This window comes from Candidatus Dependentiae bacterium (assembly GCA_026389015.1).
In the GTDB taxonomy this organism is placed as follows: Bacteria; Babelota; Babeliae; order Babelales; family Vermiphilaceae; genus JAPLIR01.
On sequence record JAPLIR010000029.1, the window covers coordinates 57,672 to 115,342 of the forward strand.

At 39.4% G+C, this 57,671-nt stretch carries 54 protein-coding genes and 1 pseudogene (2 of these 55 cut by a window edge); 22 read left to right on the plus strand and 33 right to left on the minus strand.

The features are described 5' to 3' along the window. The 3 genes in view from NTX86_06115 to NTX86_06125 are tightly spaced (at most 29 nt apart) and all read right to left on the minus strand, a layout consistent with a single transcriptional unit that may run on beyond the window. A protein-coding gene (locus NTX86_06115) for a PDDEXK nuclease domain-containing protein (protein MCX5922870.1) crosses the window boundary here: on the minus strand, nucleotides 1-1,084 show its 5' portion. 32 nt of this gene lie to the left of the window's left edge; only the first 1,084 of its 1,116 coding nucleotides appear in the window; its start codon is at nucleotides 1,082-1,084; the stop codon falls past the left edge of the window. A gap of 17 nt (nucleotides 1,085-1,101) precedes the next feature. Continuing rightward, the gene (locus NTX86_06120; GenBank protein ID MCX5922871.1) at nucleotides 1,102-1,512 is read right to left on the minus strand and encodes a nucleoside triphosphate pyrophosphohydrolase; all 411 of its coding nucleotides are present in this window, start codon (nucleotides 1,510-1,512) and stop codon (nucleotides 1,102-1,104) included. 29 nt (nucleotides 1,513-1,541) lie between these two features. Beyond that, nucleotides 1,542-2,012, minus strand: coding sequence for a hypothetical protein (locus tag NTX86_06125; protein MCX5922872.1), 471 nt, complete (start codon nucleotides 2,010-2,012; stop codon nucleotides 1,542-1,544). An 80-nt stretch (nucleotides 2,013-2,092) separates the two neighbouring features. On the opposite strand from NTX86_06125, the gene NTX86_06130 reads away from it, so the two are divergent. Both NTX86_06130 and NTX86_06135 read left to right on the plus strand, forming a co-directional pair. Continuing rightward, nucleotides 2,093-2,554, plus strand: coding sequence for a tryptophan-rich sensory protein (locus NTX86_06130; protein ID MCX5922873.1), 462 nt, complete (start codon nucleotides 2,093-2,095; stop codon nucleotides 2,552-2,554). A 236-nt stretch (nucleotides 2,555-2,790) separates the two neighbouring features. Further along, nucleotides 2,791-3,240 (plus strand): hypothetical protein, encoded by a 450-nt coding sequence (locus NTX86_06135; GenBank protein ID MCX5922874.1) that lies wholly within the window; start codon nucleotides 2,791-2,793, stop codon nucleotides 3,238-3,240. A 22-nt stretch (nucleotides 3,241-3,262) separates the two neighbouring features. Here NTX86_06135 and NTX86_06140 read toward each other — a convergent pair whose 3' ends face one another. The 3 genes from NTX86_06140 to NTX86_06150 all read right to left on the minus strand — a co-directional run bounded on the left by NTX86_06140 (nucleotide 3,263) and on the right by NTX86_06150 (nucleotide 7,165). Beyond that, nucleotides 3,263-3,943, minus strand: coding sequence for a hypothetical protein (locus NTX86_06140; GenBank protein ID MCX5922875.1), 681 nt, complete (start codon nucleotides 3,941-3,943; stop codon nucleotides 3,263-3,265). A gap of 175 nt (nucleotides 3,944-4,118) precedes the next feature. Beyond that, complete coding sequence (locus tag NTX86_06145; protein ID MCX5922876.1) at nucleotides 4,119-4,685, minus strand: hypothetical protein; 567 nt, start codon at nucleotides 4,683-4,685, stop codon at nucleotides 4,119-4,121. After that, nucleotides 4,682-7,165, minus strand: coding sequence for a hypothetical protein (locus tag NTX86_06150; protein ID MCX5922877.1), 2,484 nt, complete (start codon nucleotides 7,163-7,165; stop codon nucleotides 4,682-4,684). Before NTX86_06150 ends, NTX86_06145 begins: the two co-directional genes overlap by 4 nt. Before the next feature lie 273 nt (nucleotides 7,166-7,438). On the opposite strand from NTX86_06150, the gene NTX86_06155 reads away from it, so the two are divergent. Next, nucleotides 7,439-8,857 carry an ATP-binding protein gene (locus NTX86_06155; GenBank protein ID MCX5922878.1) on the plus strand — a complete coding sequence of 473 codons (1,419 nt, stop codon included), beginning with the start codon at nucleotides 7,439-7,441 and terminating at the stop codon, nucleotides 8,855-8,857. Then, nucleotides 8,823-9,827 carry an ATP-binding protein gene (locus NTX86_06160; GenBank protein MCX5922879.1) on the plus strand — a complete coding sequence of 335 codons (1,005 nt, stop codon included), beginning with the start codon at nucleotides 8,823-8,825 and terminating at the stop codon, nucleotides 9,825-9,827. Before NTX86_06155 ends, NTX86_06160 begins: the two co-directional genes overlap by 35 nt. Nucleotides 9,828-9,831: 4 nt before the next feature. Here NTX86_06160 and NTX86_06165 read toward each other — a convergent pair whose 3' ends face one another. Both NTX86_06165 and NTX86_06170 read right to left on the minus strand, forming a co-directional pair. Further along, on the minus strand, nucleotides 9,832-11,115 hold the full coding sequence (locus tag NTX86_06165; GenBank protein MCX5922880.1) for a DUF1343 domain-containing protein: 1,284 nt from the start codon (nucleotides 11,113-11,115) through the stop codon (nucleotides 9,832-9,834). Between the two features lie 23 nt (nucleotides 11,116-11,138). Next, entirely contained in the window at nucleotides 11,139-12,428 is a 1,290-nt protein-coding gene (locus tag NTX86_06170; GenBank protein MCX5922881.1) for a DUF1343 domain-containing protein, read from the minus strand. 314 nt (nucleotides 12,429-12,742) lie between these two features. Between NTX86_06170 and NTX86_06175 the strand changes: the two genes are divergently transcribed. Then, a complete protein-coding gene (locus tag NTX86_06175; protein ID MCX5922882.1) occupies nucleotides 12,743-13,813 on the plus strand; it encodes a hypothetical protein in 1,071 nt (356 codons plus the stop codon). Nucleotides 13,814-14,284: 471 nt separating this feature from the next. Here the strand turns inward: NTX86_06175 and NTX86_06180 are convergent, their stop codons facing one another. Next, on the minus strand, nucleotides 14,285-16,258 hold the full coding sequence (locus NTX86_06180; GenBank protein MCX5922883.1) for a sodium-translocating pyrophosphatase: 1,974 nt from the start codon (nucleotides 16,256-16,258) through the stop codon (nucleotides 14,285-14,287). 285 nt (nucleotides 16,259-16,543) lie between these two features. Here NTX86_06180 and NTX86_06185 point away from each other — a divergent pair, with 285 nt between their 5' ends. Then, nucleotides 16,544-17,674 (plus strand): Fic family protein, encoded by a 1,131-nt coding sequence (locus NTX86_06185; protein MCX5922884.1) that lies wholly within the window; start codon nucleotides 16,544-16,546, stop codon nucleotides 17,672-17,674. Here NTX86_06185 and NTX86_06190 read toward each other — a convergent pair. The 3 genes from NTX86_06190 to NTX86_06200 all read right to left on the minus strand — a co-directional run bounded on the left by NTX86_06190 (nucleotide 17,669) and on the right by NTX86_06200 (nucleotide 21,972). Beyond that, on the minus strand, nucleotides 17,669-18,910 hold the full coding sequence (locus NTX86_06190) for an ankyrin repeat domain-containing protein (protein MCX5922885.1): 1,242 nt from the start codon (nucleotides 18,908-18,910) through the stop codon (nucleotides 17,669-17,671). The two genes, NTX86_06185 and NTX86_06190, sit on opposite strands and share 6 nt — an antisense overlap. 173 nt (nucleotides 18,911-19,083) lie before the next feature. Then, nucleotides 19,084-20,514, minus strand: a complete 1,431-nt coding sequence (locus NTX86_06195; GenBank protein MCX5922886.1) for a UDP-N-acetylmuramoyl-L-alanyl-D-glutamate--2,6-diaminopimelate ligase — start codon at nucleotides 20,512-20,514, stop codon at nucleotides 19,084-19,086. A gap of 93 nt (nucleotides 20,515-20,607) precedes the next feature. Then, a complete protein-coding gene (locus NTX86_06200) occupies nucleotides 20,608-21,972 on the minus strand; it encodes an amino acid carrier protein (GenBank protein MCX5922887.1) in 1,365 nt (454 codons plus the stop codon). 108 nt (nucleotides 21,973-22,080) lie between these two features. On the opposite strand from NTX86_06200, the gene ruvX reads away from it, so the two are divergent. From ruvX to NTX86_06215, 3 genes are all read left to right on the plus strand, one after another. After that, complete coding sequence (gene ruvX / locus NTX86_06205; GenBank protein MCX5922888.1) at nucleotides 22,081-22,515, plus strand: Holliday junction resolvase RuvX; 435 nt, start codon at nucleotides 22,081-22,083, stop codon at nucleotides 22,513-22,515. A 358-nt stretch (nucleotides 22,516-22,873) separates the two neighbouring features. Next, the gene (gene tsaB, locus NTX86_06210; GenBank protein ID MCX5922889.1) at nucleotides 22,874-23,557 is read left to right on the plus strand and encodes a tRNA (adenosine(37)-N6)-threonylcarbamoyltransferase complex dimerization subunit type 1 TsaB; all 684 of its coding nucleotides are present in this window, start codon (nucleotides 22,874-22,876) and stop codon (nucleotides 23,555-23,557) included. A 144-nt stretch (nucleotides 23,558-23,701) separates the two neighbouring features. Then, nucleotides 23,702-24,313 carry a hypothetical protein gene (locus NTX86_06215; protein MCX5922890.1) on the plus strand — a complete coding sequence of 204 codons (612 nt, stop codon included), beginning with the start codon at nucleotides 23,702-23,704 and terminating at the stop codon, nucleotides 24,311-24,313. A gap of 3 nt (nucleotides 24,314-24,316) precedes the next feature. On the opposite strand, the gene NTX86_06220 is transcribed toward NTX86_06215, so the two are convergent. The 3 genes from NTX86_06220 to NTX86_06230 form a co-directional block, all read right to left on the minus strand. Then, the gene (locus NTX86_06220) at nucleotides 24,317-25,072 is read right to left on the minus strand and encodes an RsmE family RNA methyltransferase (GenBank protein ID MCX5922891.1); all 756 of its coding nucleotides are present in this window, start codon (nucleotides 25,070-25,072) and stop codon (nucleotides 24,317-24,319) included. Nucleotide 25,073: 1 nt separating this feature from the next. Continuing rightward, the gene (locus NTX86_06225) at nucleotides 25,074-25,427 is read right to left on the minus strand and encodes a hypothetical protein (protein MCX5922892.1); all 354 of its coding nucleotides are present in this window, start codon (nucleotides 25,425-25,427) and stop codon (nucleotides 25,074-25,076) included. 171 nt (nucleotides 25,428-25,598) lie between these two features. Then, nucleotides 25,599-26,441, minus strand: a complete 843-nt coding sequence (locus NTX86_06230) for a hypothetical protein (protein MCX5922893.1) — start codon at nucleotides 26,439-26,441, stop codon at nucleotides 25,599-25,601. Between the two features lie 152 nt (nucleotides 26,442-26,593). Between NTX86_06230 and gpmI the strand changes: the two genes are divergently transcribed. After that, entirely contained in the window at nucleotides 26,594-28,108 is a 1,515-nt protein-coding gene (gene gpmI, locus NTX86_06235) for a 2,3-bisphosphoglycerate-independent phosphoglycerate mutase (GenBank protein ID MCX5922894.1), read from the plus strand. 94 nt (nucleotides 28,109-28,202) lie between these two features. On the opposite strand, the gene NTX86_06240 is transcribed toward gpmI, so the two are convergent. The 8 genes from NTX86_06240 to NTX86_06275 form a co-directional block, all read right to left on the minus strand. Next, the gene (locus NTX86_06240; protein MCX5922895.1) at nucleotides 28,203-29,336 is read right to left on the minus strand and encodes an ankyrin repeat domain-containing protein; all 1,134 of its coding nucleotides are present in this window, start codon (nucleotides 29,334-29,336) and stop codon (nucleotides 28,203-28,205) included. 336 nt (nucleotides 29,337-29,672) lie between these two features. Then, the gene (locus NTX86_06245; GenBank protein ID MCX5922896.1) at nucleotides 29,673-30,938 is read right to left on the minus strand and encodes a hypothetical protein; all 1,266 of its coding nucleotides are present in this window, start codon (nucleotides 30,936-30,938) and stop codon (nucleotides 29,673-29,675) included. 109 nt (nucleotides 30,939-31,047) lie between these two features. Next, entirely contained in the window at nucleotides 31,048-31,641 is a 594-nt protein-coding gene (locus NTX86_06250) for a GNAT family N-acetyltransferase (GenBank protein ID MCX5922897.1), read from the minus strand. Next, the gene (truA, locus tag NTX86_06255) at nucleotides 31,619-32,368 is read right to left on the minus strand and encodes a tRNA pseudouridine(38-40) synthase TruA (protein ID MCX5922898.1); all 750 of its coding nucleotides are present in this window, start codon (nucleotides 32,366-32,368) and stop codon (nucleotides 31,619-31,621) included. Before truA ends, NTX86_06250 begins: the two co-directional genes overlap by 23 nt. A 72-nt stretch (nucleotides 32,369-32,440) precedes the next feature. Further along, a complete protein-coding gene (gene typA, locus NTX86_06260; GenBank protein MCX5922899.1) occupies nucleotides 32,441-34,243 on the minus strand; it encodes a translational GTPase TypA in 1,803 nt (600 codons plus the stop codon). Between the two features lie 102 nt (nucleotides 34,244-34,345). Next, nucleotides 34,346-34,633, minus strand: a complete 288-nt coding sequence (gene rpsR, locus NTX86_06265; protein ID MCX5922900.1) for a 30S ribosomal protein S18 — start codon at nucleotides 34,631-34,633, stop codon at nucleotides 34,346-34,348. A 36-nt stretch (nucleotides 34,634-34,669) separates the two neighbouring features. Beyond that, nucleotides 34,670-35,119, minus strand: a complete 450-nt coding sequence (gene rpsF / locus NTX86_06270) for a 30S ribosomal protein S6 (protein ID MCX5922901.1) — start codon at nucleotides 35,117-35,119, stop codon at nucleotides 34,670-34,672. A gap of 191 nt (nucleotides 35,120-35,310) precedes the next feature. After that, the gene (locus NTX86_06275) at nucleotides 35,311-35,988 is read right to left on the minus strand and encodes an XRE family transcriptional regulator (protein ID MCX5922902.1); all 678 of its coding nucleotides are present in this window, start codon (nucleotides 35,986-35,988) and stop codon (nucleotides 35,311-35,313) included. Between the two features lie 81 nt (nucleotides 35,989-36,069). On the opposite strand from NTX86_06275, the gene NTX86_06280 reads away from it, so the two are divergent. The 4 genes from NTX86_06280 (at nucleotide 36,070) to NTX86_06295 (ending at nucleotide 38,299) form a co-directional block, all read left to right on the plus strand. Further along, a complete protein-coding gene (locus NTX86_06280) occupies nucleotides 36,070-36,795 on the plus strand; it encodes a ribonuclease HII (GenBank protein MCX5922903.1) in 726 nt (241 codons plus the stop codon). Continuing rightward, complete coding sequence (locus tag NTX86_06285) at nucleotides 36,770-37,375, plus strand: hypothetical protein (GenBank protein MCX5922904.1); 606 nt, start codon at nucleotides 36,770-36,772, stop codon at nucleotides 37,373-37,375. The genes NTX86_06280 and NTX86_06285 overlap by 26 nt, the downstream gene beginning before the upstream one ends. A 132-nt stretch (nucleotides 37,376-37,507) precedes the next feature. Continuing rightward, on the plus strand, nucleotides 37,508-37,903 hold the full coding sequence (locus tag NTX86_06290; protein ID MCX5922905.1) for a hypothetical protein: 396 nt from the start codon (nucleotides 37,508-37,510) through the stop codon (nucleotides 37,901-37,903). A gap of 27 nt (nucleotides 37,904-37,930) precedes the next feature. After that, nucleotides 37,931-38,299: a hypothetical protein gene (locus tag NTX86_06295; protein MCX5922906.1), complete on the plus strand. Its 369-nt coding sequence runs from the start codon at nucleotides 37,931-37,933 to the stop codon at nucleotides 38,297-38,299. Between the two features lie 9 nt (nucleotides 38,300-38,308). Here the strand turns inward: NTX86_06295 and NTX86_06300 are convergent, their stop codons facing one another. Genes NTX86_06300 through atpD form a run of 3 tightly spaced genes read right to left on the minus strand, consistent with a single transcriptional unit; the run spans nucleotide 38,309 to nucleotide 41,630 of the window. Then, on the minus strand, nucleotides 38,309-39,922 hold the full coding sequence (locus NTX86_06300) for a DUF87 domain-containing protein (GenBank protein MCX5922907.1): 1,614 nt from the start codon (nucleotides 39,920-39,922) through the stop codon (nucleotides 38,309-38,311). 32 nt (nucleotides 39,923-39,954) lie between these two features. After that, nucleotides 39,955-40,200 (minus strand): hypothetical protein, encoded by a 246-nt coding sequence (locus tag NTX86_06305; GenBank protein MCX5922908.1) that lies wholly within the window; start codon nucleotides 40,198-40,200, stop codon nucleotides 39,955-39,957. Next, nucleotides 40,200-41,630, minus strand: a complete 1,431-nt coding sequence (gene atpD, locus NTX86_06310; protein MCX5922909.1) for a F0F1 ATP synthase subunit beta — start codon at nucleotides 41,628-41,630, stop codon at nucleotides 40,200-40,202. Before atpD ends, NTX86_06305 begins: the two co-directional genes overlap by 1 nt. 416 nt (nucleotides 41,631-42,046) lie before the next feature. Between atpD and NTX86_06315 the strand changes: the two genes are divergently transcribed. Next, nucleotides 42,047-42,673 (plus strand): ankyrin repeat domain-containing protein, encoded by a 627-nt coding sequence (locus tag NTX86_06315; GenBank protein MCX5922910.1) that lies wholly within the window; start codon nucleotides 42,047-42,049, stop codon nucleotides 42,671-42,673. Between the two features lie 22 nt (nucleotides 42,674-42,695). On the opposite strand, the gene NTX86_06320 is transcribed toward NTX86_06315, so the two are convergent. Both NTX86_06320 and lon read right to left on the minus strand, forming a co-directional pair. Continuing rightward, on the minus strand, nucleotides 42,696-43,814 hold the full coding sequence (locus tag NTX86_06320; GenBank protein ID MCX5922911.1) for a carbohydrate kinase family protein: 1,119 nt from the start codon (nucleotides 43,812-43,814) through the stop codon (nucleotides 42,696-42,698). A gap of 14 nt (nucleotides 43,815-43,828) precedes the next feature. Next, nucleotides 43,829-46,195: an endopeptidase La gene (lon, locus tag NTX86_06325; GenBank protein MCX5922912.1), complete on the minus strand. Its 2,367-nt coding sequence runs from the start codon at nucleotides 46,193-46,195 to the stop codon at nucleotides 43,829-43,831. Between the two features lie 266 nt (nucleotides 46,196-46,461). Between lon and NTX86_06330 the strand changes: the two genes are divergently transcribed. The 4 genes from NTX86_06330 (at nucleotide 46,462) to NTX86_06345 (ending at nucleotide 50,430) form a co-directional block, all read left to right on the plus strand. Beyond that, nucleotides 46,462-47,130 carry an ABC transporter ATP-binding protein gene (locus tag NTX86_06330; GenBank protein MCX5922913.1) on the plus strand — a complete coding sequence of 223 codons (669 nt, stop codon included), beginning with the start codon at nucleotides 46,462-46,464 and terminating at the stop codon, nucleotides 47,128-47,130. 69 nt (nucleotides 47,131-47,199) lie between these two features. Further along, nucleotides 47,200-48,330, plus strand: coding sequence for a hypothetical protein (locus tag NTX86_06335; GenBank protein MCX5922914.1), 1,131 nt, complete (start codon nucleotides 47,200-47,202; stop codon nucleotides 48,328-48,330). 99 nt (nucleotides 48,331-48,429) lie between these two features. Then, the gene (gene murJ, locus NTX86_06340; protein ID MCX5922915.1) at nucleotides 48,430-49,995 is read left to right on the plus strand and encodes a murein biosynthesis integral membrane protein MurJ; all 1,566 of its coding nucleotides are present in this window, start codon (nucleotides 48,430-48,432) and stop codon (nucleotides 49,993-49,995) included. A gap of 18 nt (nucleotides 49,996-50,013) precedes the next feature. After that, nucleotides 50,014-50,430: a bis(5'-nucleosyl)-tetraphosphatase gene (locus tag NTX86_06345; GenBank protein MCX5922916.1), complete on the plus strand. Its 417-nt coding sequence runs from the start codon at nucleotides 50,014-50,016 to the stop codon at nucleotides 50,428-50,430. A gap of 155 nt (nucleotides 50,431-50,585) precedes the next feature. Here the strand turns inward: NTX86_06345 and NTX86_06350 are convergent, their stop codons facing one another. Next, nucleotides 50,586-51,155, minus strand: coding sequence for a hypothetical protein (locus NTX86_06350; GenBank protein MCX5922917.1), 570 nt, complete (start codon nucleotides 51,153-51,155; stop codon nucleotides 50,586-50,588). A gap of 75 nt (nucleotides 51,156-51,230) precedes the next feature. Beyond that, nucleotides 51,231-52,430 (minus strand): M23 family metallopeptidase, encoded by a 1,200-nt coding sequence (locus NTX86_06355; protein MCX5922918.1) that lies wholly within the window; start codon nucleotides 52,428-52,430, stop codon nucleotides 51,231-51,233. Between the two features lie 196 nt (nucleotides 52,431-52,626). On the opposite strand from NTX86_06355, the gene NTX86_06360 reads away from it, so the two are divergent. After that, nucleotides 52,627-52,989, plus strand: coding sequence for a hypothetical protein (locus NTX86_06360; GenBank protein MCX5922919.1), 363 nt, complete (start codon nucleotides 52,627-52,629; stop codon nucleotides 52,987-52,989). Between the two features lie 93 nt (nucleotides 52,990-53,082). Here the strand turns inward: NTX86_06360 and NTX86_06365 are convergent, their stop codons facing one another. The 3 genes from NTX86_06365 to NTX86_06375 form a co-directional block, all read right to left on the minus strand. After that, nucleotides 53,083-53,457, minus strand: a complete 375-nt coding sequence (locus NTX86_06365) for an ankyrin repeat domain-containing protein (GenBank protein ID MCX5922920.1) — start codon at nucleotides 53,455-53,457, stop codon at nucleotides 53,083-53,085. A gap of 164 nt (nucleotides 53,458-53,621) precedes the next feature. After that, on the minus strand, nucleotides 53,622-54,455 hold the full coding sequence (locus NTX86_06370) for an ankyrin repeat domain-containing protein (protein MCX5922921.1): 834 nt from the start codon (nucleotides 54,453-54,455) through the stop codon (nucleotides 53,622-53,624). Between the two features lie 64 nt (nucleotides 54,456-54,519). Continuing rightward, nucleotides 54,520-55,578, minus strand: coding sequence for an ankyrin repeat domain-containing protein (locus NTX86_06375; GenBank protein ID MCX5922922.1), 1,059 nt, complete (start codon nucleotides 55,576-55,578; stop codon nucleotides 54,520-54,522). Between the two features lie 142 nt (nucleotides 55,579-55,720). On the opposite strand from NTX86_06375, the gene NTX86_06380 reads away from it, so the two are divergent. Next, on the plus strand, nucleotides 55,721-56,983 hold the full coding sequence (locus NTX86_06380; protein ID MCX5922923.1) for a GIY-YIG nuclease family protein: 1,263 nt from the start codon (nucleotides 55,721-55,723) through the stop codon (nucleotides 56,981-56,983). Nucleotides 56,984-57,015: 32 nt separating this feature from the next. Further along, nucleotides 57,016-57,671, plus strand: a pseudogene (locus tag NTX86_06385) (AAA family ATPase); it runs 1,429 nt beyond the window's last position.

Below are 57,671 nucleotides of genomic sequence, written 5' to 3' on the forward strand. Positions count from 1 at the left end.
CAGCCGCCTCATACTTTTCAAATTCTGCTTCTATTTCTTCAATAGTCGGCAAGCTACTCTTTAACTCCTTAGGCAACTTCTTTATAATGGCTGTTTCATACTCTGCTATGCCAATCGGCTTTTTAATATCACGCAAAGCATATTCCGCAGTAAAATTCTTTTTCGTTTTGCACAGAATGAGCCCTATGGTTGGCTTATCATGCTCATCGCGTATCAAATCATCTATCGCCGACAGATAAAAGTTAAGCTGGCCAACATCGCGCGGATCAAAAGCTCTTGCCTTTAATTCAACAACCACATAACATTTCAATTTGACGTGATAGAAGAGTAAATCAATATAATAATCATCGCCATCTACTTCTAAATGATATTGCCTACCAATTAATGCAAAACCTTTGCCCATCTCAAGCAAAAGCTTTTGAACATGTTCTATGAGGCCCTGCTCAAGATCGCGCTCCATATGTTCGGCATGCAACGTTAAAAAATCAAAAATATAAGGATCTTTAAACGATTGTTGTGCCATATCAGAATGAGACGCGGGCAAAGTTTTAGAAAAATTAGTTATAGCCTTGCCCTCACGCTTATAAAGATCAGATTTTATCCACGTCTCAAGCATGCTACGACTCCAGCCATATTCTATAGTTTTTTGAGCATACCATAAGCGCTGTTTATCATCTTTTAACTTAAATAGAAGAACAACATTATGTCCCCATGGAATGTTAAAAATTGCAAAATCGTCTAATTGTGTCACAGCTTGTGACACAATTTCATAAGCAGCATAGAATGCCTTCATCCGAAAGATATTAACTTTGGAAAAACCACTCATTCCTGGGAATGAATTTTGAAGATCTTCTGCTAACTTTTCAATAACATGAGACCCCCAACCATTTTTTTGTTGTTGAGCGACAATCACTTTGCCAATAGACCAATAAAGCTTAAGCAGCTCTCTATTAACAGAAAAAGTTGCCCTAACTTGAGCTTCTTTAATCTGTTGCTTAATCATAGCCAACGTCGAGATATATTCTTTTACAGAAGCAACCTCTTTTTTAAGCAATGTTTTTTTGGTACTTATTTTTTTATTCATTCTCTTATGTTCCTTTTTTACTTATCCGGCCTATCAATCTTAGGATACTGAACAGGACGACTAGCATAATACGCGGCCTGAGGATTGGCTTCGTCAACATCAACATATGAACAATAAACTTTGTCCTCAAAGCCGCCGTTGCGTTCTTTTTTTGCCAAACGTACTGCTTCAATAGTTGCCAAATCAATATTCTGCGCTTTTGCCAACGCATGAATAACTTCTATGACATCCCCAAGCTCTTCTGCTAATTCTTTATGATCAACCGCATCAATGGACTCTTGTGCCTCTTCAAGCAACTTCTTTTTAAGAAGCTCTGTATATTCTTCTGATTCGGCAACGCGCTCATGCACGATGACGCCTTTGCTTCTAAGGCTGTTAGGTATTTTATCACGAATTAATTTATCAACGTTAAATCGAATAAGTGCCATGTAATTATTCCTTACACAAAAAAACTTTTTTATAAATCAGTACCATGAACATCAATGCACTTCGGCTGGAGCTTAGCAATTGATGACTTCAAACTTGTATCATCATGTATCAGAGCATAAAAAACAGCTTTATCAGCTTTTCTTACAGCACGCTTTGCTTTTTCAATTTCCCATTCTGCAGATATTATTGCACTCTTTGCTTCTTCTATCTTAAGTTTTTCTTGCCCAACTCTACGCTCTAAAAGCTGATCATCACCAGGTATAAGGTCGGTAGAATAAGGAATTAAACTTTCATAGCGTTTTATAAAACGCTTATTTTCAGCAAGCGCCTGCTTATTATATCTTAGGAATACCTCTTTATGGGCTAACATCTGTTCTGCCTGCAATAACATTTTAATCTTACATTGATTCACACACGTACACATGCCACGCAATGACATCGCATCATTCATCGTGTAAAAAGTGAAAAGCCCTGCTATGAGTAATAAAAAACGTTTCATAATTTTTCCTATCTATTGCAAAACGAGATAACTGTTATGGTACTGTATCAGTATAGCTACTATTACATGAGGATAAAAATATGAAGTTGAATTATCTTGTTTTTTCTACGATCACTTTAACGGTAGCCTACATCGGCAAATTATTAACCGCAAACAATATGGCCTGGTACAAAACACTTACCTTACCAGCAATAACCCCACCAAGTTGGTTATTCGGCGTTGTATGGCCAATACTGTATATACTTACTACCATTGCCGCACTGCTCGTTTGGAATCGACATAAACACGATAAGCGCTTTGTTATGATCATGACATTATTCGCTCTCAATGCTGGATTAAACCTCGCGTGGACATATCTTTTTTTCAAAAACCACCTTATAACAGAAGCACTGCTTGATGCGATTGCTCTTGAAGTGACCATTGTATCACTCATTGCATTACTTTGGACAAACATGCGTACCGCCGCACTGCTCCTTGTGCCTTATGCCGTATGGACGCTCTTTGCAATAGTACTCAATTACCAAATTTGGCAACTCAATTAATCCCACAATAAATAGTGTGTTGATAGAGATAAGAACCAATAACTTTTTGCTGCCAAGCCGTCAATTGTGTTTGGGTAAATAATCCAATTAAAATAACTACAACATGTGTTCCTAGGCTATCCACCTCAAAAGTAGAGCAGCAAGACTCTTTTTGCTCAAACATTATTATTACGATAAAGTATCATAAGCGTCACACACAAGAACTCTTTTAAAACTCATCACTCGAAATGAAACATATGTCTTTAAAATTCATTAAAATAAGTCTCATGCTCATTACCCTGCAATCATCAGCTGTATTTGCCGAAACACAAGCTGATCAACCAATCATTAATAACAAAAATCTTATTCATTATTTAGCACACATATGCACAGGTGGATTATCTTATATTGCCTGTGTAGGAATCCAAATAGTAAACGATTTGGTAACAGGAGATGCAGCTGTTAATAGTGAAAAATATGTCATAAAAAGAACCTTTAAAGCTGATGAAACTTCAAGAACATTGATGGTCTTACCTTGTTTGGCAACTCAATGTTACATTCTCTATAACACACCACAATGGACCGATACGCATGTATTACAAAAAGACTCTGTGCGCACCAGAAAGCAGAATATCGTTCCTTTTCTCATCAGACTGTTTATTCGCAATCCAATTGGCGTTGCACTAGGCGAATACGCCACTGACTAAAAAGAGTAAAAATTGCCCTGCTCTATTTGCCCCGAGCAATTTTTTCCTGCGCCTCTTCAATGGTTTTTACCCCCTGTTCTCGCAAGACTTCATTAATGCTTAGATTCAATGCCTCTTGTAACCGTCGATTTACAACAACAGGGTCAAGTTTATATCTATGCGATGCATAGGCATTCAATGCTTCTGTTGCATGACGCGCCACCGCGCGTGAACCATTCAGCTCTATATATATCAAATTATTCAACATATAACACACATCAAAGTATTCTTTGGCCATCTCATAGTAAGCAGTGGCCGTAGGGATATTTGGCAGTGTTTTTGCCCGCGCCAAATTTCCATAATATTTAATGATACCGTTTGGTAAAAAAAATGACTTTTTGAGCTCACTACTTTTTCTTGCAAGATCGAATAGTACATCAACAAGCTCCGCTGGTTTTGACAACAGCGACGCATCTTCTCCTATGATAGCATACAAGGCAGCATGCACTTCTTGAGAGACAGTAGCCGGAATATCCCACAATTTCATCATGTTTTCTTTTATTTGATAGTGCGCCAACAATCGCTTATTAAAAAATTCTAACTGGGCTGGAACAGTCGCAATAGCACTTCGCTCTGCCACCGTAAGATTTTTATAGAGCGGATTATCCAAGCAAGCTTTAACAAAACCCTGTGAGTCAAACATGGCATTTTTTTGTGCTGCCAATCATTGCTGTTCCTGAGCGTCTTTTTTTTGAGATTCTCCATACATAGGAATCAGGCTTGTAGTATTGCAAATAACAAACGCTAATATTCTGAGTGTCTTTTTATTGTTTAACATTTTTTCCGCTTATATATTGATATTGAATTCCAAATTACTATAATCCGATACTAGCTTATTTTCAGTCCATAATTGCTAACAATTCTTCTGTTTTCTTAAGCCACTCCTCAGCCACACGTTTATCAATTTTTATTATTTTCAATGGCTTATAGTTTTTTATCCATTCATCGTATGTTATATAATCAGTATCACTTTTTTTAGGTTCAATATAATGCCACTTATAGACAGGAGCAATTTCTAATACTATGTCATTATCCCTATTGTAAAGCCACGTGGATAATCCTCTTTTTTCCCATAACAGATTATGCTCTCCTACCCAAAAATTTGTGCCTGATTTGAGTGGTAAACTGACGCGACCACTAAGCTCCTGATTCCATAAAAAGCCTATATTTTCTTTTATAGAATCATGCAACTTACAAGCATTATCAATAGCTTCGGTCAACAAAACTTTAAATGGTTCTAATGCAAAACTAATAGAATCGTCAAACAATAAGTATTGTATGTTATCTGATGTTTCAAAAAAAATTTTAATTTCATCGCAAACATGTAACCGTTCGTACTCAAAAGGTATTACCATGCTCAAGAATTGAGAATCATCGATTATCAAAATAATGTTTTGTGTTTTCATTTTATAATCTTGCCCCTTCCATTAACCAAGCCAGCTTCTTCTAGAACTCTTTGCATTTTATCGGTAAGATCATCCCATTCTCGAACATGTCCGTGATATAATCTGTCTCTCGTTTTACTGAGTACAACAAACTCGCCATCATCCACGGCTATTCTCTGCGGTGATGTATCTTTTATTTGTATGGAATTATCTAAAGCCCTTTGACCATTCTTGGGCGCCTTGCTTTTTCGACCATTTGATTCGCGCAGATGATACCCAGCATCTTCATACAAATTTTTATCTTCATTAGGATCATGCTGCTGGGGACCACTTGGCATAGGTGCCTGAGAACCCGCGCCAGCTTGCGACCCATTTTGTGTTTTTGGCAGCGATTGATTAGACTTTGCTTCGTTAAAAATTACTGCTCCAGCTGCAACTGTTCCAACAACTGCGCTTGCTTTTTTTACTGCAGCTAACGCTGCTTCCCGCGTGATTTTCTGCTGCCCCTCTTCAACTGTTTTGACACCAAGTTCGCGCAATCTAGCATTAATTGATCGCTGAATCGCCCGTTGGAATCGGCTAGTCATGTCAACCGGATTAGTCACATACCCATGAGACGCATATGCATTCAATACTTCTGTGGCATGACTAGCTACGGCGGGCGAACCATGCTGCTCAATGTAGATCAAAGAATTCAACACGTAACGCATATCATTGTATGCTTGAGTCATGGGCATCACAGGCAATGTTTTTGCTCTCGATAAAAGAGCGAAATCTTTAATGACGCCATTGGGCAAAAAGAAAGCCGATCTAATATCACTGCTATCTTTAGATAAATCAGCCAATGCATCAATAAGCTCGGCCGAATTGCTCAATAGTCGGGCATCTTCGCCTATCAGTTTATATACAGCTTCATGCACTTCTTTTGATGCAGTAACAGGAATATCCCAGGACTTCATAATACTGTCTTTTATGCTCAACTGAGCAAGCAAGCGCTTATTGAAGAAATCAAGTTGTGTAGGTGAACTAGCAATCAAATCTCGTTCTGCAGAACTTAAGTTCTTATAGAGAGGATTATCTAATCCAGATTTAATAAAACCCTGAGAATCAAACATCGCTTGCTGATATGCCAAAACACGCTGTTGTTCTTGCACTACTTTTTGTTGAAATTCAACATAAAAGTGATCATAGGCATAGTGCATGATTTTATCGTTACCATTTTCCTGTAGCATCTTACGTGCCGTACTAAAATCATACTGCTGGCATAACTTAACGCACTCAAGCCGCGCACCATACAACTCATGATCTTGCATTAAAGATCCATAATCTATCGACTGATGGAAGCAATGTTCCTTAATTCCCTGCCATATATTATGCCCTCTGCTAATAGGATAACTATATGCAGAAGAAGTATTACTCGTGTTGAGCGTTGATGGAATAAGTTTTTTTAGAGTAATACTGCGCCCTATGTCATGCTGCACATTATCAATAAATTTTTGTATGATTGGCCCAACATAATTATTTTCTTTTGTTAACGCCTGCCATGGAATATTACCATCTGATTGAACATAACCTTTTAAAATCTCCTTCGTTGCTTGCTGTAAATACCTATCAATGGGGCCAACAAGTTGCAATGAATCCAATTGTATTAATGCCGTATAGCGTTTACATGGATCTTTACTCGTGAGGTCTGTCATACATTGCAATACTGATTCTAACTGTTGAGACACCAGCTGTTTATATTCAGGATGGTGTTCCAAGACATGCCGAAATTCTATAAGAGATTGGACATATTGTTCAAATAGCCCAAGTCGCTCAACTCTATAATCAACCGTACGCGGCTGTATGGTTAAAAAACCTTTGCCATTAGGACTAACAATCGTGATACCATCTGCACTCTTAGAAATTGTATACTGAGATTCCTTGAAAAATTTTTTATGCAGCTCTTTCCAGTAACTTTCTATGGCCGTTTTTTGTTTAGCTTTTATGCTGCGTTCAACAGAACTTGTTATATTTCCTAACTCTAAATCTGCCTTTTTAGTAACTGGTGCATGAGTAACTTCCTGAACAACAACTGCATCTCCAGGATTACAAACTTCTGCTTCAACCTTCTTATAAGCTTGTTCGGATAATTGATCCATCACGACATGTGACGCTCGATCTTTTAGATCAGTACCAACCTCAGAAGCTGTTGGTAAATACATGGTCTGCACATTTTGATGAGCATCTAACAATGGAGTTTGTTGTGGTACGCGGTCTGATACATCAGACGGTGTAACCGTAAAAACATCTGGAAACAGCTTGCTTGTAGAAATTTGCACTTTCTTTTCCACCAAAGAACCAATGATTGTTGCAATTTTAGAAGTTGCAACATAATTAAGAGCCGCCTGAACTACTACCATCATCGGCTCCATAGCAGGAACTAAAAATATGTTACTTATAGTAATCAAAACAAGAAGTTTCGATATTTTTTTTGTATATTTTTTGTTATTGAATAACATAATAAATTTCAACATCCTTTTGGCGATATACTATTGGCACTCAATCAGTCGCATGTTACAAAGCACGCGTACCACTTTTAAAGAATACTCCCAAACACTCCAATAACAATTAATTTTTAACGTTGCATTCAGTATGAAACTCAGCTGCTTTGTTAAATTTACCATTTGGTATTAATGCAAAAAATAAAAAATCTTTACTTAATTATTCTGTTATGATAAAAGTATCTATAAGTAAGCAATAAAAATATCCTAACTCCTGTAAAGAGACATGTCATGCCATTCTTAAAAACAACCATTGCGCTACTATGCATCATCATAGTAAATACCACCATATCTCAAGAACAAGTCTTAAAACAGTGTAAATTATCAGGTATGTTCGGATCTCAACCAACACAAATCTGTAAAAACATTATAAGATTTAATTATGTTAAAGCACCCGAACAATTAGGTATAAAAGTAAAGCCCTGGGTTAATCGCATTCTGTTGCATGGAAAGCCTGGAAACGGCAAAACATCCATCGCTCATAAAATTGCAGAACTGACCAATAGTGAATTAATACATTTCGATGCTCCAAGCTTAGTGAATGAATTGCAAGGTTCTGGGGCTCAAGCAATAGCTGATATGTTTAACGATGCATTAACCAGAATTAATGCGGGAAAATCTGTCGTTATCTTTATCGATGAAATCGACGCTGTTGCTTCAAAAAATACACCTACTAATCATCAAGACACTCGTAATGCTATGCAAAAATTATGGTGTAAATTACTTGAACATGAAAACGAGCCAAATCTATTCATTATAGTCGCTACCAACATCAAGGATTCATTGCATGCTACCTTTAATAATAGATTTCCTGCAAATAACATAATCGAAATAAAAAATCCAGATCTCGAGCAGCGTAAAGAAATTTTGAAAAGTTGCTTAATATTTGGGCTTACGCCTACCTTTAATGAACATATAATCTACAGGCTTCAAAATGCGATTAATCAAAATTTTGGCAATCAACATAACAACTATTTTGAAGAAATGCTCAATATATTACGTACAATAAATAAAAAAATTATAAAGAGCAGCCTTTCAAAAGAAACGACTAATCCAGAACTTATTAAAACACCGATTACCCAACTAGAACATAAAAAAAATCAATTTTTCACTCTCAACAGTACGTCACTTGATAAACAGCCCCAAGAACTAAAAAATTACTTTAATGCTATAGACAACTACATAAAATTAGTACAAAAGCATCTTCAATATAATAAGCTCTTTTTAAATGATAAAATTATACATGATCTCGCACAAAAAACTGACAACCTCTCTATTCGATCATTAATATACTTAGTTGAAAATATTATAGAGACAGCATTACACAACAACAATGGCACTCTTATCATAGACAACAACAAAGTTGATAAAATCTTGGAAACAGCCAAGGAAAACGAACGCAAAGACCAACAGGGATGGTCTGAACATGAACGACAAAAGGCCCAAGATTTACGCACGAAGATCGACCTCATAAATTCTCACATAAAAAATAAGTGCCCTCATTTCTCTGACAACAACCCAGGTTGGTTATGGGGCTCAACAACAAAAGAGAATAATGCTTGCGCACAGGCCATAATGAAACAATATTCTTATCATTTAATAGAAAAAGACCTTAATGAACTTCTTCAATGCCAATCAAAAAAATCTTAATATTTTTGCTACGCAAGTATATAGCATCAAACTATTTACCATACATGCACTCCTACTATTAGTGAGTAACTGCCAAGCAACACCTGATTTTGTTATTGACGGCATGATAGGCAAGCAACCAACAAAGCTTTACTGGCTCATGAAACAAATTAATGACGAAACGGTAACTAAACGATGCTTAATACTCCACGGTAAGCCAGGGAACGGTAAAACAACCCTAGCAAGCAAAATAGCCCAACTCACTAATAGCAAATTTTTACGCTTAGATGCTCCCAGTATTGTTAATACTTATGTTGGCCAAGGAGCACATAACGTAGCGAATCTTTTTGAAGATGCACAAAGTATAGCCTCACAAGACAATTCAAAAGTGATAGTTTTTATTGATGAAATTGATGCTATAGCCAGTAACGTAAAAACCGAATTTAGATCTGAACATAAGATCGCCCTGCAACAATTATGGCTTGAAATCGATAAACAAAAAAATAATAAAAACATCTTCATTATTTTTGCTACCAATCATCTAGAGAAACTTGATAGAACATTTTTGGATAGATTTGGTGGAAATGTTATCGAAATCAAAAATCCAGATGCTCCCACAAGAAAGCAAATTTTAGAACATTATTTTAGTAACGTTACTATCACACTCCCTTCCTCAACGCTTAATACGTTAGTAAAAAAAACTGAAGATCTAAGCATCCGCTGTTTAGAGGATCTTGCATACGACGTACATATGACCGCTGCAATGACCAACCATGGCATAATAACAGACGCAATAATTTGGGATGCGCTCCATCAAACTAAATCAAAATTTGCTAATAACATCTCTGATGACGCTGATGAAAAACGGTGGCAAAAAATTTCTACGATGGTTGGTATAGTTGGTACCTCATTGGGTATTATTATTCATTCCCACTATATCTGCAACCTTATTTTAAATACACATTCCAACAACATATCAATCGTACAATAACGTCTCACCGCATCACGGCAACATAAGGCAGTGGTTGATAGAGATAAGAACCAATAACTTCTTGCTGCCACAAAGTCAGTTGCGTATTAACCTCATCGACTAATTCCTGGCGCGTAATTCTACCTTTAACATAATCGTGCACCTTATGCGAACCAACGGCCGTATCAAATGATTTAGAGAAGGTGAGATGCACACCGTTGTCGTGAAAAAATTTCAAAACCATCACCATGATGTCAAACGATGCAACCTTGTTAATATCAGCAACAGAAAAGAGCAATCCATGACATTGCTGATTTTTTCGTGGACTCATATAACTATAGGCCGTGCTGTTAATATTACATTTTTTTAAATTCGCATGCAGCTGTTGCCAAAGGTGTGGGGCAACGTTCAACTTTTCCGACAAGGCAAGACACTGCATCGCTTTTGGTGTTCCTAGGCCAGTGTCAAAGGGTCGCACTTCGCCAAGCAGCCCTAAAAAACTATAACCGTAGCACGCACGCTTATTGGGAATGTTGGGCGAAAGTGGCGCTGCAAGTTTTCCTGGTAGTCCCATGGTACGTTTGTAATCCTGCATGCTCACCACATGGAGCATAGCTTTTTGTTCCAACACATGGTTATTAAAATAATGCGCGAGCTCGCCAATGGTCATACCATGACGCAACGGCATCGGCGCGATAGCAATAAATGATTTAGTATGTTTGCCACTTATAGGGCCGTCGATGTGTGCTCCTAGTGGATTTGGACGATCTAAAATTACAATAGGTTTTTGGTGATGCGCTGCCGCCTCCATGACGTGCAATAACGTAGAAATATAAGTATAGTGACGCATGCCAGAATCTTGCATGTCAAAAATAAGCACATCTAAATCTTTAATCGTATGTGGCGCTATTTTTCTACCCGTGCCATGGCCGTACAAACTCACTACGGGAATTTTTGTAACATGATCTACGGTGTCACCAACTTCGTGTGCTGCATCAACCACACCCAATACGCCATGCTCTGGTGCAAATATACGCTTGACGCATAATCCGCGCTGCAACAAAATATCAACCGTTCTTCTGCCCTGTTGATCCTGCCCTGTTTGATTGGTGACAAGGCCGATAGCTTGCTGACTATTCCCACCACCAAATAGCTTCTGCCACACAGGATCGTTACTATTTTCTATACCAAGCTTATATGATGGTTGTTGCGCTCTAGCGTGGTGCTGTGTATCGGCACGCGCAATCGCAGATGACAAAACAAAAAAGCCGCATATGATACGTATGAATACACAATTTGTTTTTATCATCGCAATAACCTTTCATCTAGATATTATACGTGCAGCACCTTAGGTAGTGGCTTATAAATAAAACAACTAAACGCTTTTTTGTAAAAAGACTGCAAGTCATCATTCACTTTAAGTGCTAAATCAATACGCGAAATATTCCCTTGCACGAGTGAACGAATTTGTTTTGTGCCCAAAACCCTATCAAATTTCTCTGAGCACGTGAGAGTAATCCCCGACTCTTTAAAGAAATCCAGCACCGTAAGCAAGGTATTAAATGCTGAAAAACGATTAATATCATTAATGTGTAGCCGCAATCCCACGCAATATTCTTTTTTAGCAGTATTAAAATAACGATGTGATTTACTTTCTATGCCATGCTCTTTGAGGAGTACATGCAAATCGTGCCATTTATGTTTTGGAAACTTTAAGCGTTCTGGCAACAAGACACATTGAAATGCTTTATCAGTACCTACCCCAATATCAAACGGCGCAACCTCGCCAAGCAATCCTAATACACTGTAGCCATAACAAGCATCAACGGATGTGCCATCACGCAGCAAGCTACCCATTCCTGGTTGTCGCGCCTCAACTTGTCTGTTGTAATGTTCCATGGGTACAACCTGCAAATCAACCGGTTTACTGAGCACATATTTGTTAAAATACTGCGCAAGCTCACCGACCGTCATGCCATGGCGCAACGGCACTGGCAAATCTTGGTATAATTGATTGTCGGACGTTAAAACCCCTTCCATGCACCAGCCCAAAAGATTTGGGCGGTCAAGTACAATAAATTTCTTTTTATACTGTGCTGCCGCTTCCATAGTATCAAGCAGCGTGGTTATGTACCCATAGTAGCGAATGCCAGAATCCTGCATATCAAACATTAATGCATCAATATCAGCAAATATCTTTTTATTAAAATCTTTTTTACCAAACGTTATGATGGGAATGGTTGCGACTTTATCTTTTTCAGATGCCTTAGGTTCAAAATGGCTTCCTTGAGGTACCAATATCTTTTTAACCAAAAAACCTTTTCCAGTAAGTATGTCACTATTTGAGGTACCTTCTTGATCGGTCCCGGTTTGATTGGTTATAAGCGCAATAGAAGGGGCGCGCTTGTTTCTTCCGCTCTGTATTGTCAACGATTTAAAAGTAGATTCTGAAAGGTTTTCGAGGCCTAATTTGAATTTGGCTGCGTTTACCTGTGCCACTGGCTGCTCAACATGCTTTGTGTACCATACGCATAATTGTGGCAAAAATAACGCAACGCCAAGTATTAAAAATACTCTTAGAATAGAAAATGAATGTTTTAGTGCCCTTACTACCCCCCGCATCACTACTCCCCCTTATTTCATAAAGCGCGGTCTAATCAACTTTCATAAATCTCACCTCCGTATGAGATTTTTAATTTCATTATTAAAATACCATGGCCGAAGTTTCAATAGCAAGATATTTCTAATAAAAAAATAAATACATAAAAGTAAAGCTGAAATTATCCACAAAACATTAAAGCTTCTTAAAAATGGCTGTATAGGCGGGGGGGCCTTGAACCAGGAAACACTGTTGACAAATCAAGGGGTTAGCGATATCGTGAAATAGGGGAAAAACAAAAAAACGTTATTATAACAATCTTTTTTAGGGATTTATCATGAAAACCGTATCACAAAAAATAATACTAACTACTCTTATCATGAGTACAATTTTTCCGGCTCATGCTTTGCACCGAAATGATGGCTCTGTATCTGCTGGCGCTGCAGTAGGAATTACATTAGCTGCCGTTGCTGCCGCTGGTGGAATTTATCATTACTGCACCAAAGAAAGTGGTCCATCGGATCAAGACATCATAAATAATGCACAAAATACAATACAGGAAAGCCGTACACTCATTAAGACAACTGGCGGAGATTACAGCTATAATGGTAAAAATGAAGAGGATTTGAAAAAAATAGGAGTATACTTAAAAAACAACAACCACGACTCTATTGGTTATCTTGTTTTAAGTATAAATAGGAATCTCGAGGTACTCAAAAAAAATAAGGAAACTTTAGATGATCGCATCATCAAAGTTGAACAGAAAAAACAGCAACAACAAGGATTTTTACCTAAATTACGATCATCTGCCAATGAAATAGATCAAGTAGCTCCTGTTTTACAAGAGCGTCACAACGTTATCTATGCAAATCAAAACTTTTTTAATCTCGATCGAGCTCTTGCATCTGCGAAGCGTTATGATAATGCATGGGATAAAAAGCAAGTTTCAAAGAGTCTTCACGACAACATTGTAAATTCTGAGCAAAACATCCCTTATTTGAACTATACAAGAAACCTTCAATTCACTATTGATAAGTTAACCTCCGAACATCAGGCAACATGTGCTCAATCACCTGATTTGCCTATTAACGAACGTGCACAAAAGTGTATTGAAAACTTAAAAGCGCTATTTGCTGCTATTTCAAAAACAGATGAATATAATAAAGCAATTAATAATGAAAAAAATTGGGAACGGCAACAAGAAGAAATACGTGTTGAGCGTGATAAAAGAGAAAGAGCGGAACAGCGTGCGAGAGTAGCAGAACAACGCGAAGCAGTTCGTATAGAAGAAGAAAGACGACGTGAAGAAAACCGCTTATTTTGGGAAAAATGGAATTTAGAGATGGAAAAGCAAAAGCTCCAATTAGAAAAGGAAGCATTTGCAAGAGAAAGAGGCCGGCACGCTTAACAAGATATTTCAAGCAAGAGCGAGTGATTAACCTACTGCTGCTCCAACACTCTCATGATATCAACAAGTCTAACAAGCCCTTGCTTTCATTTATTGATGAAAGCAAGGGCTTTATTTATTTGTGGCAAATTGCCAGCCTCCAGTATCTCATATAAAGAAATTTTGAACCTGACTATCACAAATGACGGCGATGTAATCATAGTGGTCTCAAAATGACGGGGAAGGCCTAAAAAGGGGCCAGGAAATAAGACTATATAAATGACAAAGCGCAAGTCACATTGACCCTAAAAGTGTATAGATTCAAAAGTAAGTGTCATAACTGATCGCAATGGCTTTGTGATCGGCCACGCGCTCGGTGCTGGTAATATTCATGATTCAAAAATTTGAGTTTAGAGATAGGCTCTAAAAAGAACGGGCACTGCTTTTTAGAGCAGTGCCCGTTTTGTTTTAATCTCTATTTTTTGTATGCGATTAGATCAACACCAATAAAAGTGAAATCATCGACATAAGCTTAATCAGAATGTTAAGCGCAGGACCGGATGTATCTTTGAAAGGATCGCCCACCGTGTCGCCAATAACCGCTGCTTTGTGAGCATCGGAACCTTTGCCGCCAAAGTGACCAGCTTCAATATACTTCTTTGCGTTATCCCATGCACCACCACCATTGGCCATCATTAATGCAAGCAATACACCTGCAACCGTAGCGCCAATAAGCATGCCGCCAAGACCAGCTTTACCCAAGGTAAAGCGAATGAAAATCGGCAACGCAACCGTGATAACACCTGGCAATACCATCTCTCTTAATGCCGCTTTGGTACTAATCGCAACGCAACGGTTATAATCTGGTTGACCGGTGCCTTCCATGAGGCCTGGAATTTCTTTAAATTGACGACGAACTTCCATTACCATTTCCAATGCCGCATCACCAACTGAACGCATGGTTAAAGCAGAAATAATAAATGGCATGGTGCCACCAATAAACACACCCACTAAAATAACTGGATCAAGAATATCAAGTACTGGCAGACCTGCTGTTTGTGAGTATGCCGTAAACATAGCAAGCGCTGTTAACAATGCTGAACCAATAGCAAAACCTTTACCCATTGCTGCCGTAGTGTTTCCTAAAGCATCAAGTTTATCAGTAATTTTTCTTACTGCAGGATCAAAGCCAGCCATTTCTGCAATACCGCCTGCGTTATCCGCAATAGGGCCATATGCATCGACAGTCATGGTGATACCAACGGTAGCCAACATAGCAACTGCCGCTAATGAAACACCAAATAATCCGCCGCCGAAAGTGAAAGCGAATAATACAACACCTGAAAGCAATATCACCGGTGCTACTACTGATTCCATACCAAGTGAAAGACCGTAAATTAAGTTAGTTGCTGCACCAGAACATGATGATGCTGCCAACTTTTTAATGGGTGCTCCACCTGTGTAGTATTCAGTAATGCTGCCCACAATTGCCCCTGCCATACAGCCAGCTAAGACTGCTATGAATAAGCAATAATCGATGCCCATGTGGCTAATGTAACCATATGAAAAACCTAAGAAAGAAAGAATGGCAATATAGGTTGCGCTACGTAGCATAGCCGCTGGTTGTAATTTTAAAATAGCGTTGGATAACAAACCAATAATAGAGCCCATCATACCAAGAGCAGCCAAGGCTATTGGCAATGCCAAATAGGTAAGATTGGAACCAAATTCATGGTGCGCAACGATAATCGAAGCAACCATTGCACCGATATACGATTCATAAATATCGGCACCCATGCCAGCTGTATCGCCAACACAATCACCAACGTTATCAGCAATAACTGCTGGATTACGTGGATCGTCCTCTGGAATACCTTTTTCAATTTTACCCACTAAATCAGCACCAACGTCAGCTGATTTGGTATAAATACCACCGCCAACGCGAGCAAAAAAGGCAACTAAAGAAGCCCCGAAACCAAAGCAGGTAATCAAAAGAATAAAATCTGGGTGTTCAAAGAAAAGATAGAAAACTGAACCAAGGCCAAGGAGACCGAAACTTGCTACGGAAAAACCCATAACGCCGCCACCAAAGAATGCAACGAGGAAAGCTGAGTGCTCACCGTTATCTTTTGCAGCCATTGTGGTGCGTAGATTTGCTTGTGTTGCTGCATGCATACCAATTAAGCCGGTAGTCATGGAGCACAATGAGCCAGCCACAAAAAGTGCTGCGGCCAATGGGTTCACAAAAAATCCAAGCGCTACGGCAACTATCGCTGCAATAATGGCGATAATTCTATATTCTTCTCTCAAAAAAGTCATAGCGCCACCGCGGATGGCATGGGCAATTTCGATCGCCCTTGCATTCGTTACCGGTATTTGACCGATTTTGTATAAGAGAAATGCTACGACCCCTAGGCCGGCAAAACCCCAAAAACTAAACAAAATAAAATAATTCAGGATTTCCATTCAGAACTCCGTATGTAATGAAACAACACTATTTTGACCTAAAATAACCTAAAGAAAACTCTTTTATCTTACTGGTTTTGGCAAATTTGTAAAGCGAGGGCGGCAGTCAATCTTATTAACTGCCCTTATTTTATTGTACTTCTACATATTGAAATAAGGCCCTGATTTCACTCTCCTTATTTCATTTTGACTCCTGATATTGAAATAAGGATCTGTTTTTGCTATTCTTATTTCAGTTTAATCGCTTATATTGAAACAAGCTTGCCATTAAGAGTGGGGATAATTATGAGAATAACCGGTCAATATCAATACATTGGCAACATTAGACATTTTATTCCCGACCCTTTGCCACCTGAAAATCCACCTTTTATATTAAATACTGAGATTATGGCTCTTTATGGAGACGCCATGCTCCATCTAGGTAAACTCAATGAAATGTCGACAAGCCTGCCCGATGTACAACGCTTTATAAAAGCTTACATTATTAAAGAAGCATTGCTCTCGTCTGCCATTGAAGGAATTCATACCACCTTATTAGATGTCTACACACAACCTTTGCTTGAAGAAAAACCTAATAAAAACACTCAATTGGTAATGAACTATACTACCGCCTTAGAAGTTGCACTCTCATCAATAGAAAAAGACGGCCCCATTGATTTAGAAGGAATTTTAGCTGCCCATAAAGCACTGATGGAACTCGAAGACGATGAGAAAGCAAACCCAGGGAAATTAAGGAACTGTTCGGTGCGCGTTGGTCAACTGATTCCACCACCAGCACATTTGGTACCACCACTTATGGCTGACCTCCAGCAGTACATCAACAACGATAAAACAGTGCCGGCACTGATTCAAGCAGGACTTGCCCACGTTCAATTTGAAACTATCCATCCATTTTTGGATGGCAATGGTCGCATAGGAAGACTCCTCATTGTCCTGATGCTCATAAAAAATGGATTACTTGCTGCACCAATACTCTACCCTTCCTATTATTTCAAAAAATATCACATGGAATATTATCACTACCTTGATGGTGTCAGAATGGAAGGCGATTTTGAAGGCTGGATTATTTTTTATTTGACGGCAATTCGAGACAGTAGTATTGATGCATACAAACGAGCAAAGGGTATTGAGACATTACGCGAACAACTGATTCAACTCATCACAAACAATAATAGATCGCCCAAAGCGCCAACAGCTAAACTACGTGCTCTGTCGATTCTTTTTCATTATCCGGTGATTAGCACAAATCTATTAAGTGAAAAACTCGAGGTTGCATACAACACGGCACACACTATTATTGACGACTTCATTGAGCTCGGAATCCTTGAAGAAGAAACCCAACAAAAGCGAGGAAAATTATTCAAATTCAAAGAGTATCTTGAGATTCTTGATCGTTCCTACGATCGCAAGCTATAATTTTTCTGCCTTGCCGCCCAAGCTCATGATGTCAAACAGTTTATTATCATCATCATTGCCTTTTTTTCTATCGATTCTTTGACGCTTAACTACAGGCTTAGCTGCTTCTTCAGATGCCTTTTGCGCAGCAAGAAGCATCTGATGTTTCTTGTCTGCAATCTCATCAGCCTTTGGATAAAAACAATATTGAGCGATCAGATTAGCCGCAACCTCAGGAAGATAAGGCACATGTCTATACAGAGACCACTTATTACTATCTTTTTTTAATACCTGTAGCTCAGCCTGCTCATGTTTTTCGATGAGTGCGGCAAGAGCTTTGTTCCCATAAAAAAGCGCCCTGTGTTTTGCAGTCCGATCAAGCCTGTCACACAATGTGGTATTAGCGCGATATTTGAGCAAAGACTCAACACATGCAGTTTTATTTGAATTTCCAGCCCAGTGCAATGCCGTCCAGCCGTCACCAGTATCTTTGACATCAACATTAGCCCGATTCTCAAGCAAAAGCTCTAAACACTTTTGAAATCCTTTTTGCGCAGCACAATGAAGTGGCGTAAATCCTCTTTGATTGGCAATATTTACGCTTGGATCATATGCCAATAAAGCTTTCAACAGCCCTACTTTCTTGGTATAAACCAGGTTGTGGATAAGCGTGTCGCCAACATCGTCAACAGCATTAATGTTAGCACCGCGCGCAAGCAATAATGCCAAGCATGCGCTATCAGTAATCTGATGAAGCGGGGTCTCATCTGTCTCATTAGTTGCTTCAATCGATGCATTATTATCAAGCAAGTACTGAGCGCAATCAACATGCCCTCTGTTGACAGCATTATGCAATGGTGTTTCAGCAACATAATCTCGAGCAATTACATCCGCCTTGCACGCAATCAGCACCTCCATTGTTTTTTTGTGTCCCGCAAAGGCTGCTAAATGTAGTGGCCTTTTGCCTTCAGAATTCTGAATTTCAATATCAGCCTTAAGATCAAGTATTGATTTAATTTTGTCATCTAGCCCTTCTTTAGCTGCCACCAATAGGGCTTGAGAATATTTTTTCTGTGCTTCTTTTAAAAGACTATCTACCTTTGCTGATGCACGCGAGTTAGCAGATTTATTCTGATTATTCTGCTCAGAGTCAGAAAGAATATCAGTATCATCATCAGAATCTGCGGCCATTGGCACTAAAAGTTGAGAAACAGAGAATAACGATAGAATCATTAACGATGTTATTATACGCTTCATAATCTTTTTCTCCGTAGAATTATTACAATAAGTTTTTATACGTTATTTTAACGCAGAAGCATCATAACACTGCCTGGCAGGGCATGTCCACAAGCTTTTTACGCTCATTAATAAACAATCAGCGCACAAAAAAAAGTTTTCTACTGCTACCTTTAAGATTCTCTAAAAAATTATTATAATGACTTTACTATCGCCGCCTCGCTAAAAAACAATTTTTGAGAGCCAATAAGTTGATATTCATCGGGGCCTTTGCCAAGCAGCATAATAACACTGCCCGCCTGTGCGTGATCGTATGCTTTTTTAATAGCCAGTGCACGGTCAAGCTCACAGATGACATTGCTTTGTTTTTCAATAGAAATACCAACAAGAATATCGTTGATAATAGATTGTGCATCCTCAGAGCGAGGATTGTCGGAAGTGAGAATAACTAAATCTGCCCATTGCGCTGCAATACCACCCATAATAGGACGTTTTGACGCATCACGCTCACCACCACAACCAAAGACGACTATAAGATGTGGGGTCAAAGATCTGACCATAGAAAGCACAGCTTGGTATGACGATGGATTGTGTGCATAATCAATAAAACAACTTGCGCCATTTGGCAATTGATAGCGTTCAAGACGTCCTGGAACCGCACCAAAAGTTTTTATGGCTTCCGACATTTGACAGGCTGGCAGACCTAATTCAAAACACAAACTCACTACGCCAAGAATGTTATAGACGTTATATTCCCCGAGTAACGATGGACATTCGACAACCATGCTCACATGAGGAGCATTAATAGTTATCTTTAAAGCTTCAAGATCGTTCGCTTGAATTGTTGCGCCATAATCAGCAGCATGGTTTATGCCGAATAATAATGCTTGAGGATAACTATCTGCAAGTCGAGCCACAGCAGCATCATCCGCATTCAACAACAAAGGTGCGTCGATTTTTAGTTGATCGACTATTGCACGTTTTGCTGCAAAGTAATCGTCCATCGTTGGATAAAATTCACCATGCTCTTGCGAAAAATTAGTGAAGATTAATCCATCAAACAATAATCCCTCGGCGCGATGCAATGAGGTTGCCTGTGCCGCAACTTCCATAACCACGATTTGTACACCTGCATCAACACACAAACTAAAAAAGTTATGTAAGTAATCGGGATGCTGTGTGGTGAGATTTGTTTTGAATTGTTGATCTAAAATTTTATTGTACACGGTACTGAGTAGCGCCGTTTTATAACCCGAAACACGCAGTACATGCTCAAGCAAGAAGGCTGATGTTGTTTTGCCCTTTGTGCCGGTGACACCAACAATGCGCAATTTTCGCGCAGGATAGCCACACGCTTGTGCGCTCAGCTGAGCCAACGCTTTACGTGAGCTTTCCACCACCACGAATTCTGCTTGCGCAGTTGCAATCATCATCTGAATTTCATCAGAAAGGTGCATAGTATTTTCAACCACAATAGTGGTCGCACCTTTTTGTAATGCATCAAGAATATAGCGCGTGCCATCTTCCTTCTGACCTTTAATTGCAACGAACGTAGAACCTGCGCCAACGTTATCAGTATGACATGCCACAGGATAAACCTGTGGCATGGAGAGAATTTTGTTCATAGGAATTTATTTTTCTTTTTCGATCTTACTTGCTTGTCCGTCGTAGCTAGCCAAGCTGGAAAGCCTGAATTAGCGAAGTCGGAAAGGGTTAAATTATTTTTCTTGATGTCCAAATGCAATGACATTATTTCTAATAACCGGAATCAACCATAGGATGCCGAATAAATTGATAGCTAACATGAGAGCCAAAATAATATCCCCAAGACTCCATACAGCTTTTACATCGATTAATGCACCACCGAATGCAAAAAGGCAATAGAGTATATTGAACAATAGCACAAAGCGCCCTGTAGTTAAGGATAGCCAAACCTCACGAGTGATAAATGCAAAGCTGACTAAAACGCCGACACCAAAACTTACCGCTAAAAAGGTTATGATGATGCCGCCCAGGAGTGGTCCAAACACCGTTGCCGATGCCGCAATAGTAAGTTCTGTACCATTTAAGCCAGAATTCCAAACCCCTGATGCCACAATGGCCAAAGCAACCAAGAAGCAAGCAATGGTACTCATAAATGTTCCAAGCATTGCAACAATTGCGTCTTTCATCGGCGCCTTGCTGCCTGTAGAGCCAAACAAAATTGCAGCGGTGCCTAATCCAGACTCTGTAGCAAAAATAGCGCGCATCATACCAGCGCGTAACGCCTGCTGCAAAGAAAATCCAAGCAATCCACCTAAGGCTGCTTGTGGCGTTAATGCACTCTGAGTAATTAATAAGAGCGCTCCACCCAAACTCTTATAATGATATAAAAACATTATGATCATAGTGATACAAAATACCACTACTTTTACGGGAACAATCTTATCAGATACTTTAACAATACGCTCAGCACCACCAAAAACTACATAAAAAATAAAAAGTGTAATAGCGATAGCACAAAGCATTGATGAGAGACCAAAGGTCGTTGCCAAACTGGTGCGTATCGAATTAGTTTGAATGCTATTGCCACCTATAAAACAGAAAAGCAAGCAGAGCACAGCATATAATTTCGATAGTACTTTTCCGCCAATCACATCCTGCAAATAAAGCATTGGACCACCAAGTGATGTTTTTCCGGAATGTTTTTGTGCATAATGCATACTTAAAAAAGCCTCTGCAAAGCGTACTGGCATCAACAACAAACCAAAAATAATTAACCATAATGCAGCGCCTGGTCCGCCTGCAAAAATTGCTGTTGCCACACCCGCAATGATACCATTACCCAAGCTGCAACTTAATGCATTGATGAATGCTTGAAGTGGCGTCATACCTCCCTTAGGTTCGTCACATGCAACTTCGCTTTCACACAATGTTTGCGGTTTTGAAGGTTGAAAAATTTGTTTCCATGCATACATAAAATAACGAACTTGAATAAATCTAAATAACACAGTACACAAAACTCCAGTAGCGATAACAAGGATAAAGAGCGGCCAATTGACCAACACGCCACTGATCTGTTTAAGTATTAGTCCAATATCCACAAGGAACTCCTTAGTTATAATTTTTTAATGTACATAGAGATTATGCATAGTATACTTATTTTACTAAATATTAAAATAACAAAAATACAATAGTAGAGTGTTGCACATATGAAAATAGTTGGACTCGATATCGGCGATCAATGGACTGGAACGGCAATTTCTGATGCGTTGCGCATGTTTGCACGTCCGTATAAAACAACCCCGACTAAGGATTTGATTCCTTTCTTGGAAACAGTTCTTGCCCAAGAGCCGGTTACAAAAATCGTTATTGGTTACCCAAAAACTATGCGTGGTACCGTGAGCGATCAAACCAAAAAAGTTGAAGCTGCAAAAGAAAAACTGGAGCAACATTTTCCTAACATCACTTGGATATTGTGGGATGAACGGCTCAGCAGCAAGCGCGCACAAACCCTCAAGGCTGCAAAAACAAAAGAAGAAAAAATACAGTCTCATTCTGTCGCGGCCGCATTCATTCTATCTTCGTACCTTGAATTTCGTCCGCTCGATTCTATTGATAATCATATAGACGAAATAAAAAACTGATCATTGACAAGAATACAAATTTTTAATTAGCTTTCTAATAAAGGAAGCATAATAAAAAAGTGAAGCAATCCAATAAACGGACAAGTCAATAAAAAAGGCTGTCTCAATGCTTTTTTATTGACTCATTCATATGGGTTATACGACCAATCATTAAAAAGGAGATGGTCAAATGAAATGCAAGAAGTGTGATGGGCTCATGGTATTACAATCCTTCTTCGATCACTTTCTGAACTTTGAAGGATGGAAGTGCCTTAATTGCGGCAAAATTATTGTACGCAAGGATAAAACGATAGAATATGATTCATTTAGTATTTTTTACCAACAAAATAAATGTAAGAACCGCAACTAAGTAGAGACTATGTCAACATTCTTAAGCATCCAGAACACCTATGAATCCCTCGACGTGGCCCTATTTAAAGATGGCGCCATGATTGAATGGATCACAGAAGACAAAATTCGCGCAAGCAAACATTTTGTGCTGCTCCTCAACGGCCTCCTTGTTACCCATAAACTGAAACTCTCTGACATATCGTTTATCGCCGTTAACCAAGGACCTGGGCCTTTCACCACATTACGCACCGTCATTGCATCAGTCAATGGCTTGAGTTTTGCAACGCAAATTCCTTTAATAGGCGTCGACGCTCTTGATGCATTTCTGATCGAACAACATAATCCTGACTATTCAAACACGGTCGTGCTGCTGAATGCTTTTAATAATGATGTTTATTTTGGCATTCAACAATCAAACAACAATGATGCAGAAAAAGGTTATGAAAACATCACCGCCTTGTTGCAAAGAATACAAAGCATGTTGCCAGATCAACCTATTCGATTTTTAGGAAACGGCACCCTGTTGCACCTTGCTGAAATACAAAAAACATTTGGCGACAGAGCCATTATTCCCGATCCACTACCCCACACATGTTCGGTAGAATCAATTGGTCTCTTGGGCCTTCAGAAATGGCAGAAAAAAGAAGGGCTCGCGCACGAACTTTTTCCGCTCTACCTCAAGACCTCTGCGCCAAACATAATCCTTAGATAAACCTTTATTTAAGCCATTTTTCTTCCATCTCAAACAACAAAAAAAATAATTCTTGTTTTTTTACATCCCAGCATGTTATTATTCATATTAGAATATATTTATTAAGATTTCGTTTAATATAAACAAAAAATAATGGAGAATTTTATGAAAAATACAATAAATAAAGTACTGCTCGTAGCGGCATCGATAATAACCACCAATGCAATGGCACTAACACGCGGACAGGAGTCAACACAGGCGCTTGCGCAATCAGCAGAAAGAATTCAAGCGCTGTCTCAAAGAGCCGACGAATTAATGAAAGCGGGAGCAAATCTTGACGATAAAGACGCAGAAGGCAAAACCCTCATTATGCGCATTGTTGACAGCTTATATCCCGTAAAAGAATCATTTATTAATTATCGTGATTATATCGCCTTTTTTAATGACTTCATACCAAATACAATAATCTACTGGGATCCCTATAGTGACTCAGGAGAAGCGGCTTCCAACAATTTAAGCACTCTAAAGGCTACTCTTGAAAGCGCAAAAAACTCTATCGATCTATTAATTAAAAATGGCGCTTCTGTTGCCACGACCGACAATAGCAAAGTAACAGCTTGGCAAAGAGGGTTAAACAAGTCTTATCTTGATTTTATTAGAATTCTCAACGAACGCGTTAACCATGATGTAGCCGCACGCCAGCAATATAGTCCGCTCTACCAAATAGCTCGAGACATAGCACTTATCATAGGAACTCCGGTTAATCTGGTCCCCTAGATATTAGCGTAAGACTGTTCTTGCCATGCCAAGGCCAACAGCGACAGCTTGAGTAGCACGCAATATAGTGGGTGTTAAAACACAGAACGTGAAAGAGTACGAACGCAGCAGTTCTTTTTCTTCTGAGGTCAAATCGCCCTCAGGGCCAACCATCAAGAAAAGCTCTTGTGGCGCTGCTGCATGAATGGTGTTGAGCAACGATAAAGCCGCTTGACCGTCAACATCAAAATATATTTTTTGTGCCTGAACAGGGATTTTTTCAAGACATTTTGACAATGCAATAGGCGGGTATAATTCAGGGAATGCAAAGTTTTTTGATTGTTCGGCCGCTGCAACCATAATACGCTGAGCGCGCTCGAATTCTTTTTCTCCACCCCATGTTCGCTGAACCTTTTGTGTGAGCACCAGCTGAACCCGAGTAGCCCCAAGTTCAACCAAAGAATACAGCGCTGTTTCGAAATCATCCCGCTTGAGTATAGGAAGAACAAATGTGATGGCGGGAGTTATTATTTGATTAACTGATTTTACAATAACCTGACAACTCAAGCTTTTTTTACTTGGAGCCTCAAGAATCTCTACTACTAGATTGACCGACTGATCAAACAAGACAACACGTTCGCCAGGTCGCAACCTTAAAATAGAAGTAATGCGGACAACTAATGCCTGATCTTCCAACAAAATAATTGACCCGACCAATGCCTTATTGAGCTGAGAACTAATGTGGGCGCTATACAGCGCAAATTCATGCTTACTACTCATGTTAATTAACTTTTGGTTGCGATCTGGTCATCCAACTCCACCAATTTTTTGCAGAAGCCTTGCATGCTAAAAATTTAAGCACGATAGGAGAACCGATTCTGCGTAACCAGAACTGAAAATTAGAAACAGGTTGTGGTTGTTCAACTACTATACCATCTCGTGACATATCGTCGGCAATACTATCAAATTCATCATATTCTTCCGATTCATCGGTCGCTGCCAATGTCATCTTGGTCGCTTCGACCCGCTGCATCTTACTATCCTGGCTCATAGTTACCATATGGTCTTGGGCAGAAAGACCATTCAAATGCCCTACAAAAATGAAAGTCGCCATAATAATCAGATTTTTTTTCATATACAATATTCCTTATGCAAAAACGCATTTCAACATCATTCGTGGAGTGAAAACCTGAGTATATCACAATGAGACAATAAATGCGACTCCAAAGGCGCCCCCCGCGTTACAATAAAAAAGCCCCAAATTTATTTGGGGCTTTTTTATTGTAACTATTCAAATAAGAACTTACTAACTACAAGAAACCCATGAATATAAATAATCTCCAATTGCAGAAAGTGTAGCCCCCACTGAGTAATAGCATGAAGAAATAAATGATTGATTCTCTTCTACATCATCAAGATCAACCCCTAATTCATCCGTACAAAGATCCCCAACATGATCCTGCGCTCTTGTTGCCATACCATCGTCTTGTGGCAATAACGTAAGAACACCGGCATCTATCAGCTCATCCTTTTTCCAAATGACACCCATGTCACCATTATCATCCAAGAAACAATTAGGCACAACAGCACCACACACACGTTCTATTTTTCGCTCTATGATAAGACTAATGGTAAGGTTTTCATCGCCCACGCCCCACTCAACCGCCAATGAGGTAAACCAACGAACCGCACGGTCAACATGCCCGCCGTTTGAGAAATCAATATTGAACACATCGTTAATGCGCGCATTAGCTCGCATAAATTCTTGAACTTGTGCATCTTCATAAGCAACTAATGAGCTCCAGTCTAACGCGTACACAATTGGATTTTTACTGCGTATCGTGGTTACCAGTAGGTCTTCCATATTCATCGCGCTCCATTCAATATCAACAACGCGTTGTCGATGCTCACCCAAATTCAACATAGCTATGCAATGCTCATTGCTCTCATGCCTTGAAAAACGATTAATTTCGCTCATGAGTTCGTTTAAACCGTAGCGCTCTATGCGAACTACATTTTTTTCTAACGTAAAAAGTAATAACGAAAATTGATTAATACTACATTCAAGAATACCATTATGAGATGCTTTGATGCCGACTGTTGCACCAAGACACATCAATAACAATACTAACCATTGCCTTTTTATCATGCCTCTTTCTCCCTTTTGATTATAGAACAACTACGACTATCTACTCATAATCTTGCTTACATGACCATCCTATCACCATACTATAGTACAACAATGGATATCAATACCTTGTACCCTGTAGCGTGCTCTACCTAAAAGATAAAGGAGAATATATGCATCAGAAAAAATCTACGGTCTTGGTAATTTTGGATGGCTTTGGTTATCACAAAGGGACAATTGGCAATGCCATTGCACAAGCAAAAAACCCCACCATAAATTCATGGCTGAGAACCTATCCCAATACTTTGCTAAAAAGCTCGGGCACCGCTGTTGGGCTTCCCGAAGGATATATCGGCAATTCAGAAGTCGGTCACATAACCATTGGCAGCGGCAGAATAGTCCAACAACCACTGACTATCATAAACAATGCCATTACCGATGGATCATTTTCTGCCAATCCAACGTTGGTAGACGACCTAAAAAAATTACAAACTACGGGCAAATCCTTGCATATCATCGGCCTACTTTCTGATGCCGGCATTCACAGTAACCAAAAGCATCTGTACGCTTTTTTGCAAGCAGCAGCAGATTGTGGCATTAAAAATATTATTGTGCACCCTTTTTTGGATGGCCGCGACACGCCACCTCAATCGGCAGCCCATTATTTGCAAGAGCTTGAGACCTTCTTACACAATCTCGGCTGCGGCATTATTGGTAGTATCCACGGCAGATTTTACGCCATGGACCGCGACCACCACTGGCAACGCACTGAACAAAGTTATCACACCCTTACCATGCAACAAACAAACAAAACTCACTCATGGCAAGAAATACTTAAAGAGTCATACGCCAATGACATTACCGATGAATTTATAAAGCCCATACAATTGACGCCAAAAGCGGTTATTAAATCTGGCAGTGGCATTATATTTTTTAACATTCGGCCCGACAGAGCTCGCCAGCTCACACAATGTTTTGTCGATACTCACTTTGACAAATTTCCTACACAACAGCTCAATCTCACGTTTTTTATAACACCCGTCACCTACTCAAGTGCTCTCAAAACAGATGTGCTCTTTGAACACCCTGTCGTGCCCAATACACTTAAAGAGGTACTCGATGCAAACAACAAGAGCATGCTTGCTGTTGCCGAAACAGAAAAATATGCGCACGTCACGTACTTTTTTGCTGGCGGCAAAGAGAAAGTATTCCATAACGAGACGCGTATTCTGGTGCCATCGATAGAAGCTATCACCTATGTAAAAAATCCAGAAATGTCTGCCGAACACATCACCCAAGTTGTTATTAAATCGCTCAAAAAAGTGCCTAAAGATTTTTATATTATTAACTATGCTAATGCCGACATGGTTGGCCACTCAGGTGATTTGCAAGCAACCATTAAAGCTATAGAATGCCTTGACCGGGAATTAAAAAAATTATTTGAGATTGTGGTGGAACAGATGGACGGAACCATGTACGTTACCGCTGATCATGGCAAAGCAGAAGAGATGATTAATGCTGATGGCACACCGCGCACCGCGCATACTACTAATTGCGTGCCATTTATTATGCTGCGTAAGGATTTAGAAAATAGTGATTACCAACTGCCATTGACCCAGCTTGCTGATATTGCACCATTTATTTTGGAGACTATGGGGTTGAGTGTGCCTAATGAGATGAAAAGATAATAAATCGATTATTGATTGAATCGAAAAAAGAATTGGGCTCGCTGTGAAAAGCAAAACCCAATTCTTTTTTAATCTAAAATTAGTTATTTCTTAGCTACTTTTTCTCTGAGTACTCTTTCTCAGCCTTCTCAAATAGTTTCTTTATTGCATCATTTGCTGCATAATCCTTTGCAGTTTGACCATTTTTATTTTTTATAGTGATATCTGCTCCTAAGGAGAGAAGTGCTGCTACAATTTTAGCATCGCCATCTTTAGAGGCATAAAAAAGTGCGGTAGGAAAGTTAGTAGCTTTTGATGCTGCAGTAATTTCATTTGGATTGTTTACAATGTTGGGAAATAACGGTAAGTAGTCTTTATATTGCGCTTCTAGCGCTTTAGTTATGATATTAACAGCTTTTGTATTATTTTTTTTTCGAGCAATATCAAGAGCAGTCTGTCCAATCTTATTTTTAGCATTTATATCAGCATTTGCCTTAATTAACGCTTCCATTATTTCAAGAGTTATTGGCTGACTAGATCTAGAAGCCAACATTAAAGGCGTCTCGCCTTCGGCATCTTTTGCATTTACATCAGCACCTGCTTTAATTAACACATCAGCTTCATTTTTAGCCTCAACATTCTCCTGATATTGAAATATCCCAGTAGAAACTTCATGAAGTTTTGTTCGAAGCCAAAAACCAGTTGCATCAATAGGGGCAAAGTGTTCAAGTGCATATTTAATATGTTTTAGGCCTCCTGCGAACAATACTTCCTCAGGAGTGCCGTGCTCTTCTCGGACTGATCTAATGTAATAATCAGCATTATTCTTTTTTCTAGCAATAGCAATAGCTTGTTCTTGTTTTTTTTTAGCTAAATCTTCCACGATTTTTTCTATTAAAGATAGATTAGGAAAATACCCACTTGATTCTCGTGTGATCGTATTAAATTCTCTTTTTGCACCTGCTTTAATTAATTCTTCTATCATTTCTTCGTTGCCATTAGACGCAGCAAACATAATTGCTGTCCAAGGATAAGGTGAATTCTTTTGCGTATACTGAGCATTAACATTTGCTCCTTTTTCCAATAATTCCTGAACAGTTTTTAAATTATTATCATGAGCTGCCTGCATAAGAGGCGTCATTTCGCTCACCACTTCTTCCTGACGCTTTTTGTCTTCTGATGCTACCGCACCCGGTGCAGCCGCAAATAATAAGCCCACCACTAATGATTTAAATAATACGTTCTTCATACGAAGATCTCCTTTTGATTGGTTTATAAAAATAACTACCTGAACTATTCAAGCAATTCTAGAGAAACATTCTCTATTTGAAATAATAACAGGGGGGGGGGGTATAAACGCAATAATTTGATAGAATTTTTTATTTTGAACCTGAAAAACGGTGTTGTGGTGGGGAATTTATTGGGATGGCAGAGAAGTCTGAGTATAAAATATGCTTTTTATTGAAAACAAGAATTCTATTATGATATATATAGGTTACATACAACTAACAATTTTTATATGTTTTGACGATCTATAAGTAGCCAATTTTATATATTTTGGCAAGCTATAGATAACCAAAATGATTTAACGTCTACCATTTCTTCTTTGATAGGCCTCTCTTCGTTCTTCTTCTCTTCGTAAAGCCTTTAGTTCTGCTAAAGAAATGCCTGATGCTTCCGCTAATTGCATAAGCTCAAAATCATTTTCATTATTAACTGCAGTTTTGCATTCACCTGATTGCAACCGACTCGTTTCTTCTGCAGTTGCGCATGAGCTTGATGAAGATGAACTAGAACTCGATGATGACGAAGAACTGGCCGTGCCCGCCGAAGCCTTGTGCGAAGGCTGGGAGCTACTTAATGCTGCCCCACTAACCTGTCTTTGCTCTTGAGCCAAGCCCAAACTACAAAGGCCTGGTGATGAGGAGGAAGATGCAGAAGCCATATAATTTTCAACCAATTTAATCGCTGCAATACGCCTGCTAACAGAATATTCTTCTGGTTCAAGATCCCACATTGTTAGCTGTCTTCGTTCCTCATTTTCTCGCATTGCCACATATTGTGTTTCATATTCTTCAACAGTCATACCCAAACTGGCAGCCGCTAGCATAGCCTGATGTATTTGTGGATTTACTTTATTACCCGCAATGGCGGCACTACAATTGCCTGAACCTAGCGATGAAAGCGCACTTGAAGAATGGGACCGCTTCATATTCGACTGAGCTGATGTATCTACCTGTATTTTTTTAGCTTCCACCTTTGCTGAATCATTACTAGGCAATAAAATGAGCTGAGCGCATTCATATTCGTTAGTCGGAATGTTCTGCGAACAAAACATAAGAAACTTGTTTGTTTCTACATATTCTTGATGTATATCTAAAGCATGTTCAAGATTTTCATACACATTGGACGGCACCTTAGGCTTAAATATTGCCAGAAGTTTGGATGTCTCTACATACTTTTTTTCAGGCGATAGAAATTGTTTGATATATTCATAGTCACTTGAAGCTATTTTTGGTTTAAAGAACTCAAGAAGCCTTGATCTTTCCAGGTATTCTTTGTCTTGCGATGCTTCGCGAATAGCACTACTGGATGAAGGATCAGCATAGTCTGCAATCAATTCAATCAATGTGGGATAACCCTCAATTTTTTTGTTGGAGAATGGCAGGATAGACCTGGAAGACACTGCTCCATTTTTTAATGCTTCACCATCAGCGACTTGAGCAGTGAGCTCTGCTACCAAAGCTCTGTAATCTTTATGATCCCGATCCTTATCGTGCCCCATGGCTAAGACTGGCGTATAAATAAAAGATGCCGATATCAACATCGTCACTAAAAATAATCTTTTCATGATACAACTTCGCTCGTAATATGGTTCAAAAAAGGTAACTTTACCAAAAGAATATATTACGCGCAAAAATTGTCGAGAAGAATGGATTAGAAGCGCTATTGATTGCCTGCTATTTGACCGATTTGGCAAAATAGACATACCCATCATCGCGGCTAGTTTCAGCAAAACCAAGTTTTCTGTACACCGCTTGGGCGCTTAGATTGTTGGTTCGAGTAACCAAAGTGACTTTGCTGATTCCCATCTTTTTCAGATCATCAAGAGCGTATTGTGCTAATTTTGCTCCATACCCCTTACCGCGGAATTCTTTTTTTACGGCCAAGAAAAGCAACATGCCTTCGGTTGGTGTCTTTTTATAGTAAGCTGCAAAGCCAACAAATTGACCATTCTCACGCAGCACTTTGATATTCAGTGCACCCACGTATAACGGATTGTCATTCGGCGCCTTATGGTCAAGCATCATATCAACATTATAATCGTCACTCGACAGCAGCCAATAACGATCCGTCGTAAAGAAATCTTTAATATTTTGTCGATCACGCACTGCATCGTAAGCAATGATAGAGCTTTGCTCTTGTGTTGCAACGGGAGCAGGACTATAAAAAACATAGTAATCAGAAAGAATAAAGCCCAAGAAGATGAGCCCTATAATAACAAGAAACATTACTAATGTTGAAAAACTTCTAACTCTTATATTCAACTTCATATAACACCAATCCTTTTGCAGGAGCATTAGGCAATAAATGCTCAGGATTTTTTGCCTCTAAAACCTGCTTTAATAACCCCACATCCAAATCCTTACGCGATGCGACCTCAATGCAAGCACCGCTCATCCTTCGTATCATATAACGCAAGAATTTCGGCCCCACAATTGCAATTCTATACGCGTTATATTTTTCAACATATTCAATGCTTACCGCATCTATACGTCTAATTGTATCATCTCCGCGCTCATCACCGCTACAAAAAGATCTAAAATCGTGTGTCCCTAGGAAGACATTAAGGCATTGTTGTAACTTTTCCAAATCAACTGGATAACGGAAAAACCAACCAAACCGCTGCGTCGTTGGCAATGGACGCTCTAAAAAGAAATGATACCAATAGGTTTTGGTGACAACGTTGCCATGAAGGCTAAAATCTGAAGGAATTCGCTCAATAGAACGAATGACAATTTCCGCCGAAAGTCTGTTATTCCAAGCATGGATCATGACCTTAGGATCTATATTCATAACCACAGAAAAAATCGCCACTTGTCCCAGCGCATGCACGCCTGCGTCTGTGCGAGAAACCCCCCGCAAAACAATCGACTTGTTAAATACGGTATAAAAAACATCCTGCAAAGTCTGAGCGATTGAGGGCCGATCCTTCTGTCTTTGCCAGCCAAAATAATCGGTTCCATCGTAAGCAATAATAATTTTATAGGAATTGAGCATGGTATATTTCTTATTAAAAAAAATGTCCTGACCTACCAATGGAAGATCAGGACATTTTTTATTTCAATTAAATTACTTGCTACGAGCTGCAGCACGTAAGATTTTTTTACGTAAACGAATGTTAAGAGGGGTAATCTCGATTACTTCATCGGGACGGATCCACTCCATACATGTTTCAAGTTCCATAACGCGAGGTGGTATCAACTGAATAGCGTCATCAGTACCTGATGCGCGCATGTTAGTTAACTTCTTACCCTTGCATGGATTAACTTCTAAGTCATTGTCACGGCTATGTTCGCCGATGATCATACCTTTGTAAACTTCTTGTGTAGGTTTTACAAAAAGAATACCACGTGGTTGTAGACCATCTAAAGCGTAGCCGGTTACTGAACCTTGTTCCATAGATACTAATGCACCTTTGGTACGACTTGGAATATCACCCTTGTATGGTTGATAGCCAAGGAAACTAAAGTTTGCAATACCGTTACCGCGTGTATCTGTTAAGAATTGGCTTCGGAACCCAAGCAATGCTCGTGAAGGAACTTCATATTCCAAACGTACACGGCCGTTATCGTAATTAGTCATGTTTTTCATGATTGCTTTACGACGTCCAAGACTTTCCATAACAACGCCTTGGCTTTCTTCTGGCATATCAATAACCAAAAGTTCCATAGGTTCGCACTTTACACCATCGATTGTTTTATAAATAACTTCTGGTGCAGAAATTTGTAACTCAAAACCTTCACGGCGCATGTTTTCTACCAATACACCAAGATGCAATTGGCCACGGCCTGAAATCTTGAAAATTTCTGGTGTTTCGGTTGGTTCTACACGTAATGCAACGTTAACGCGTAATTCTTTTTCTAAACGCTCTTTAATTTGACGTGATGTTAGCAATGTACCTTCGCGTCCACTGAACGGAGAGTCATTAACCGCTAGATACATAGTCAAGGTTGGTTCATCAATCTTAACATAAGTATGTGGCAATGGTGAGCCAACAGCACATAAGGTTGTACCAATTGCTGGTGGAGCTTCAAAGCCAGTCACCGCAACGATATCACCAAATTCAGCTGAAGGAGTTTCAGTCTTATTTAAACCAACGAATTTAAAAATCTTAGTGATCTTTGTTGGTTGGCTTACAAAATCATCCTTGCAACAGGTAACTTGTTGACCAACTTGGATAGATCCACTAAACATACGTCCAACGGCTATAGGCCCTAGGAAGTCTGAGTGATCTAAATTGGTAACCAACAATTGCAATACTTCTTCTTTTTCTGTTGGAGCTGGAACGTAGTCAATGATCGCTTGGAACAATGGCTTCATATCGCCTGAACGCATTGATGAGTCAGTGCTTGCAAAACCCATTCTTGATGAACCATAGATTATAGGGAAATCTAATTGGGTTTCATCAGCCGCTAAATCAAGAAACAAATCGTGAATTGCAGATTCAGTACGCTCAATATCAGCATCTTTTCTATCAATTTTGTTGATAAGAACGATTGGCTTAAGTTTAAGCTGCAACGCTTTGCCTAACACAAAACGAGTACCAGGCAATACGCCTTCAGCAGCATCAACCAACAGGAGGAAACCCTCAACCATTTGTAGCGTACGTTCAACTTCACCACCAAAGTCACTGTGACCTGGGGTGTCTACGATGTTAATAGAGAAGTCACCGTATACTATACCGGTGTTCTTTGCCAAAATGGTAATCCCGCGCTCTCTTTCTAAAGCGTTTGAATCCATGACACGATCGGCTTGATCATTTTTAATAGTACCCGACTGCCGGAGCAATTGGTCAACCAAGGTTGTTTTACCATGGTCAACGTGGGCTATAATAGCTATATTGCGAAGATTGGAACGTTGTCTTGTGGTCATTATTGGTCCCCTCGGTATAATTTTCTTATGTAATCTAGAAAAAAAAGAGGCCAGACAATAACGTAGGCCTCTTTTTTTTATTCTTTTTCTATCAACCCAACATTAAAATGCGGCCGATGTATAAGGCAACAATGCCATAATACGTGAGCGCTTAATCATTTGGGATAATGCACGTTGGTGCAAGCAACAGTTGCCAGAAATGCGTGCAGGTAAAATTTTGCCACGCTCTGTTAGAAAGCCTCTAAGGAATGGAACGTTTTTAAAGTCCATTAATCCTAGTTGCTCAGCGTTACCACAGAAACGGCAGTGGCGAGAAGCCGCAAAACCATAACGGCGGGAACGTTTTTTTACTAAACGGGCACTTATTTTAAGTTTTATTTTTTTTGTCATAGACTTACCTTACTTGAGTAATAATCAGATCAGCAGTTATTCTTCGTCATCTTCAAAAGCATCTTCAGAGCTTTCAGCGCCGCCCATGAAGCCATCCATTCTATTCTCTTTCAAGAATGTGGATACGTCACGCGCAGGAGCATCTTCAAGTGAAGGTGGTTTTTGATATACCAATGATTGTTTTGGTGCCAACTGAATAATCATGTTGCGCATTACCAATTCATGGTATTTAACCGCGAAGATAGACTTAACTTCTTCAACAGCTGCTGCTTCTGATTCAAATCTCACAAGGAAATAAGTACCATAATCATATTTTCTGACTGGGTATGCAAGTTTATACTTGCCCCATTTTTCAAAGGAAATAATTGAACCTTTAACACCTTTGATGATGCGATCGATATGATCTTCAATCGTCCTAGATTCATCAGCGGTTATTTCTGGAACCGTAAGCAATAAAGCTTCGTAGCGGGATACCATTGCGGGCATACTCCTATCAAACTAAGTGGATATAAATGAGACTAATTGGAAGTGTTCTTTAAACACTATAAGACAAGAACACCTTGCCTTATTTAGACGTAAGCGTAAAAAACGCTTCTCTAGTAATAAAAAGTACCATAAATACTAGAAAAATCTAGATTTATGGTACAAATTTTATATACGTTTATGTAATAAGACTATTACGCAAACTTTTGATGACGTTGGATAACGCGACCAATAATACGGAAGTGATCCTTGCCACGAACTAAAGCAATTGGTGGAGTCTTGTGATTCACAGACTCTAACACAATGAAATCTTCAGTGTAGGTAACTTGCATAACCGCTTTAATCGCAGTGTCATTGCCATATTCTACGGCAGCAACATCACCTGAACGAGTCCACACTTCTGGAGAAACGATCAAGTAATCACCTTTAATAAACGATGGAGCTAGGGTATTGTTATCGATACACAAAGCAAACATTGAAGTATCAGTCGTATTTAAAACAGGAACAAAGATATCTTTGTAACCAGTGGTTATTTGCATAAGTTGGTTGTTGTATGGTGATGGGTTCGATGGAACTTCACCAACTACAGGCACAATTTGTACCTTTAATTCAACATCAGACTTTTCAGGCAAGCTAACATTGTTATCAATGTTATCAGTGCGTTGACGGCGTTGAGCAAAAAGATCCATAGGGCTGATTTCAAAAGCATTAGCTAATTTTCTCAGTGAATCTTCGTTCCAACGTCTGGTTCCGTTCTTAATATGGGTCAAGTAACTCTCAGACATACCGGTCTTTTCCGCTAAAATCTTAGTGGTCCAGCCTTTCTCTCTGAGCAACTCTTTAACACGTAATTGTGTTGACGTAGATATCATAAAATATACTCCTCTATTACAATAGTTATGAAACTTTAGTATGATTAAAACATCTGCCTTATTTCTAATAGTACTCATAAAATGACAAATGTCAACAAGAAAGTTCATGTGGCCACAAAAAAGAGACTAAGGGTCAATTTAACTAAGAATTTCTATGAAAAACTAGCCTGGACAGATAATCATGCCGTCTGTGGCATTGACGAGGTTGGCCGGGGGTGCCTAGCTGGCCCTTTGGTTACCGCAGCCGTCATACTTCCCCCAGGCAAAACGCATCGACTTCTTAAGGACTCCAAGCTCATGACCGAGGAAGAACGACTCAAGGCAAGCCTTTGGATAGCCAAAAATGGCTGGGTAAGCTATGGAATAATCCACCATCGAACCATAGACAAGCACAATATTTGGCAGGCTACCCTGATTGGCATGAAAAAGGCCCTGGTTAACCTGTTGGCTACCTGCCCCTTGAAGCCAGCCTCAATTTTGGTTGATGCCATGCCTTTGACCCTACTGGACACCAATTTTCATACCATCCCAGTCCATCACTTTCCCTTTGGCGAAAAACTTTCGACCTCAATAGCAGCCGCTTCTATTATGGCTAAGGTTAAAAGAGATGCATTAATGGGCAAATTAGACCCCCTGTTTCCGGGCTATCTGCTCGCCCAACATAAAGGTTATGCTACCGCTTTGCACTATAAAGCAGTTGGAGACCTTAATTATTCAATGATCCATCGCCTCAGTTTTCTGAAAAAAACGTTAAACCCTCCTAGTATTGATCAAGAGAACCATGAAGAACAACAACGCATTTGCTGAAATCATCGAAAGCTCATTACAAGGCTGGCTTGCACAAAGCTGGCAATGGAACCAATGTCCCCAATTTGGCTCACTTGTCACCGTGCAAACCAAAAAAAGGACCCTTTTTGGCATTGTCCATCAGGTCAATACTGGGTCAATGGAACCTATGCGGTACCCCTTTCCCTATCAAAAGACCGAAGAAGAGCTGTTGCGCGATCAACCACAAATTTTTGAATTTTTAAAAACAACATTCTCCTGCCTTGCTATTGGTTATCTAGAAAAAGGCCACATCTATTATCTTGCAACCCCTGAACCACCTCAAATCCACTCCTTTGTGCAATCCATGGATCAAGAAACCATGAAGCAATTTTTTGCCAAACCAACCTACCTTCATCTGCTTTTTGGTTCCTCTAATCAATTATTCAACCTCGATGATCTTTTGCTTATTTTGCTTAAACAGCAAGCAGAACTCAACATCGCCTCTGCCAACAAAATTACCACCTTCATTAATACCTACTCACTGCTTACAGGCAATGACTATCGCCGCCTTAAGCTTTTTTTACAACGAGCCAGCGACATCATTGAGACGCCACTATAAACAACCGAACCCAACAGGACGCCCTTTCTATTTGTAAATTTTTATTGCATTGCAGCGCCGCCATACGCTAGCCTAGTAAGTGGAATGATAACGGCTGTAACCTTAGCAATGAAAAAATAGGGGAATAGGACCATGAAACGTTTAAAGATAATGGGACTTCTGGTGCTCGGCTTTATGGGATTTGCTGCACAAAATCTTTTTAGTGGTTGCTGTGATGCGCTCGATGAATGCCAAAACAGAATGGTTTTTAGAATAGGGAAAGATAAAACAGGTAAAATTACCCAACAACGATGGATCCTACGGGACAATAATGGTTATGGTAATAAAATTACTACACAAAATGGTAAATGCCCAACACCAGGTTGCGACCACGGTATCTCACGCCATACGTGCGATTGCTGCAACATGTCTTATGGCGCAGCAACAGTAGAAACGGTACCAGAAGAAGCCATCAATGATTTTACCAATAAAGGCACTGTTGATGATTTCACCAAACTTGCACGAAGAAAACAAGGATTGTATAAATAATCAGGTATATAATGAGGTAGAAAAACCATGAACATATTAAAAAGCCTACTCTATATAACTATAATCAGCGCCAGTTTTCCTTTTGACTCGCTCTACGGCAATTGCTGTTCATCACCAAAAAGCTCATCAACGACAAGAATTTTATGTTCTACTGATGGCTCCTGTGGCCACTGTGTGAACTCATTAAAATTAGTAAAGGCCGGTCAAAATGAAGCATTAATATTCGTTGATGGGCAAAACAATCCCGTACTCATAACAGATCCTTCTTACATCGTGTACCAAAATTGTCCCAACTGCAATCACGCCATCACAAGTCATACGTGTGACGCTCATGGTGTTGATAGAATGGAAACACCTACACCCTATGAGAGAGTGCCCGAAATAACAAAAAAGTAAAAACTGTTGTTAAAACAGCTCTTTCATAAATTCATCTATTTGCTTGGCGGTGACGGTAGCACTCATAGCACGATAGAACTCTTCGTCATACTCTCGTGTTTGAACTACAACTGGCATAGCGACGGCATGTCCCAGTAAAAGAGCCTGTTTTTTGCTATCCAAAGAAGCAAGCACAGAACGCAAGCTCGTAGCATTATTCACGCCTGTAAGCACAGCTTGAATATCTCGCTCGTCATTAAGCTGAGCAACTACCTTGGTACCAATTTGCGATAGAATTTCTGGGTCAATGCCCGATGGTCGCTGATCGACTACCAACAGAGAAACGTAATATTTTCTCATCTCTCGCGCGATAGTGCCAAAAATTGTTTGGCGTGCTGCCTGAGGATTTAAAAATTTGTGCGCTTCTTCAATAGTAATCATGAGTTTTTTTGGTTCGTCTTCTTTTCTTTGTGAACCTAAAAAGTTTTCTGTCTTTTCGATGTATTGTGTGTGAATTCTACGAGTAATAATGTTGGCTATCAAAAGGTATACAAAGGTTGAAGTATAGTTGCCAAACTCAACCACTATATTAATACCACGGTCGATATATTCCATCATTTGATCGATAACTGAATTGTGTTTATACGCACCCCCACCCTGCATAGGCTGCAAAAATGGTAGACGCTCTATACGTTTTAATTTTCTATAGAGTGCAGCAATTGATTCTGGATGCGCCCCAATTGATTCGGCGAATTCTTTAATGTTATCGCCATTCGTTAACAATGCCTGCAACCAATCCTTTTTATACTTTGCGGCAATTAAATGTGCTGCTTCTAGTGCCGTTGCATGGAGATTCAATTCACTTTCTAATGACAGAATATCTTCCACACTAATTGCTTGGTAGGGAATTACGACTTCAACATCGGGCATGCCACCTCGACGTCGTGTAGAATCGGGGTCAAGAGAAAATATTACCACACGGTCGGGGAACAATGTCTTTAATCCTTTAACAAACGATTGGGTCTTGCCTTCTTTGCGTGCTTGGAGACCATATTCACTGTGCATATCAAAAATAAGGTTTACGGCCTTTTCATTCTTAATAAGACCAGCGAGCACTAACCTGGTTAAGAATGTTTTGCCTGTTCCTGTTTTTCCAAAAATACCATTGCTTCGCTCGGTGAGTTTTTCCAAATCAATACAAACCGGCGTATTCATATCTAAAGGAGAACCAATATTAAAGTTTTTCTTACTTGCATCAGCCTCGTCACCAAAAATAAGTGCAACATCACGTTTTGTCGCTTCATGCACGGCTGAAAAATGAGGTGGAATAGTTTTGACCGGCATTGGTTGGTCGTCTTTATTCAACATTAACATGGGTTTTAATGTTGCTGTGGCATAAATATCTTTTTGTTTGAGAATGGAACTTAGTAACGTCTCTTGCTCGGTTGGTGGAAATAATAAAATATCCGGATGCGTAACTTCCAGGGCTAAGTCGGTAATAAGCGAGAAGAAGGTGTGCTGTTTGCCGGTAATAGAAACAAACTTGCCTGTTTTGATATCTTCCAGATGAGCTTCTGGAACGATACGCATAACAAAGCCTTCAACGAGAGATCCGGAAATAATAGTGCCGAGGAGCTTTTTCATAGATGTAAAACTTTATGTTGTTTGATTTGTTATTAAAAAGTATCGCTTAAAAATAATGTTGCTTCCGTACGCATAATATCCGCAATGCCTTGCTTGACGATAAACGATTCTTGCTTGCCGCTCTTTAAACAAAAAGTAACTTGCTTGTTGGGAGCCAACGTGACAATCATTGGTGCATGGCCAGGTTGAATCACAAAATTGCCAACCGCTGTATTGAGTTCAAGCCAAGCAATTTCAAGATTTGACTCTCCTGAAGGACTTATAATCAGCAGCTTCATTATAAAGTGCTCATTAAACGTTTCGCTTTTTCTTTAGCTTCTTGCAGCGTGCCAACCATGTAGAAGGCATCTTCAGGGATGTCGTCGCAGTTGCCGTTAATAATCTCGTCAAAATCGTTCACTGCTTGTTCGCGCGTCACATATCTGCCCGAAAGACCACTTGCAAACTCAGCAACAAACAATGGTTGCGTCAGGAATTTTTGAATCTTTTTGGCACGTTTAACCGTCAACTTATCTTCGTCTGAAAGTTCTTCCATACCAAGAATGGCAATAATATCTTGCAGTTCTTTAAAGTGCTGTAGAATATTTTGGATGTCACGGGCTACACGGTAGTGCTTTTTACCTACAATGTCAGGCATCAATCCTTTTGAATTCGATTGTAATGGGTCAATGGCTGGATATAAACCAAGTTCTACTAATTTACGTGAAAGTACCGTGTTGGCATCAAGATGCATAAAGGTAGTTGCTGGTGCCGGATCGGTAATATCGTCAGCAGGAACGTACACTGCTTGAATCGAAGTAATAGAACCATTTACCGTATTAGTGATACGTTCTTGGAAAGCACCCATTTCGGTAGCTAAGGTCGGTTGATAACCAACGGCTGATGGAAGACGTCCAACAAGTGTAGAAACTTCTGAACCTGCTTGTACAAAACGGAAAATGTTATCAATAAATAATAACACATCCTTCTTTTCTCTATCTCTAAAATACTCGGCCATAGTAAGGCCGCTCAAACCAACGCGTAATCGTGCGCCAGGCATTTCGCCCATTTGGCCAAACACCAGCGCAGTTTTATCAAGCACGCCAGTCTTTTTCATTTCAAGCCACAACTCATTGCCTTCTCGAGTACGTTCGCCAATGCCGGTGAACACCGAAACGCCACCGTGCTCGGTAGCAATGTTGCGGATGAGCTCTTGTACTAAAATTGTTTTACCGACGCCAGCGCCGCCAAAAAGACCAATTTTTGAGCCTTTAATATAAGGGCACATGATGTCGATAACTTTAATACCCGTTTCTTGAACTTCATTAGCAATTTTTTGTTCGATAAGCGCAGGAGCTTGACGGAATATAGGCCAGGTTTCTTCTGCTTTAAACGGTGGTTTATCATCAATGGTTTGACCAAGAACGTTAAAAATACGACCGAGAACATTGTTGCCGACAGGCACTTTAATGCACGAGCCGGTATCAACAACAGACAATCCGCGCTTGATTCCAAAAATATTATTGATCGCAATACACCTCACTGTGCCATCACCCAGTTGTTGGGCAACTTCAATGCTCAGGGTACTTGCAGGTTTATCGTCATGTGCAGGAATCTGGATATGAAGTTCATTATAAATATTTGGTGTAGATTCTGGCGAAAACTGAACGTCAACAATAGTGCCGCTCAAACGTAAAATTGATCCGTTAGCTTTTTGCGTTGCAATCATAGTATTTTTGGCTCTTTAAAAGTGATACAAAGCATTTTTATTATAAAACTTAGTTCAAGAGCTATATCTTGTCAAAAGAAATTGCGTAGAAAACTTTTCAACATTCGTTGATCTTCAACAATAAACTCTGTATATTAGAAATTGGAATGTATAACTTTGTTAATTTCAGAGACTTTAATGCCTAAAGCAACTACTATTATTTTCAACAATTATTTCTCCCTGAAGCACTGGGCTTAGCCCGAACAATTCCATGGAATCATGCAATCGCTTGAATTCAGACCTCACCCTTTCTTAAAAAAAATATATTCGATTTTGATAGCGTTGGTATACAGCACTATCATTAATTCATCCGCATATGCTTATTAAAGCTTAGCTATTTTAGCGCTTGAGCATATACATCACTCAGGAACATTATCATGACATTAAAACAGACTTTATTATTGATTACTATAACGCTAACTTTCTTTTCCCCAACTCCAACAATTGCTATGGATCGCGATATGCGCCTCATTGCAGATCTCTTCAACATAACTGCTCCCAACAAAAAATATAACGCAGAACCTCTTGATGAGGCACTGTTCGCCGCTACTTCAAAGTCAAAAGTCCAATCTGTTAAATCGCTGCTCATGCAAGGCGCAGATATTAATTATTCCAGCGATTGTGATGACGGGTACCCACTTATGTTGGCTGCGCGCATGCGCCCTATCGAATGCTTTGAGTACTTACTAAGGTCGGGCGCAAGAATATATACCAAAGTGCAAACTGATGAAAACGGAATAATCAGCGCTTACGATGTAGCAAGGCAACAAAAAAGCACCAGAAATGTTTTGCAAAAATATACTAAAAATGCACTGCAAAATATCGGTAATAAGTCAGAATTTAGTAAACTTTCTAAGGAACAGAAATTGGATCGTTATCAAGACAAAGTATACCTAAAATTCCAACAAAAGAGACTAACCAATGTCACTAATGCCATTAGGCAAGCTACCAATCTCTGTCCCGACATTATCAGGCTTGTTGCTCAATACGCAGTACGCAAATAGCAGTTCGAGAATAGAAATATTGTTAGGATATAAGTGGAAATGCCTGCACCAAGCTCATGTCAGCTTTTTGCAGGCGATCTTCTAATTCTTGTTCATTTAATAAGCCAATTTGTGTTCCCACATGCCCAATAACTGAAGCACTGTTAAGAGCGCCTGCCATCAAAGCCTGTTGCACTGTTTTGCCCTGCAATAAACTTGCAACAAAGCAGGAACCGAATGCATCTCCGGCACCCAACGTGCTCACGACTTTAGCGGGCACACTCGACAGAAAATAGATAGTGGAATCAGTGGCTACATAAACACCTTCAGCACCATTGGTGACCACCACAATTTTTGGACCACGGGAAAGAATTTCCCTGAAGTATTGGTAAAAATTAAAACAAACTTCTTTATGATTAAGAGGCCCCTGTAGTAATTGCGGCACTTGTTCTATTGGCTCTTGTTTTAGAGCAGTATCAAAAACTTTATCTTGTAGGGCTGAATTAGCTTCCAGTAATGAAACCATAAACTGCTGCGCCTCTGAACTATTTAAAATCAAAATATCAATATTAGGGAGCGACTCACGCAACACAGCTGCTCCCAGCAAAAGCTGGCTGCTTCCAGGATTAACCGCAACCGGTTTATTATATTTTTTTGCATAGGCCGTGATGGGCAATAGTAATTGAGATGATGCGGCACTGAGCGATGTAATATACATCTGATCGGCTGTCTCAATAGCCGACCACGGCAACTCACTTTCTTTAATCGTAAGATTTGCACCGCGATATACCAATGCTACTTTGTTACCGGAAGAGCAGGGAATGATAAATGAAACACCTGTTTTTTGCGTTTCATCACGAACCACATTATAGGTCGCTACATGTTCCCTGCCCAATTCCAGTAGTATGTAATCTCCAGCTTGATCACCACCAAGTTTAAAAAAAGCTTCTACTTCAAATCCCAGTCTCCGGAAAGAAACTGCAGAATTAGTAGCCCCACCCCCAAGATGATAAGCAATATGTTTAACCTCTATTTTTCTACCTTCTTCAAGGAGAATAAAGGATTGTTCACGTGCTTGATCATGCATGTGCAGCATATGCGCTGTGTCATATTCAATGAACACATCGCGCATGGCGCCACCAAGGGTTAGTACTTTTTTCATAGTCGCCCAACCTATTAGCTATAACGAACTTTACTTACTACTTCCTGTGCCATCAAAACCTGGTCAATAACTTCTCGTGCATGATTAGCCCACATAATGGAAATATCTTCCGCAACTTCCTCAATGCCAATAAGATCATGTCTATTTTTGTGTGGCAAAATAACATGAGGAATATGATTTCGCTTGGCAGCTAAAATCTTTTCCTTAACGCCACCGATTGGCATCACTTCACCACGCAAATTCAACTCGCCGGTCATGGCATATTTACCATTGATTGGTCGTTGTGTTAACGCAGAAAGAATTGCGGTTAACATCGTTATTCCTGCCGAAGGACCATCCTTTGGAATCGCCCCAGCTGGCACATGAATATGTAAATCAAAGTTAGTAAAGAGTTTATCGTTAATACCAAACTCTTTTGCATGGGCCCTGGCGTAACTTAAAGCTGCATGGCATGATTCCTTCATGACATCGCCAAGTTGTCCGGTCAACGTTAATTTCCCTTTGCCAGGCATTAAAATTGTTTCTATCTTCAAAAGCTCCCCGCCATATGATGTCCATGCAAGACCATTGGCAATACCAACTTGGTCTGCCTGCATCATTTCATCATCGAGGAATCTTCGCGGTCCCAAATATTTATCAAGATTATCAAGACCCACCGTAATGAGCTTATCATCCTCTACGAGCGAACGTGCAGCCTTGGAACAAAGCTTGCGTATCACACGCTCACATTGCCGCACACCTGACTCACGAGTGTAGTTCGTAATAATATCTTTAAGCACCGGTTCTTCGAGCTTAAAGTCTTTACCCTCAAGACCACACTCATCAACTGCTTTGTTGATTAAATACTTTCTACCGATACTCATTTTCTCATCGAGGGTGTACCCTGAAAGTTCTATGATTTCCATACGGTCACGTAATGGCTCAGATATTGCATCAATATTGTTGGCTGTCGCAATAAACAATACTTTGGACAAATCAAAAGGAAGCCCTAAGTAGTTGTCATAAAACGTATCATTTTGTTGTGGATCCAATACCTCAAGCATTGCTGCCGATGGATCACCACGGAAATCTGCACCGATTTTATCCAACTCATCAATAATCACCACAGGATTACATGACCCAGCTTTTCTGATAGCTTGCATAAATCGACCTGGCATGGCACCAACATAGGTACGACGATGACCTCTAATTTCGGCTTCATCTTTAACACCGCCAAGTGAAATACGAATAAACTTTCTGTTCAAGCTTTTTGCTATTGATTCACCCAATGAAGTTTTACCTGTTCCTGGAGGGCCGTACAAACAAAGAATTGGTGCAAGCCCATTCTTTTTGAGTGTGCGTACCGAAATAAAATCGAGAATTCGATCTTTAACATTCTTTAAGCCAAAATGATCTTCATCAAGAATCTTTTTTGCATGCTTAATATCAAGATTATCTACCGTCTCAATGCCCCAGGGTAAAGCAAAAACCCACTCCAAGTAGTTACGTGTTACCGTTGCTTCAAGAGAATCTGGCGCTGTTCTTTCAAGACGATTAATTTGACGACTTACTTCAAGCTTGACTTCATCACTTGCATCCAATTTGGCAAGTTTATTACGCATAACTTCAATTTCTTCATCATCTTCTTCGCCAAGCTCTTTTTTAATAGCCCGTATTTGTTCGCGCAAATAGTATTCTTTTTGTGATTTGTTCATCGATTCGCGTGCATTGCTTCTGATCTTTTCTTGAATTTCAGCAACTTCAATTTCTTTGCTCAGGAAAAAATAAATACCTTCTAAAAATTCTTTTTGCGTTGCAGATTCAAGCAGCTTTTGGGCTTGTTCAACGGTCAAATTTAAATGTGACAGAATAAAATCTGCAATTTTCTCGGCATCCTGCATTTTAGAAAGAATAATATGGAAGTCAGGGCTAAACGAATGCCCTGAAGAAACCATTTTTTCTGTCAAAAGCTTAATGTGTTTAACTTGTGCCAAGAGCTCGGTTGCATCACTTGGTTGAAATTCAATACGCTCCACCATGGCACTCAACATATTTTCTTCTGCAATTACTTCTTTAACATTTGCGCGAGAAATCCCCTGAACAAGGATCTTTATGCCACCATCTGGTATCTTAATCAAACGCATAATAGAAGCAATGGTACCCGTTTGATATAAATCTTGTGTGCCGATGGCGCCGTGATTATCCAAGTTATTATTCTTAGCGGCAAGCAACAAAACCATTTTTGATTCTTGCAATGAACGATTTACCCCTGCAATAATTTTTTCGTCCATAACCAACAACGGTACGATCATGTGTGGGAAAACCACAACATCCATCGTTGGTATAACTGGGAGTATCTCCGGCAAGCTCTCTTGAATAGTATGATTTGATACAGTTTTCATTCTTACTCCCCCCTTATTTGGTACTCGTAGTCACCTATCCCCTGCGACACAGATACCAGGTGTATTTTTTGTCCCCTTTAATAAAAAGTCTAGGCAAAACAAAGAACTAAAAACAATATTTGGCAGGAATGGAGGTAAAACACTTTTTTTCAAGCGAGTATTATGAGCGATAGATGAAGGTGTGCATAAAGAATAAAAAAATTTTGCTGTATAACGACCTGTGGTACTATACTCAATATCACTACCCATTACTAAAAAAGGTTCCTATGATTACATTAGCCGCCAGAGACCTGAAAAAAACATTCTTACAAGGTGATAGCACTATTGAAGTCCTCAAGGAAATCACCGCAAGTTTTGAGCGCAACCACACCTATGCCATAACCGGCCCTTCTGGCTCTGGCAAATCAACCCTCATGCATTTACTCGCAGGACTTGATAAACCCACCCATGGCACCGTGCTTTTTGAGGGAAAAGATGTTGCACGATTGTCAACACCGCATCGAAAAGAATTTTTAAATAAATCCGTCGGACTCGTGTTTCAATTGCCCTATTTAATTCGCGAGCTTTCAGTCATAGAAAACGTTATGCTCAAAGATATGATTGCTGGCAATTACCAAGAAGAATCCAAAGATACTGCGCATACGCTTCTTAAAAAAATGGGCCTTCACCATAAAGCTGCCCACAGCCCATTCTCATTATCCGGTGGAGAACAACAGCGCATTGCTATTGCACGGGCTATTTTTAACAAACCAAAATTTCTCTTAGCCGATGAGCCAACCGGCAACCTTGATGTCAAAACAGGTAAACTGATTGTTGAGCTTTTAGTGGCATGCCAAGAAGAATGGCAGATGGGTATTATTGTCAGCTCACATGATGCATACGTTGCTGAGCGCATGACAACCGTATTGCATCTCGAAAATGGCCTATTACAATAAAGCGTTGCGCTCATTGTTTTATTTTTTCTATAATTGCCTGAATTATACATAACCAAAAAAGGAGTCCCCATGAAAAAAATTATTTTATTTACTTGTATTACAAACCAACTATGTTTCACACTAGTAGCTATGGATAAGCCACCTGTCAAGCTTAATCCTCTAGAGTCCACACAAAAAAAAGAAAGTCCCGACTCATCACCCCAAGCTATTTTACGCCGGCGCCTTGAACAACAATATTTAAGCATAGAAGTAAAAGATGATGAATCATCCCCACAAGGCATTGTACCTAGACATCTAAGCAACAATGACAGGCGATCATCTGCATCCGTAGTGTCAATGGACAGTTTGGGCGACCTAATCGATCGCAATTATCCTCATGGACTGGAAACCAATCCAAATTACGCTCACAGAGAATCTCCAGTGAGCACCGTAGGACCTCTGCCAGCGGCCACAGAACATAAAAGTTCAAAGCCTGGTCACAGAAGAGGAGATACAGAAATGGAGCTAGAAAAATTAACCCCTGACATGGTAGCAAATGCCTATACTCAACTGGTAAAAAAAACACATGATATAGATCTACCAACAGATTCTGCAGAAGAAATCCTCAAACAATTAAATCCAGAAGAATATAAAGATATTTATCGCAGCATTCGAGAACTTAATCTTGAATTGAACAATAACAAGCGATCATCTCTAACCCGTACCATGTTTGGCTTAAGCTCACGTGGTGGTATGGCACGAGAAAGCGCTTTCCATACACCAGACAGCTTAAGATATGGCACTAGCTCATCATCTTCTTCTTTTGCTGCCCCTGAAACCTCTAGTTCATCATCTTCTTCTTCTTCTTCATCTTCTTCTTTTTCGATCCCTGAAACCCCTAGTTCATCATCACACCAAGAAAAAGTAAGCGCCTTTCTCATAGCAGCACTTGATAACGCGCGCAAAAAACAAGAAGAACTTGCAAAAAAAAGCGCCGAAGAAGCCATAAAAAATGCTATGGAGGCAATAAAGCACGCCCAAGATGCAGAAACAAACAAACAATTAGCTACTACAAAAGAAAATGAAGCGCTTGTAAATGAACAAAAATTTAATGCTGCGGAAAGACAAAAACTTTGTCACCAATGCCTCAATATCTTAACAGGGGCAGCGGGAACTGGCTTAGGCTTTTTGGCCGGCTATTTAGGTTTAAAAAATAACTAACACCTACCTGCATAAAAAAATGGCCTTATACTACGTTTATTTTATACTCATAGCTAAATAAACTTATTATAAGGCCATTTTAGCGTATAAAGGTGTTTCATGAGTACCGTATTACATAAAAAATCCATCCTTAAAAAAACATTCGAGGTTGGCAGCTCAACACTTTTGAGCAGGTTCTTTGGCATCATTCGCGAAGTTCTCATGGTCAGATATTTGGGAGCAGGCGCAATCTCAGATGGCTTTCTCACCGCTTATAAAATTCCTAATTTGTTGCGTAAAATATTTGCCGAAGGAGCTCTTTCAGCTGTCTTTATTCCAACCCTAGTCGGCATAGTACGCAAAGATAAAAAACAAGCGAATAGCCTTATATCATTAGGATTTTTAGTATTTGAATCTTTCCTACTTGTAGCATGCGCCTTGATTATGTGGCATGCGCGGACCATATTGGAACTTATGGTTCCCGGTTGGCCAGCCGAACAAATTACTGCTACCGTGCCATTTTTACGCATCTTAATGCCCTTTATTCTTTTTCTTTCGAGTAGCGCACTCCTTGCAAGCGCCTTGCAATCAGTAGGCCATTTTTTTGTACCCGCTTTCGCTCCCATACTCCTCAATATTGTCTTTATTGGGTCTCTGCTCATTTGTATGTTTTTCTCACTACCTGTCGAATATTTTTGTGTTTTTATTTTATTTGGCGGGCTTGTACAATTTATCTTCCATTTAATTGCTTATATTAAGTTACACTTTGCTTTTGGACCTATAAATCAAGAGGCCAAGCAACAGTTTAAAGCAATCATTCTTAGATTTTTGCCCTGCGTATTGACTATAAGTGCTATGGAGATTGCTCTTTTAATTGACACCCGTTTTGCTTCATATTTACCCGCAGGAACAATATCATTACTCAATTACGCCAATCGTTTTATGAATATTCCATTGGGTGTTTTTGCCGTAGCTTTTTCTACCATCCTGCTTCCCCATTTTTCAAGAGTAGCCGTTTATGCACCAAAGCGTTTAAGCTTCTATTTGCTGGAAACAACCAAGTTTGTTTTTTGGGTTACCGTTCCTGCAACCATTGTCATGTCATTTTTTGCCGAAAAAATATTCCTCACGATTTTTCTTTCAAAGAAATTTTCCCTTGCACAAGTGTATGAAGCAAAAACTCTTTTAATTGCTTTTTCCCTCGGTTTATTCTTCTTCTCACTCAATAAAATCTTGCTCAGTCTTTATTATGCGCTGCATGTTACCTGGATTCCAACTATTATTTCTATCATTACCACACTACTTAATATCGCGCTCGATTATGTTTTAATGACCCATTTCCAATCAATCGGATTAGCTTTGGCAACGACGATTTCAATGGGCGTGGTACAAACACTGTTGTTTGTAGTATTCTTGAGATACTACTTTAAATTCAGCTTTTATCTGAAAAATTTTCTCAATTTTTTTATTCGCTACACGGCACAACTCGCTCTTATTTTGACAGCATCTTATGGTCTCTATCGTCTCTGCTTAGTGCTTGTCGCAAAATTACCCATAACTCTTGCATCTTTTATGCTTAATGGACTAGGATTTTGGTTCTGGGTCGGGCCACTCTGTGGCGCAGCGGCATTAACTATCTTTTGTACCCGCAGGCTTTTTAACATTAAACTACACTTTTTAGATTAACGTTTTAGGATGATATCTATGAAAAGACAACTTTCAGCAGGCATCGTGGTGTACTATGAAAATAATCAAAGTACAGAATATCTTTTACTGCAATATGGCGCTGGTCATTGGGATTTTGCCAAAGGAAAACTAGAGCAAGGTGAAACTAAAATACAAGCAGCACTGCGCGAACTGCAAGAAGAAACGGGCCTGACAACCATCGATATCAAAAAGGGCTTTGAAAGCTCCCTCACCTACACCTTTCAAGATTTTCGTGGTAACCCAGTGGAAAAAACTGTCCACTTTTTTATTGGACAAGTACCAACCAAGGAGAAAATCACCCTATCGCATGAACATAAAGATTATACTTGGTTGCCTTTTGAGCCGGCGCTCGAACAACTAACCTATCAAAACGCTAAGGATGTACTCACAAAAGCACATGAGTTTTTAAAATGACCCCAACTCTTTTTTTCTTGACAATCCAACCAGGGGCTGTTAGTTTTTTTTGAATCTTAAAAAAAGATGCTTTAAAGTGTCCCTAAAATGAACAATACGTTAAAAATATTGTTCACCCCCCTAACCCTTCAGCTTTTAACGAAGTTGAAGGGGTTTTATTTTAAAGCAATTATATTCAGCACTAATTTAAGATTAAATACATCATTGGTAACACGCGTGAGATGAGTTTGTTGTGCCGCAATAAAACTATCTGATTGATACAACCCATCAAAAAAATTCATGCAAGCAGCAAAGGAACCCCTCACATCAATGCTTACATTGTTGTGTATATACCAATGTTTATCTAATTGATCGTCAATGGTACAGGATCGCATAGTAAGCCCACATAATTTAGCATGTCCGATTAAAAACATCATGGCGTCGTGCAATATCTCTTGGGGTTCATTTGATTGCAAAAGCGGATCAAGAAGTGCTTGTTTTTTGCCCACCAAAGTAGCCAAATCGTTGCAGGTGGTTTGCATGAGCTCAAGCTGAGAACACTGCATTTGTAACTGCTTGACCACCATTATTTCTTGATTAATAATCCCACCAATTGGCAAATAAAAACATAAAAACCAGGTCGCCGCCACGAGCCCTAAAGTCCCGGCGGTGATGGCATAAAAATGAAATGGTTTGATTGCAGTTGCCCACGAATAGAATGCATTGCTGCGTGGTAAAAAATACATACCTTGCTCTCCATATTTATGATGTTCCAAGATTTAGAACATCATAACAAATAAACAAGGCACATTTGCTAGAATTTAGAAAGTTTGATGAGTCCACTGTGCAGGATCAACAGGAACATTATTGACGCGCATTTCCCAGTGAAGGTGATAGCCCGTCGCATAACCTGTTTTCCCAATGGTGCCGACAGGGTTACCTTTGGCAATTTTGTCGCCTACTTTAATATTAGCAAAATTTTCTAGGTGATAATACATAGAAAGCACACCAAAGCCATGGTCAACAATCACCGTATTGCCACTTGCTTCGTAACGGTCCTTGAGTGCCACAACGCCATCCTGCGAAGACCATACTACACTCTTAGGCTTATTGATCAGGTCAAGTGCCTTGTGTGCATAGCGGCCCTTGTGTTGCGTTGTACGCACGGTGCCAAATTCACAGGTTACCTTTGCTATGTCGATGGGATTACAAAAAGCACCCTTCCACAGCTTCTCTTGTGGAGATTGTTGAGCAAGCGTCTCAAGAATTTCATCAAATTTTGCATTGCTGTCAGTCGCTTCTTGACGCTCTTGTTGAATTTTTTCTGGGCTAATCTCAATGATTTGCTTTTTAAATGGATACATCACCACTTGGAATTTGTTTTCCAAGTTCAATGCATTGCCTACATGATCGGTAATACAAGCGGTAAAAAGATATTCGCTTGGATTTTCTTCGCAGGTGATGGGAATATAGGATTCATAAATTGAAGAACCTTTTGATTCCGGAAAACATGGATAGGTATTAGAAAGTGTTGCAATATGCGCCTTTTTAATTTCTTTGTTCACCTGAAATTGCACATGCAATGTTCTGCCTTGAAATACCTTGTACTCTGAATCAGCCCTAACAAATGCTGCTTGCAACGGGGTGTTATCAACATTAAATGCTCGATCTAATACCACCTTATTTTTGCGATACGTCTTATCAACAAACTCAACTTTTAAGGTGTGCTTACCATTAGAAATTGTTTTGGTAGGAATAGTAAATGGTTGTTCTTGATTAACGCTGCTCACTCTAAAACGGTTAATGAGAGGCTTTTCATCAAGCCATACTGAAATCTCCCCACGCTTATTACTTGCAACGCCACACTGTGCATCACCAGAATAATAATCGTCATCATTCAAACCGCTTAATACAACCTCAGGAATACGTGTATCAAAAAAATAATTATAAGCAGATAGGGAAATCCAACCTGTTATACAGACTACAAGTACCAAAACAGCATTTTTGAGTTTAAAGAACATAAGGCGCCTATTCACGTTATCAATTTATTTTAAAAAACTAGTTTCAAATCAATGAAAAATTATACTACTTTTTCTGACAACGTACATAAAAAAATCATGATTTTCTAAAGATTTGTTTGACGCTTTTAAAAAAAATCAATAAAACCAAATAAATATCATTCAATCACAAAACTTGATAACTCAAGGAACATACGATATGAAGCATCATTTATACGCTCTTGCCATCATGCTCTCTATGCTTTTAACACAAAAAACTATCAGCGCATTAAGTCCCACGCAATACAACCAGGCCTTAAAGAGCATAGCGCAATTAATAGTCAAAAATGCATTCAAATATAAAAATGAGATACAAAAACAAATTAATGAACTCAAGGCAGAACTTATCAGATTGGGCTGGGCTGAAGAATTAGAAGAGCTCGAAAAGCTAGAAGACCTCTTCCAACAGAAACTTGAGCCCGCGCAAAAACCTTTACCGCTGCCGCAACCAGTGCGCCCGACTTCAGCTATACATCATGGTGGGTTAAGTAACAAACCAAACATAGTACTCACCCCACAATAACAGAGCATTGTAAAATAAAGATTAAAAATAGAGCCGGACAAGAAAATTTTCCTGTCCGGCTCTATTTTTAATAATTATAGTCTAGTCGATCTCTTAATCTCTGTATTTTTCAAACATAGCAAGAGCAACTCTATCGTTTTTATTTTTTGCAATATCAAGCGCTGTTTCACCCATATTATTTTTTAACGTAAGACTTGCCCCACGTTCAATTAATAACTGCATAACTTGATGATTTCTCCAAAAAGTAGCGGCCATAAGTGGCGTATACCCAGCAGGGGTGACATTATTTATATCTTCACCATTGGCAAGACACGCGTTAATGTTTCTTATTTTTGTTACAATTCCCGTTGAGCCTCTCTCTTCACTTGCAATATCAATTAATGTATTTTTGAACTGCATGCCCTGTATCAAACCAGGTACACAAAGGGTCCCGAGCAATAGGGCTACTGTATAGGTATATAATTTCATAAAACCTCCAAATTGATTAATGATTAGTATTATAGTTCATCTGTTTATACTATACATTCTATACTATATTTTATATTTGTCAATATTTTGTAATAACCTACTTTAACCTGGAAAATCAATAAAGTAGCCCTATTTAAGGGCTACGAATGTCCCCGGGGCATTCATTAGTCTATTTTTTCTTCTTCAGACTTCTGCTTCTCAAATTGCCTCAAAAACAAGCCATTTTTTATTTTCTGATAGCTTTTTAGTTGCTGATAGGTAACTTGATCGGTAGATATATTTGCGTGCCCAGCAACTTCGCCCTTAAGATCACATAAAAGCTTTTTAAAAGATTGCTGATCTTCGTCACTAAAAGAATCATCATGCATTGTACACGATAAAAAGACAGAATAAGGAATATCCACTCCAGCTTCAAGCAATAATTTAACCACAGGAATTTTGCCACTTTTTATAGTGTTACTAAAGATTGTTTCTCCATCTTTAGCTCTACCATTAATGTCAGCATGCGCGCCTAATAATATTTTAGTGCTTTCTGATTGTCCTGCGCATACAGCGGCACTTAATGAATTATTGAGCTCCGCAGGACTATGAGACTTGGTAAGTAATAGTGTCAAGCACTCTGCGTCCCCTACACGCGCTGCCAAGGTTAGTGCAGACACATGACATGATTGAAGTCCAATATCAGCCTTTTTTTCAAGTAAATGCTTAACGCACGCAGAATGACCTCCAAGTGTGGCCAGCATAAGAGGTGTCCAATTCTCACATAAATCATAAAACTTAACCTTGGTATTAATGTCGGCATGATGCTCAATAGCATCTTTAAGGGCTGCAAGATCACCCTGTTCTGCAGCTTTTGCAAGCAGATCATTAAGTTCTTTTTTTTTAGGCTTCATTTGTTTGATCTGACTTTTACTCTTCGTGTTGCCTGCAAAAACTAGTACCGATTCACCACAGAGCAGTAATAAAAACAGTAGAGGAGAAACGTTACGGTATATCATGAAAACTCCTTTGAAAATGTTGAGTTAATCAATTATCGCCGTAATGTTACTCTGTTTTATTTTTTTAGTCTTTTTTTTCTTCATCTTCAGAGTCTATATCATCGTCATTGCGATCTTCTGGTTTTTTTCTTTTTTTATCTGAACTAGAACGAAAAGATCGCAAACTCGAAAGAGGAGCTCTATTTATGTTTAAATTTTGAAGAAACACCGTTCTTTTATCGGCCTGATATTCATTAAGAACGCTCACTAACTCCCTTGGATTATTTAAAAAATCCCTAGAATAATGCATAAAAATTTCACTCAAGCCTTGTTTGTGGCGACCATGAGAGGGCAATATACTACCTATATTATTCTTCTCCCCATCGCAACGATCATCAAATAATGCTTGTTCTAGAGCTTCTTGCTGTTGAGCAAAATATTCTTCGATGAGAGGTTCAAATTTATCAGGATATTCAAGTAATGCTTCTGCATCAATCAAAGCACCCGCAGAAATAAGTTGCTGTGCAATTTCAAGTTGATTGTAGAGCAAAGCATTCCATAATATGGAGCACTGATAATCATGAGAGCAAGAATTGGAGCCAGGATCTCGATGGTGCCTACTATTAACATTGGCACCCGCAGCGATTAGTCTTTGAGCCGCTAAAGAATGTCCCTCAAGAGTAGCGCTTTGCAATGGGGACATACCGCCATCAGTCAATGACTCTATATCGGCATTTTTCCCAATCAAAAAGTTCAATGGCTCTTCATGGCCACCAAGAGCTGCAAGATTCACCGCACAATACCCTTTATTATCCCTGGAATGAATTGAAGCTCCTCTACTAATAAGCTCAGTAACCACTGGCATATGTCCTGCTAAGGATGCGTTCATCAACGCCGTTATTTTATGCCTATTGGGACAACTAACATCAGCTTTGTCTGCTATAAGCATTCTCACTTTTTCTATATCGCCCTCACGAGAAACATATCTTAAGGCTCCATTAAGCCCATGCTGATTGACAAGATTTTGAATTTCTTGACGCTGCTCTCCTACTTCTTCTTTCTCTCCGCCACCCATTGCCTCAATATAGCCATAAAAAAATAAAGTTCCTGCTAAAAATCCTAAAATTCCTTGTGTTTTTTTCATAAAAACCCATCCATTAATAGTATTTAATTAATTTAATGCATTAAGATTACAACTATACCATTATAGTAAATAATTGTCAAATTGAAAAAAATCAAACTCCTAACACTTGCCTCTCCCCCAGAAACATTCTATACTTATAGGTATGAACACTCCTAAAAAAGCCTTACCCAAGGCGCCGGGAATTTACCTGTTCAAAGATAGCAACGACCAGGTAATCTACATTGGTAAAGCAAAAGACATTCACAAAAGGGTTCTTTCCTACTTCTCAAAGCAGAACAAGGACTGGAAAGTCAACGCCCTGCTGGCAGAACACGCCGATATCGACTACATTTTGACCCAAAATGAGACTGCAGCCCTACTCCTGGAAGCCCAGCTTGTAGGCCAACATAAACCCAAATTCAACGTTTTACTCAAAAGCGGTCAACCATTCCTCTATATCTTATTCACGCAGGGCGACCCCGTAGAGATCAAAATTGTCCGTAATAAGAGGGAAAGGGGGACCTATTTTGGGCCATTTATCCATAAAACCCCCGCCCGCAAAGCCCATGACTACTTGGTCAAAACTTTCCGCTTGTTTTTATGCAATAAAACCATAGAACACGGCTGCTTGGATTACCATATTGGTATCTGTGCCGGCAGCTGTAAATCTGATTTTGACCCAACCGAATATAATTTCAAAATTCAACTGGCCATCGATGCACTCAAAAATACACCTGCATCTTTTTTGAAAAGAATTAAAGAGAAGATTGGTGAGTATAATGTGCAGCTCGCTTTTGAAAAATCTCGACACTTAGCCGAATACTTAGAAAACATCGACACGATATTTCATACCTTAAAGATAAAATTTTCTGAATCAAAGTTTGAAAACGAAGCTTTTGCTGCCACCACACCAGTCAAACGACTGGAGCAGAATTACGACGCGATTGCTCTTCAACTCAAAACATTATTGCATCTTGATAAACCACCGATGCGCATTGATTGCTTTGATATATCGCATTTTCAAAGCAGCTATATTGTTGGTTCCTGCGTGAGATTCACTCGAGGCAAGCCAGACAAAAATAATTTCAGACATTTTAATATCAAAACATTAACACAGCAAAATGATTACGCTGCATTACAAGAAATTGTTGCGCGACGCTACAAAGACCCATTAGAATTACCTGACCTGGTAGTCATCGACGGCGGCAAGGGCCAACTCAGTGCCGCACGCGCAGTACTTCCCCAGGTTGAAATGGTAAGTTTAGCCAAACGAGAAGAAACAGTGTTTAGCGACAAACTTCCCCATGGCGTAGTACTAGACATCAAAGAAGATACAGGTAAATTATTAATAGCATTGCGTGATTATGCACATCATTTTGCCGTAAGTCATCACCGCCTTAAACGAAAAAAAGGACAAACGCTATGACACCAAACAAAGAGCAACCACAACAAAACCCCTTAGATAGATTTTGTATTAACGTCACGCAGCAAGCAAAAGATGGCAAGCTCGACCCTGTCATTGGCCGGCACGAAGAAATTCGACGCGTTATGCAAATTCTATCCCGCCGTACTAAAAATAATCCAGTACTTATTGGTGAACCTGGTGTTGGCAAAACAGCTATTGTTGAAGGCATCGCACAGCGTATTATTAATAACGATGTTCCTGAAAGTTTAAAAAATAAACAATTGTATGCACTTGATTTGGGGCTACTCATTGCCGGCGCGAAATATCAAGGTGAGTTTGAAGAGCGCCTCAAAGGGGTCCTCAAAGCGATTGATGAACATGGCGACGGCATTATTTTATTCATTGACGAACTCCACATGCTTGTTGGTGCTGGTTCAAGCGGCGGCGGCATGGATGCTTCAAATTTACTCAAACCTGCACTAGCTCGCGGGACATTGCATTGCATTGGCGCTACCACCACCAAAGAATATAAAAAATATATCGAAAAAGATGCGGCGCTTGAACGCAGATTCCAAAAAGTATTGGTTGAAGAGCCAACTATTGAAGACGCGGTTTCTATACTACGCGGGTTGAAAGAAAAATTTGAACTTCACCACGGTATCCACATTAAAGATCAAGCATTAGTCGACGCAGTAATTCTTGCAAGCAA

Coding starts and splice junctions, on each gene's coding strand:
- NTX86_06195 (MCX5922886.1), bottom strand. CDS start 20,514: ATGAACAAAATTCTCTCCATGCCACAGGTTTATCCTGTGGCATGTCAT.
- NTX86_06295 (MCX5922906.1), top strand. CDS start 37,931: ATGAACATATTAAAAAGCCTACTCTATATAACTATAATCAGCGCCAGT.
- NTX86_06145 (MCX5922876.1), bottom strand. CDS start 4,685: ATGAAAACACAAAACATTATTTTGATAATCGATGATTCTCAATTCTTG.
- NTX86_06220 (MCX5922891.1), bottom strand. CDS start 25,072: ATGAGTAGTAAGCATGAATTTGCGCTGTATAGCGCCCACATTAGTTCT.
- ruvX (MCX5922888.1), top strand. CDS start 22,081: ATGAAAATAGTTGGACTCGATATCGGCGATCAATGGACTGGAACGGCA.
- NTX86_06335 (MCX5922914.1), top strand. CDS start 47,200: ATGAAAAAAATTATTTTATTTACTTGTATTACAAACCAACTATGTTTC.
- NTX86_06275 (MCX5922902.1), bottom strand. CDS start 35,988: ATGATATCTACGTCAACACAATTACGTGTTAAAGAGTTGCTCAGAGAG.
- NTX86_06345 (MCX5922916.1), top strand. CDS start 50,014: ATGAAAAGACAACTTTCAGCAGGCATCGTGGTGTACTATGAAAATAAT.
- NTX86_06375 (MCX5922922.1), bottom strand. CDS start 55,578: ATGAAAAAAACACAAGGAATTTTAGGATTTTTAGCAGGAACTTTATTT.
- NTX86_06300 (MCX5922907.1), bottom strand. CDS start 39,922: ATGAAAAAGCTCCTCGGCACTATTATTTCCGGATCTCTCGTTGAAGGC.
- NTX86_06125 (MCX5922872.1), bottom strand. CDS start 2,012: ATGAAACGTTTTTTATTACTCATAGCAGGGCTTTTCACTTTTTACACG.
- NTX86_06215 (MCX5922890.1), top strand. CDS start 23,702: ATGAAAAATACAATAAATAAAGTACTGCTCGTAGCGGCATCGATAATA.
- NTX86_06250 (MCX5922897.1), bottom strand. CDS start 31,641: ATGAAGTTGAATATAAGAGTTAGAAGTTTTTCAACATTAGTAATGTTT.
- NTX86_06165 (MCX5922880.1), bottom strand. CDS start 11,115: ATGATAAAAACAAATTGTGTATTCATACGTATCATATGCGGCTTTTTT.
- NTX86_06240 (MCX5922895.1), bottom strand. CDS start 29,336: ATGAAGAACGTATTATTTAAATCATTAGTGGTGGGCTTATTATTTGCG.
- NTX86_06150 (MCX5922877.1), bottom strand. CDS start 7,165: ATGTTATTCAATAACAAAAAATATACAAAAAAAATATCGAAACTTCTT.
- murJ (MCX5922915.1), top strand. CDS start 48,430: ATGAGTACCGTATTACATAAAAAATCCATCCTTAAAAAAACATTCGAG.
- NTX86_06360 (MCX5922919.1), top strand. CDS start 52,627: ATGAAGCATCATTTATACGCTCTTGCCATCATGCTCTCTATGCTTTTA.
- NTX86_06330 (MCX5922913.1), top strand. CDS start 46,462: ATGATTACATTAGCCGCCAGAGACCTGAAAAAAACATTCTTACAAGGT.
- NTX86_06305 (MCX5922908.1), bottom strand. CDS start 40,200: ATGAAGCTGCTGATTATAAGTCCTTCAGGAGAGTCAAATCTTGAAATT.
- NTX86_06285 (MCX5922904.1), top strand. CDS start 36,770: ATGAAGAACAACAACGCATTTGCTGAAATCATCGAAAGCTCATTACAA.
- NTX86_06355 (MCX5922918.1), bottom strand. CDS start 52,430: ATGTTCTTTAAACTCAAAAATGCTGTTTTGGTACTTGTAGTCTGTATA.
- NTX86_06155 (MCX5922878.1), top strand. CDS start 7,439: ATGCCATTCTTAAAAACAACCATTGCGCTACTATGCATCATCATAGTA.
- NTX86_06185 (MCX5922884.1), top strand. CDS start 16,544: ATGAGAATAACCGGTCAATATCAATACATTGGCAACATTAGACATTTT.
- rpsR (MCX5922900.1), bottom strand. CDS start 34,633: ATGACAAAAAAAATAAAACTTAAAATAAGTGCCCGTTTAGTAAAAAAA.
- NTX86_06135 (MCX5922874.1), top strand. CDS start 2,791: ATGTCTTTAAAATTCATTAAAATAAGTCTCATGCTCATTACCCTGCAA.
- NTX86_06130 (MCX5922873.1), top strand. CDS start 2,093: ATGAAGTTGAATTATCTTGTTTTTTCTACGATCACTTTAACGGTAGCC.
- gpmI (MCX5922894.1), top strand. CDS start 26,594: ATGCATCAGAAAAAATCTACGGTCTTGGTAATTTTGGATGGCTTTGGT.
- NTX86_06180 (MCX5922883.1), bottom strand. CDS start 16,258: ATGGAAATCCTGAATTATTTTATTTTGTTTAGTTTTTGGGGTTTTGCC.
- NTX86_06120 (MCX5922871.1), bottom strand. CDS start 1,512: ATGGCACTTATTCGATTTAACGTTGATAAATTAATTCGTGATAAAATA.
- tsaB (MCX5922889.1), top strand. CDS start 22,874: ATGTCAACATTCTTAAGCATCCAGAACACCTATGAATCCCTCGACGTG.
- NTX86_06245 (MCX5922896.1), bottom strand. CDS start 30,938: ATGAAAAGATTATTTTTAGTGACGATGTTGATATCGGCATCTTTTATT.
- NTX86_06230 (MCX5922893.1), bottom strand. CDS start 26,441: ATGATAAAAAGGCAATGGTTAGTATTGTTATTGATGTGTCTTGGTGCA.
- NTX86_06280 (MCX5922903.1), top strand. CDS start 36,070: ATGACAAATGTCAACAAGAAAGTTCATGTGGCCACAAAAAAGAGACTA.
- lon (MCX5922912.1), bottom strand. CDS start 46,195: ATGAAAACTGTATCAAATCATACTATTCAAGAGAGCTTGCCGGAGATA.
- NTX86_06315 (MCX5922910.1), top strand. CDS start 42,047: ATGACATTAAAACAGACTTTATTATTGATTACTATAACGCTAACTTTC.
- NTX86_06290 (MCX5922905.1), top strand. CDS start 37,508: ATGAAACGTTTAAAGATAATGGGACTTCTGGTGCTCGGCTTTATGGGA.
- NTX86_06225 (MCX5922892.1), bottom strand. CDS start 25,427: ATGAAAAAAAATCTGATTATTATGGCGACTTTCATTTTTGTAGGGCAT.
- typA (MCX5922899.1), bottom strand. CDS start 34,243: ATGACCACAAGACAACGTTCCAATCTTCGCAATATAGCTATTATAGCC.
- NTX86_06380 (MCX5922923.1), top strand. CDS start 55,721: ATGAACACTCCTAAAAAAGCCTTACCCAAGGCGCCGGGAATTTACCTG.
- atpD (MCX5922909.1), bottom strand. CDS start 41,630: ATGATTGCAACGCAAAAAGCTAACGGATCAATTTTACGTTTGAGCGGC.
- truA (MCX5922898.1), bottom strand. CDS start 32,368: ATGCTCAATTCCTATAAAATTATTATTGCTTACGATGGAACCGATTAT.
- NTX86_06320 (MCX5922911.1), bottom strand. CDS start 43,814: ATGAAAAAAGTACTAACCCTTGGTGGCGCCATGCGCGATGTGTTCATT.
- NTX86_06175 (MCX5922882.1), top strand. CDS start 12,743: ATGAAAACCGTATCACAAAAAATAATACTAACTACTCTTATCATGAGT.
- NTX86_06370 (MCX5922921.1), bottom strand. CDS start 54,455: ATGATATACCGTAACGTTTCTCCTCTACTGTTTTTATTACTGCTCTGT.
- NTX86_06160 (MCX5922879.1), top strand. CDS start 8,823: ATGAACTTCTTCAATGCCAATCAAAAAAATCTTAATATTTTTGCTACG.
- rpsF (MCX5922901.1), bottom strand. CDS start 35,119: ATGCCCGCAATGGTATCCCGCTACGAAGCTTTATTGCTTACGGTTCCA.
- NTX86_06170 (MCX5922881.1), bottom strand. CDS start 12,428: ATGCGGGGGGTAGTAAGGGCACTAAAACATTCATTTTCTATTCTAAGA.
- NTX86_06190 (MCX5922885.1), bottom strand. CDS start 18,910: ATGAAGCGTATAATAACATCGTTAATGATTCTATCGTTATTCTCTGTT.
- NTX86_06350 (MCX5922917.1), bottom strand. CDS start 51,155: ATGTATTTTTTACCACGCAGCAATGCATTCTATTCGTGGGCAACTGCA.
- NTX86_06365 (MCX5922920.1), bottom strand. CDS start 53,457: ATGAAATTATATACCTATACAGTAGCCCTATTGCTCGGGACCCTTTGT.